Below are 57,671 nucleotides of genomic sequence, written 5' to 3' on the forward strand. Positions count from 1 at the left end.
AGTCGTGATTTTTAGATCAAAGTTAAAAGTGGTAAAGAGGCGATCGCTCACTCAAGACACTCAAAAATTACTACTTTCTAATAGTATTTATTATTACTTTTCCTCAGTTTCCATTTCTTTTACTATTTTAGACATCTCCTAAAATTTATATGACTGACACAGAGACACTACATATAGAGTTCAAAAACTATAACGTTATAGATACATAGTGTTTAAGACTCAAAAATCCGTAAGTCGTGATTTTTAGATCAAAGTTAAAAGTGGTAAAGAGGCGATCGCTCACTCAAAACACTCAAAAATTACTACTCTTTAATAGTATTTATATTTACTTTTCCTCAGTTTCGATTGCTTCAATTAAATCTGGTTCTTTAATAATATAAGATCTAAGTTTTGGTCTCTGAGAAGCAGGTTTTTCATGTGGATAAATATCAATTGTTAAAAATAAAATTGTTTTGTTATTGTGAACTACACAAGTTACTGATTGATTATATTGAGGAACCTCAAACTTTAAATCTTCTTCACAGATTTTGAATATTATCAAATAGCCAAAAGGTTGATTGTAATCGAGAGTATATTGTGTTTTCTTCTAAAGATTCGTTGATGTATTCGTATAGTGGTCTAACAACATTTGATATAAAAGCATTAATAGACTCTTCCTGTGAAAAATTGTTTATATAATTAGCTCCTACAAGATATTCAACTTTACTATTATCATCACGGTTAATACATTCTTTGATAATAAAATAGGCAATAGCACTCTGCTTTTCAAATGTATCATCCAATGGTGGGTTGCTTTTAGGATTCTGTTCTAATTCAACAAAAAAGTCTCTAGCTTTTGTTTATTGTTCAGGATGTAAATAAGCTAAATGTTCAAGAATACTTTTAAATGGAGGGGATTGGATAAAATCCCAAAACATGATTAGATAGTTATGAAAATTACGGTATTCAGATTCACTCAGTTGCTCGAATCTACTTTTAAGTTTATCCCGTAAAAATTGAAGATATACTTGATTCATTTTGCCTCTCTTCCAAATTTTTATCTCGAATAACTCTAATTATTACTATTACTTCCCTCCAATAATTTTCAGTTCTTCAACACTTAACTATTATGTATTTTTAACTGTTTTATACCAATGACCAAAACTAATACTTGTTTAGGTGAGACTTCAATTATTAAATAATTAACAGAGGCATAATAACCTTTTTGATAATTATTAGCCAGTTAGTATTAACTATTGATATTTTTACTACTCCCCTACTCCCCTACTCCCCCACTCCCTCACTCCCCTACTCAAAAAAATGTAGAAAATTTTTTGATAAATGCTATTCTTCCGGCAATAAATCAACCTCATAAACCACTTTTCCCTCAATATTTATCAACTTCACAGTCATTACCTCCGTACTTCCATCAATTTTCACCGTGCCAAAAAATTGTAAACCCTGACTCGGAGGAAAATTTATCACCTTATCCTCAACCTTAACACTTTGATACTTCACCACCGGACCAAAAGTATTATCCAATTTATTCGGACCAAAAGTTCCCGAATTTAACGGTCCACTCACAAATTCCCAGAATGGTTTAAAATCTTGAAACTGAGCCAAATTCGGATCGTAGTAATGAGCTGCTGCATAATGAACATCCGCCGTCAACCACGCCACATTCTTAATATCCTTTTGTTTGATAAACCCCAATAACTCCGCCATCTCCAACTCTCTCCCCAAAGGCACCCCATCCCCATTAGCCAAATTTTCCGCAGCACTATCCCCATCCGGTACAACCAAACCCACAGGCATATCACTACCAATCATCTTCCAAGTTGCCTGAGAATTAACCAACCTTCCCTTCAACCATTCTATTTGCTGACTACCCAGAAATTCTGTTTCCTCACTACGACTCCTCTGAAGATTTTTCGTATTTGGTCCCCGATAACTCCGCATATCCAACATCATAATATCCAACAATGACCCGTAGCTGAACGAGCGATAAATTCTTTCCGGGTAATTGCCATTAATACGGATAGGAGTATATTCCAAAAATGCCCGTTTTGCCCTAGCTGCCAAAAGCGCAACACTCTTAACCTTGTAGCGGTCATCATTCAATAACCTCTCAGTGGGATACCAATTATTTGTAGTTTCATGGTCATCCCATTGCACTATCTGAGGCACCTCAGCATTAAACCGACGAACATTTTCATCCAACAAATTATAGATATAATTACCCCGAAACTCCCGCAAACTTTCCGCCACCTTAGACTTTTCCGGCGTAGTTAAATTTTGCCAAATATTACCATCATCCAACTTAACCTCCGATTCTATCGGATTATCAGCATAGATATAATCCCCACAATGAATAAAAAAGTCTGGATTAACCTGTCTAATAGTCTCATAAATTTTCATCCCTCCCCACTCAACATTAATACCCCAACCTTGACCTGCCGTATCTCCAGACCAAGCAAACAAAATATCCTCACCAGGTTTTGCCACAGTACGAAATTTACCAATAACCGGAACACTATAAATATTAATATCTGACAAATCTTGGAAACTGACACGATAGAATATTTCCTCTGAAGCAGGTAAACTAGAAAGATTAACCTTAGTCGTAAAATCTGTAGTCTCCAAAGCAGTAGATCCGACAATTTTCTGGGCATTTTGGAAAGACTCGTTAGTAGCATATTCCACTATCATTCGAGCTGGGCGATCGCTCCGACTCCAAATTACCGCCCTTCCTTCAGCAGAAATATCTCCACTAGCAACCCCATAAGGAATTTGAGGGCGCATCTTGTCTGAAGTAATAATCCCTGGTGCAGATGATTGGTTTGTTTTTGATTTTAGTATTGAATTAGTAGCGATTAACCCACTACCAATCAAAGCAGAGGTAAGTAAAAATTGCCGACGGTTGACCATCTATATATTAGTAGTTGCAGTGAAGTATAGTTGACGATAGTTAGATTACAAATATTATTAACAGAAGAAAGCTAATAGCTAAGTTTTAATATCTATGGTACAGATGTACTGTAGTGCTAATTTCTGTGATATACTCCCAGAGCTTATGGCGCTCACAATCAGCCAGTGGGCTTTTCAACTCACTATCTAACTATTAAGTATAACTATATACAGGGGAATAATTTGATATGGAATGGCACATCACAGACGCCCAAAGCTTAGGAATTATTGACAGAGAAATAGGCCCTCATGCTTTATCTCCCGCAGAGTATGAGATAGTTAGACGGGTAATATATGCTACGGCAGACTTTGAATATAAATCTCTGATTAGTTTCTCTGAACACGCTTTACAGTCTGGAGCTGCTGCTTTGGCAGCTCGTACAACTATTGTGGTAGATGTGCCAATGGTGCAAGTAGGTATTACCTCAGTTATTCAAAGTACCTTCGCTAACCCTGTTTACTGTTCAATGGATGCTATAACCAGACCCCAGAAGGAAAAAACTAGCGCTGCTTGGGGAATTGAAACTTTAGCTAAACGTTATCCAGAGGGTATTTTTGTTATTGGTCAGGCTCAAACTGCTCTCTGTGCAATTGTTGATTTAATTGAAGCAGAAGAAATTAGACCTGCTTTAGTTATTGGCACTCCTTCTGGTTTTGTGGGGGTGGATGTAGCTAAGTCACGTTTGTATGATTCGATGATTCCTCATATTAGAATTGATGGCCGTAAGGGTAGTGCTGTAGTAGCAGTTGCTATTATTAATGGTTTAGTAGACTTGGCCTGGCAGGCTTATGGTAAACAAGGCCAAGGTAATTAATAGGTGTTCATTAATGGATAATGGATAATGGATAATTGATAATTGATAATTACCTCTGGTTTAAACCGAGAGGATTGAAGATAAGGAAATATTATTTCTTTTTTTCCTCTTGAAAGAGGAGGCTTTGAACCTGAATTATTTAATTAATAATTAATAATTATTCGGTAAGTTTTAGATATTATACAATTCTCAGAAATAATCCTAGAAAAATAAAATTATCAATTTATAGTTGTACTTAATTTTTGTTTTTTTTCTTTCTTGAAAACTTATTCCTTCTGTCTTCTTTTGTTCTTTTTTGCAAATATAGCAATCAGGAATCAGTTGTGAAAATGTAAATGTTCCTTAAAAGTATAAATATAGTAGTTATCATATTCATATATGTTAGTTTTTTTCTTCTCTGTTCCCTGTTCCCTATTCGCTGTTCCCTAAAATTATCAAGTATCTCACAACTTAAATCATATTGCTATAGATATATTACTCAAATTTTAGATTATGTGATTGGGGTTGTTTATTTTTCCTGCGAGATGAACGTACCTGATTAATTACCTCGATAAACTCATCTCTTCTGAGGTATGGATAATCACTAACCCATAAATTTACAGTAGGAAGATAAACATCTGAATGTTTAGCAATTTTTTCTAAATCTTGTTGATAAGACATTACCAACATTACAGCTACCTGACCTCTAGAAATACCTTGATGATAACGACGCAGAGGAGCTTGAATTTCAACTGTAAACCCTGTTTTATCCCCCAATTCTAAATTTATTCGTTGCTCTAAATTTTCTACTATTATTAATTCCCCTTTTTTATTAACTTTTTCTTCTTGACCAACTACTTCTTCAGTAAGATATACATCAATAACTTTTCCTTGCCATAGACCACTATATGGATAGCGTCTAAATTCTGCATTACGAAAACTAGCTAATAAAATAGGTCCCCACAACCAATAAATACCTGCAGTAATACCAACCAATAAAAATAAAGGGTCACCATCATCATGAACAAATACATTAATTAAAACAATTGTCAAAACTGAGATAGCAGAAATTAAAGCTCGTTTTAAAATATCAGATAATCTGCCCCAATAATATTGATATTGATCGCTTGTAGCTACAATAGGAATTAATTGTTCAAATATTTTACGAGTTAAAGGAATTAGCATTTATGAGTTTAAAATTTGAGATTAATTGATTTATATTTAATTTATAATATTTTTTATACGGATGAGTTACAATAACAATCCTAGAAAGCAACACAAAATTAGAGAAATCAAAAAGCACTCTAACTGATAGCTGAGTAATAATTCTTATATATTCTTGAGGTGAGACAGGTTTTATTTTTTTGATTATTCATGGTAAGATTATAATTATTTATATTATACGATCCTATGCAAAAATTTATCCCACCAATTATCAGTAGTATAATCCTAGCATTGTGGGTAAGTGGGATTGCAATACTTTCAGTTCAGAATGCTACCCCAATATCTTTAAAGTTTATTGGTTTCCAGTCCATCGAGCTACCTGTAGGAGTTATCTTGTCTTTTAGTGTTGGTATCGGAGTTATAATTAGTTCGATTCTACTGCCCCCACTTTTTAATCTTGGAAAGATTAAAGATCGTCAAGAAGATTTTTGATTTTATCTGAGAAAACAAAGTTTCCCTGGTTTTAAGTTTTAGTATTCTCCTGTGGTTGCTCTTGAGAGACAAAGCAGAATTTGTTCACCTCAAGATTTATCCAGTCTTATACTCGCGCATTCGCATCTAAGAGCAAGTATTTTTTTTAGTTTTATGACTGTCCACATATTAAAAGTGAAGTAGGGAAGTTGGTTGACAATACCAAATTACTCTTCAGGAGCACAATACTGACAAGACTGAATTTAGGCTATCCAGACTCTCCCTTGACCAAAATAGATTGCGTGTATGGGACAAAAGTAATCATAAATTGTCATGATAACTTGTACACTTGACCATCAATCAGTAGTCGAGTAATTCCTTTAGCTTGCAAATATACTGTAGTTTTTTGTAACATTCTGCCATCAGGAACTTTCAAAACCCTTTGATTATGGGCAGAAAATCTATGAGCTACTCGGTGATTATCAAAAACTGGTAAAGTTTTCTCCTGACACTCTTCAACAGGTATTTGTCCTAATTCTCCAAAAGCTATCAAAGGTTTAGTAACTAACTCTGTAAATTTATCAACTACCAAGTAACAAGTTTTTGGCAAGACGGACTCAGTGAGAGTATAAATTTTAACTTCAGAATTGCTAGAATTGTGGATAGATAGATTATAAGAACTATCTACATCTTCTTCTACATCAAACTTATCATCATCATCAAACTCCCCTTCAAAATCTTCTAAATCATCGTTCTCAAAATCATCTAAATTTTGGGGTTGCTCTCGTAAATCTTCTGCTAAAATCTCTTCTATTTCTTCGGCAGGCTCATAACTAGCCTCAAATGTATCGTTTGATTTCTGATTATCTTGAGGAGGTAAAGATAATTTAGGGAATTCTATCAGTTGCTCATTCTCATCATCATTAGATGAGGAAGAACGTCGGCGTCGTCTTTTTACTCCATCTGCTTCAACTTCCCTATAGTCAGCTCCTTCTCGATCTAAACTTTCCCTATCTGCTGATTCATCCAAGTCGTGAGTATCATAATCTATATTTTTGGGGGAACGAGATGGACGCTTTTGCTTCTGTTGAACTAGGTTTTTATATTCATCTTCTGGTATGCTACTTTGTAATAACCGTCTAATTGTAGAACTACTCACTCCATAGCGGTCTGCTAGAGTAATAGTATTCTCTTCTGTAGTTTGATACAGTTCAACAATTTCTATTTTTTCTGAATCTGACAGCTTTGTAGGTGTCATACCACCTTCCCTAAAAATATATTTAATTAATTTATCTGCTAGACTCTAGCTTAGAATAATATATTATAGACATTAAAGTTTAACACTACTTAAGTTTGTTTAATTAAACTTAAATAGTATAGGAAGTATTTCAGCTTTTATAATTTATTGTTAAAGATAACAATAAGATTGTATACCAAAAATAATCCTATATATTACCTTTAATCATTATATATGTAGATCTTAAAATGATATAAGATAGTTAATAATAATTTTATCTCTTTAATTAATTATGAAAGCCCGTGACGAGGATTGAACTCGTGACCTCACCCTTACCAAGGGTGTGCTCTACCACTGAGCCACACGGGCGTTTTTCTTTCAATCCTTTTAAGTAGTTATCTATCAGTTTTTTTCTAACGGAATATTACCCAAAAATAATTTAGGTATCAGCTAAAAATTCAAGGGTTTAATTCCTAGCACTATGATTTCCAAAATATTAGTACTGCATATTAATGGAGGTTATAACCAGCTATTTTACACATGAAAAAGCTGATTGATGATAGCTTAGTCCTACTTGAATTTCAGTGAGTGGGCCGAGCTGGATTTGAACCAGCGTAGGCGTAGCCAGCGGATTTACAGTCCGCCCCCATTAACCACTCGGGCATCGACCCTTGCTACTCACATTTATATATACTAACACAAAAAAATTTTCTTGCAATAGTTTGGTGAAAAAAAATTATTTGCTAGTTCTCAAGTTCAACCCACAATTATGCTTAACAGTCTCTTGCAATGAGTGTAGTCGATGATAAATACCTTCTTGGCGCAATAACTCCTCATGACTACCCACTTCAACAATTTTACCTTGGTCAAGTACCACAATTTTATCGGCCTCCCGTACTGTACTAAGTCTGTGGGCAATAATAATTGTAGTGCGAGTCCCGAAAATATTGTGCATTGCTAACTGAATAGATCGCTCACTTTCATAGTCTAAACTAGAAGTTGCCTCATCAAAAATTAGTACATCTGGGTCTACTAACAAAGCTCTAGCTATTCCTATACGTTGTCTTTGACCGCCGGATAATCGCATCCCTCTTTCACCCACAACTGTATAGTAACCTTGAGGCATTTGTTGAATAAATTCATCAGCTTTAGCAATTTTACAAGCTTCTTTAACTTGATCAAAACTGGCTTTAGGATTACCGTAAGTTAGGTTGCTTAATAATGTGCCATTGAATATATCTACCTCTTGATGAACAATTGCTAATCGACGTCGATAACCTGTAATATCAAGACTATTAATATCTTCTCCATCAATTAAAATTTTGCCTTTATTTGGTGAAAAATATCTGAATAGTAATTTGACTAAAGTGGATTTTCCCGAACCAGATTTTCCAACTAAAGCGATAGTTTGACAAGGTGTAATCAAGAGATTAATATCTTTTAAAACAGGCTTGTTGGGATTGTAACCAAAGCTCAATTTTTCAAACTCAACTTTTCCTGTGAATTTGTAGGGATTAATATCTGTCGGTTTGGCAATAACTTCCGTTAAATTCGCAGCATCAGAACCTATGGGTAACTGCATAAATTCATGGAAACGAATCATGGAAGCATAGCGACGGACGAATTCTTCAGTTAATTGACTGATGGGAGTTATCTCTGCATAAGCCATGCTGGCTAAAGTGTATATAGTCACAAAATATCCTAGAGAAATTTCACCAGACAATGTTGTAAATAATGTCAAACCTAGAATGAAGAATAGGCAAAATTCAACAATGCTTGTCTGATACATGGATAGCCAGACATAGCTTTTATGAATTTTACCTATAATAATTTTGAGGGCGCGGTTAATTCGAGTAGTTTGCCTTTGCAATTCTTGAGTTTCTGTCGCAAATGCTTTGACTGTTTTTATATTGGTAATAATTTCCGAGTTGTGACTTTCTGTATTTTCTTCATATTTATCAAAAGCGATTTCCATTTTGGCAATATATTGAAGGCTTTTGAGAGTAAAAATCAGGATAAAAATAAATGAACCAAGGAATAAAAGAGCAATTGGTGATTCTATTAAAAAGATGACAATAAAAATACCGAATACCCGTACTAATTTGGGGATTAAAATACCTGCAATTTCTGGGTAAGTCCAGGTGTGGTTTAAGACTCCTTTGGAAATACGGTTGGCGATACGTCCTGAATTATTTTCGTCGTAAAATTCTAGAGGTAGGGTGAGAATTTTTTGGACAGCTTTTTGGAAATGGTCTCGACGTGCTTTAAGCGGAACAACCCAATGATACCAATGGCCTAACCAAGCAATACTTGGACCTTTGGTGATGGTGACTAAAAATATTAGTCCTAATGGCACAGATAGAGATAATAGTTGATTAGTGGGTAGTCCAGTTAAGTTGGCAATTGACCCAATCAATTGTTCCATTGGCCAGTCTGTAGAACGGCCTGAGAGTACGTTCAAAATCTGGCCGATGGCATAAGGAACTATGAGATCGGTTAGTTCTAGGGCGCTTGATGCTCCAATGCTAAAGATGGACAGTGGCAAGTATGCCTGGTAGTATTTAATGATGTCCCTGAAAGTTGCCATAATTCTATTTCAATTTTAGAACCACAGCTATTTATATTAATACAAAAATACTACTCTTGTAATATAAAAGTATAAATTTCCTGATTTAGATTTTGGATGATAAAACTAGATCGTTATAGTAAAGCAGTTGCGATCATGAAAGTATAGCGCTACGCGTAAGTCAAAAGTTAAAAGCGAGCGCTAATTGACGAGGTTTCCATTTCCTGCGGAAAGGCTACGCCAACAGAATGTAAGAGGGACATCTGACAGTCAAAAGTAATATCTGACTTTAGTTATGTTAAGTAGCTTTGTTTATTGGATAAATCTCAGTTACAACTATAGCATTTGTCAAGTTACTCAGGTAGAGTTGTTTTTCTTCTGTTCTATTCCCTACTCCCTAAAACAATTGAAATAATTATGATTGATATTTATTGTGAACGTATACAACCTGGTTTATGGGATGAACCAATAAATGCTATTAGCAACTTAGCTTTTTTTATTGCAGCATGGTTAAGTTGGCGTTTAGCAAAGAGTTTAAATGTGCAACAAAGCCATGTAAAACTGTTAATTTATTTAATGATAGCTATTGGTATTGGTAGTATTTTATTTCACACTTATGCTACAGGTTGGGCATTGTTAATGGATGTCATACCTATAACTATGTTTCAAATATTTTATTTGTGGGTTTATACCCGTAGAGTGATGAAATTAAAATCTATAATATCTATGATTTTAATTGTAGTTTTGGTAATTTCTAGTTTAGCAACTCTGCAACTAAAGGTTCTGAATGGTTCTTTGAGTTATGCACCTGCTTTGATTTATTTATTAGGATTAGGAATTTATCATTTTCAAGCACAAAAGGAAAGTAAATTTTTACTTTTAGCAGGAGTAGGTATATTTTTAATAGCTCTATTTTTCAGAACAATAGACCAATATATTTGTCCGATATTTCCCATTGGAACTCATTTCTTGTGGCATATATTTAATGGATTTATGCTTTACTTCGTTACAAGTAGTTTACTATTTAATTTAAAAGCTAATCAATCTCATTATACAATTAATAATTAACAATTAATAATTAACAATTAATAATTATATCAAATCCGGTATAATTGATGTAATTAGATAAAGAGTGTGGAGAAGGTGGGGAGTGTGGGGGGTATGGGGAGATGGGGATATCTAGAAAAATTTAGCAATAGCGCTCGTGAAGTGAACATTTTTTTATACCGAATTAAGCGGATTTGATATTACCTCTTTGTATCAGGAACAAGCAAAAAATATTTCCCCCGTCAGTTGTACTAAATTAATCACCGAATCGGCTGTCAATTTATCTGCGAAATAAATTTGAAAATTGGAATTACATTAATAAAACCTGATTCAATATCTTTTTGTGTTCTTCCACAATATTTTCAGGAACATAATCAAATACTTGAATTCTTTCTCCTTCTTCATTTTCTGAAGGAAGCGGAGAATTTGCAGTACATAAAAATACTAACCCCACCGACCAACCAAAACCCCTCTGTTTTACTTCACTAGGATATTCTAAATATCCTAATAACTGTTGTTTTGTAACTGTAATATTTAACTCTTCTTCAGCAATTCTCTGAATAGCATCCTCAATATATTCTTGATAAAAAACTGTACCTCCTGGAATATGCCAAAGATTATTCCAAGCAGCATCTTTTCTAAGGGTTAATACCACACCTGTTTCAGTTTTCACAACTACTTCTACAACAAGTCTGGGAACTTGAGAATATAACAGTTTAAACTCTTCTGGGGAAAAAGGTTTTTTGCGAGTCATTTAATTTTATCTACCTGTGTATCTAGCAACTAGCATTCAGCTTTGTACTTCATATTATTTAAACAGACAAAAACTGGCATGAAACCCTAAAATTTGGAATCTGCCAGCCTTAAAATAAGAGTCAACGATTAATATTAATTTTATCAGGAAATTACAAAGTTAATTAGCAGGTGTCAAAATAATCACTGTGCGTTGGTTTACATCAGCATAGGGATCTGTACCAGGGAGTGGTTGAGAATAACCAACTCCTTCACCAACAACCTCATGGGGTAAATTTTGCCCTTTTAAATATTCGACTACAGCATTTGCTCGGTCTTGGGAAATTAGTTGATTTACCTGACTATCACCAACTCTCGATGTATGACCTTCGACTTTAATGGCAACTTTATTAGGATCGTATTCCTTAATTTCTGAGATGAGACTATTTATAGTTTGCTCTGCTGGGGAAGATAATTCAAATTCATTGAGACCAAATTTGACTTGACCGAGAGTTTTTGGTTTAGTCAGAGATTTTCCTTGTGACTGAGATGCTGTCGCTATCTCTGTTGTAGCAGTGGGAGTCTCAGGCTCGGGTTCTGATGTAGTAGTTGGTTGTATAATTTCAGTGTTAGTAGCAGTTTCTGTCGTATCAGTAGTGGGTTGTTCGGTAGAAGTTGTTGTTTCTGTCGTATCAGTAGTAGGTTGTTCGGTAGAGGTTGTTTCTATGTTTACCTCTGACTGTGTATCTGTCGCTGTAGCAGTTGTGGTTGTCTCGGTGTCTTCTGTTTCTATAGTTGTAGTTGAAGAGTCTGCCTGAGTTGACTGTGTATCTGTCGTTGTAGCAGTTGTGGTTGTCTCGGTGTCTTCTGTTTCTATAGTTGTAGTTGAAGAATCTGTCTCAGTAGTAGTTGTAGTTGTCTCAGTTTCTAGCGTTTCTGTTACTTGAATTTCTTCTACTTGAGAATCTACATTTTCCGAATCTACATTTTCAGTTAATTGAACATCAATAGTGGGGCGTTTAAAAGCGTTAGGACTAGCGAAAGCCCAAGCACAAATAATCATAAAGCCCATACACCCTCCTAAAATTGTAGGACCTAAGAGTTGTTGATTATCTATTTTTTTTTCTGCACTCATATCTAAAATATAGCTCCAAACTAGATTGGTATTATTACTTTTATTGAACTAATCTGACGATCTGATGATCGAGGTTGATAGAATCTCCCAATTAAACCAAATTTTAGTAATGGTTATGATATTCAGATTCTTGCCCTTATTTATAACAGGATTTTATGAGAAAGGGTATATAGCGCTACACGCAAGTCAGAAGTCAGAAATAATCTCTGACTAAGTTTGAGTATTTATAAATGTCCGCGACCTATTTGCGTAGTGCTATAAATAGTAACGTATTTTTCCGAATATCTTTATATTACATTGAACTTTGCTCTCCTGAAATAGGGCAACGCTATACCCCTTCACAGAAGTCACCCATTCACAAGTCAACAGTCATGCTTTAAGATTTTATAGACTAAAAACTTGGACGCTACAAATTATTTCACATCTAAAAGATAGTACAAAAATCTAGGATCAAGCCAATAAATAAGGCTGGCTTTCCCATACGGCATTGCGCATGGCGCGACAACGCAGAACTTTCCTAGCAGGAAGTTAAATTTTCTAATAAACCGATAAGTGTTGTATCTTGATAATAGTTAGAGACGTTCCACAGGAACGTCTCTAGAAAGTTTTGATTAGTATTAATTAACCAACTGTATAAGCGGTACTAAGTCCCCACAAAAGGAGAAAGACTATACCACCTAAGATAATAATCGCAGAAATAGCGATCGCGCTGGGAGTATCTGCTCCCTTGAATTTCATTATGCCACGGTTAAGGTCTGACATGGTATTTTTCTCCTAAATTCTGCTTTTATTTTAGCTAAGAATTTCTATAAATATGTCTATGCTGTTACTGTATTTTCTAATACTTCTGTGGCAGATTTGTCTCGAATTTTAAAATAATAATAAAGATTAGCAATGGTCATATTTGAAGCGGTTTGTAAATTAGATAATCCCAGGGTTTTGTAACCTGCCTTAACAGATTCTTGACTGATATAAGACTCAGATTGTTTCCTCAATTCTGGTTTTATTAAAAATGATATTTGGTCGCGCAAAGATTGGAAATGAGATTTTTGTTTTAACTCTTGATAAATTTGTTGTTCTGGTGCTTCTGTAATGGAGGATTTTGTATCGGTAGTTTCGATAATTTCTGACTCTGGAAAATCTGCACTTTCTAATAGTTCGAGTTCGGATGGAAGGAGAGAAATTAACCAATCAATTTGATTTTTCTAGAGGTTTAATGCTGCTAAGTCGTGATGATAAATTCTAGTAATTTCTGGAAAGATAAAATCTAGTTCACCTTCTGTTTTTATCCTGTTAATAACTGTTAGAGAATCTTGGCGAATGTTGCTTTGTTATAATTTATACTATAATCATAGTATACAACCAATCTACTAAAGTAGAATATTAACATATAACCAAATATCAAATTTTACGCGGTGTGTTATGTCTGAAAATAATGAGCATAATCCATTAGATGATATAGAATTTACTCCCGATCTAATCAGGGGTGTGAAAAAAGATGTTTCGGAATATGATAATTATCCTGATAACTCTGAGCAGGTAGAAACTGAGGAGGAATATGAGCAAATTAATCAAGTTTTGCAGGTTGAAACTGAAACAAAAAATTATCAGGAATTATCTCAAGAGATTAGTTCGCTTAGAGAAAAGTTAGAGCAGTTTTCCCAAGATGTGGAAAGTAATTACTCTCACCTTCAGGAAGAAGTTTCTCGGTTGTCTAATTTTATGTTGGAGTTACAGGATGAAAAGTTGAATGGAGATGTTGATTTAGAGTCGTTTTTCGGTCGAGTTAATTCCTTAGAGAATCATCTACAGATTTTATCTAAGCAAATAGAGAAAAGAATCAATAATAATGTTAATTCACAACAGCAAGTAAATAAAAAGCTTGAACAACTTGCAGCAGACACGAAACAGGAAATTGAAGAAATTGTTGGGATGGTAGTGGATGTTGAATCTAAACAAGTAGATGCTCGGAAATTATCTCAAGATATTAGTTTACTTAAGGGAAAGTTGAAGGAATTTTCTAATGTAGAAAGTAATTCTTCACAACTTCAGGAAAAAGTGGCTCAATTATCATCTCAAATATTGGAGTTACAGAAGGAAAAGTCGAATATAGGTGTTGGTTTAGAGCCGTTGTTTCGTCGAGTTAAGTCACTAGAAAATTCTCTACAAAATTTGTCTGAGCACATAGAGGAAAGGATTAATAATAATGTTAATTCACAACAGCAAGTTAACGAACAATTTTCCCAGTTTGCAGATAGTCAGGAAATATCTCAAGAGATTAGTTTGCTCAGGGAAAAGTTTGAGAGATTTTCTCAAGATGTGGTAGGTAAATATTTTCAACTTCACAAAAAACTTTCTAAGTTATCTTCAGCATTTCACTTAGAGCGAGAAAAGATAAGTCAAGATGTTTATTTAGATTCGTTCTTTCGTAGAGTTGAGTCATTAGAAAATCATCTACAAAATATGGAGGTTAAATACTCTAAACTTCAGGAAAAAGTTAAAAATAACTTGAATCCTTTCCAAGAATGGAAGGAATTGTTTTATATATCAATTTGGAGTCTTGGTTTAGCCATCATACCTTCTATAGTTAATTTATCTATGGATAATCCCAATATTTTTTTGAGTCTTCTATGCTTAATTTTAGCATTACCATTTTTATTAACAAGCTTGGTAATTTTTTTCTGGAGCTATTTTTCTATGGTTTTGATGTTTGGTCAGCTATTCTATAGTAGTTCTAATTTAGTTTTGAGCAAGGTTGATTATTGGTTATCTAGATATCGTTTGATAACATTGATTCAGGTGTTTGAACAGAAGGATAAAGAAGTAGATAAGACTTCTGGGTTGAAGGCATTTTGTTTATTATTTTATTTATTATTTTCTTTATTACTTATGTTTGGTTCTACAATTGTCTTGCCTGGTTTAGTTTTGAGCTGCTCAGAAAATCAAGCAGGATGGATTTTATGTTTTCTGAACGCAGCACATAAAGATCCAAAAATTGTGATTATGTCATTTCCAAATATCACAGTTTTATGGTTGGTGATTTGTTGGTTAATACTTCAGTTTATTAAAGCTCTAGCTTTGCTCAAGCAAAAGTTTCTTTAAAGGCAGAAGTAGGAAGTAAAAAAAAATACAAACCTCCCTATAAAAACCTCATATTTTCTAACCGATTAATATCCATAATTTGCTCGACTAAACTTTGCCAATTTCTTTGAATCTTAATCCGATTTGCCATAGTCTTAAATTCCGGCCAAACCTTCTGTCGCACTTGTTCATCATCTAAAAAAATCTCCCAATCATCTTTAATATCCTCAGCACGCAATATCCGATCTACAAACTCAGCTACCATCGCATAAGCTAACTGTTTCGGTTCAGATAATAACTTATCTAAATCTGACTTACATAAATCAATTACCCGTTGATGAATTTTCTGAATTTCTATCAACACTTTTTCCGAAGATTCAGCATTGTGAGTAGAAACTTCCTGCTCCATTTTCTCAAGTAAAAGTTGTGACTTAATTTTTTTATCATCAGGTACATCATCAGAATTTAATAGGTCTGGTAGCTGTTTTTTCCACCAATTTTTTATTTGCTCTATAGTGGGAGGTTTAGCTCGCATTTTATTAATATCAAATTTCTCAGGATTTAAAATTTCTTCCAATTCCGACCACAACATTTCCCAATCAGGAGTTAAACTCAGAGGTTTTTTATCAGGGTTAAGTTGATTAATATGCTGTCTGACTTGACGCTGAATAATACCTGCATAAGATACGTTAAAAGCGGAGATAGTTTCAAACCCTAACTTCAGATTTTCTAAATCCCCTGGAATATTTTCTGCCATCCATTTTAGGAAGTCAATTTCTCGCACATCAGTTAATCCTCCTAGTTGCACTTCATCAGTTAATAACCAACCTATTTGTGATTTAACCGTATCTAAAGAATCTTGAATTTTTCCATCTAGAAATAAGAATTGTTTGGATAAATCTGTTCTGATAATATGTAGATAACGACTGTAAGCTTCTGTATATGAACCAGATATGTTGCTATCTTTTTTGATTTGCTCTACAGACTTAGGAATAGATGTCAGTTTGTGGCAATTTTCTATAACTTCATTTACTTCTTTTTGGAAAGTTTCATCTGTTTTATCGCTTGCCAACTCAATAGTTTCTAAATATGGCTGTAAAGTATTAGTTAATTTATCCCAAAATTGCTTAAACGACTTCTGAAAAAGTCTTTTATCTCCAGCATATTGTTGTAAAGCAGAACTAGCTTTTTCTAACTCAGCTTGCAAATCTTTACTTAACTTAGTCAACTTATTTTCAAAAGTTAAAGCATATTTATGGTCTAACTCAGTAATATTTTCCGTCAAATACTGCAAGATTTTTTCTAACACATTCGCCGTTTCTTTTGTATTAGCACAATCAGCAATAATACACTCAGCAAACTCCATCCTTGTCCTGGAAAGTTCATCGAAAAAACCCTGACAATTTTGGGAATTATCTCCTTGCTCCGAGTTAGGATCAGTCTTATTAAGAATTAAAAATGACCATCTTGATAAAGGAATTGTCGGTATTCCTTTTTGCGCTTTATCGTACAAACCTACATCAGAATCTTTATCCCAATAATCTCCTCCAGGATTAGGTTTTCGCATAAACAAAACAAAGTCTACATCTTCACTCAAAACTTTAATCATTCGCTCTACATCTCCTACCCCTGTGTCACCTAAACCAGGCAAATCTACTACTGCTATTTGACCAATATCTGAGTGGGGAAACTGAGATTCAATTTCTACTTTTTTGACAGCTAAATAATTGTAATAAACTTGTTTGCCATTAACATCATCTTGGGCAACATATTCTCTAATTTTTTCTTGGGTAATAGGAAAAATTGGTTTCAAATTGAACAAACCTTTGTATTGAGGATAATGTTCTTTATACCGCTTCAAATATTCATATTTTGCTTGGTCTACTTTATCGGCAATATTGTTTGGTAATGCAGGTAAACCCTTATTAATAAAATCGTCAAATTTTTGTGGCGTTGTTCCTAATGATAAGTCTTCATAGTAAAGCTTAATCACTTCTTCTAGTAAACTTTGTGGAGAGTGAGGATATACTTTTCCTGTAGTATATTTTGCTTGTAATTGATGATAAATAATACTCATAACTCCCGTACAATGTTGTCCGCTACCATCAGGAATTTCATTACGAGTTAATCCTGTTAAAGTCTGCAAAAATTTGCTTTTACCTTGTCTTGGTCTACCAACTACACCAATATTTAGAGTTTGACGATAAAACCGTGCTTTTAGTTTACTAATTGTCGCTAAATTCGTTGTTATCTCTTGCTCTATTTGTTCCAAATTAATCCCTTGCAAAATTTCCGATGTTTGAGAATCATTAAGCTGAGGGAGAAAATTATTCCGTTCTTTAATTAGTCGTTGAATATATTGCTGTAGAGAAGTCAAATGAGCCTCTACTTTTTCAACTCTCTTAGCTAGAGGTTGACGTTTTTCTATGATGCTTTCAATTTTCGAGGATATATCTTTCATTAATTGATAATTGATAATGGATAATTACTTCTGGTTACAACCCTAACGGAATATGTATTAGGAAAGATCCTCGCACTTTTTTTTCCTTGAAAGGGGAGGCTAATCAAGCTGAATTATTTAACTAATAATTATTAATTATTAATTTTCAGTAACCATAAGCGGTGTTTAAAAATTAGTCAGCCTTGAGTATTGTTATTTAACATCCAACTATAACATAGGAGAAGGAATATATCAGCTCAACAAATTCTCTAAAATCAGATTTTAAAAGCAAGCGATCGCTCCAACTTTTAGCACCTCAAAATTAGCATAATTAGCAATTAATAAAATGACATAATTATTTATTTCCTATATCTCTATAGGAATCCGCACATCGCCCCTACAAAAAAATATTATAACTTAAATATGATTTCTATATAAGTCATTTAGTATAGTTTTTTATCAATAAATTAAGATTTTTATCATCCTAATTATTGATTGTACATTTTTTTACTTTCCCATAACTGATACTTAGGTATAATAAAAAAACACTACTCAAATATCGCATCTACAGACCCATGGATATTGCCAAAGTTAACACCGAATCAGTAGAATTACTCTCCCTAATTACTGGAAAAAAACTAAGCAAAAAAGATATTACACCACCAGTATTGTTTTTAGCCAATTTAGTAATTATACTGATAGGTGTTATCTATGCAGATGGAAAAGTAGTAGAAGAAGAAAAAGCTAGACTGAAAATAACTATCCATAAATTTATCCCTCCTAAAGGTAATGTCTTGGAATTAACTAAACTAATGATTCATGGAGTATCTAAGCAACAGCTTTACAAAAAATTTGAGACAATATTGAAATTAATTCCTCCTCTTTCTACTCCAGAAAAATTGTTATTAATTAGCTTTGGTTATGAAATGTCTGCTGCGGATGGAGATATGGATGTACGGGAGAAAAAATATCTAGAAATTGTCGGAAAAAAATTAGGCGTTAGACCCCAAAGTTTACAACTTTTAGAAGCAGGATTTATTGATCAAGACAATCTCGATCAAAAATCTATGGATGAAGTGAAATATTTACTTAACCCGGCACGTTTCCATCAGCTAGATAATATTTTTGTTAAAGCTGCTAGTGAAATGTTAAATTCACTTTTACCTAGTCATAAGCAAAAACAAAACAGAAAAAATAAGCTTAAACCAACTGTTGTTTATAAAGAGTTAAAAGAGTTTCAACAGTATAGACAGAAACTAGGAAATATTTGCAACCAAACATATAAAATATTTGCCGAATCAAGTGAGCGAGATTTACTTCCTAATACATTAATATGTGAAGTAGATAAAATCTTAGAAAAAATACAATCCCAAAAATTTAGAATTGCAGTGATTGGAGAATTTAGTCAAGGTAAATCAACTTTATTAAATGCTTTACTTGGAGAGGAAATTCAACCAGTCAGAGAAATTCCTTGTAGTGGCACAGTTACAGTTTTAAAATATGGGGAACAAAAACGGGTCGTTTGTCATTATAAAGATGGGAAAGAAGCAGAAATTCCTTTGATAGAATATCAGTCAAAAGCGACTATTTCAGAAACAGCATCTTTAGGAAATATGACTGAGGAATTAGCCCACTCGGAGCTAGAGGAAATATTTTTTGAACATCCAGATTTAGACTTATGTCAAAGTGGGGTAGAAATTATTGATTCTCCTGGTTTAAATGAACATCCGAACCGGGCAGCTATTACTCAAAAATTGTTAGAAGATACAGATGCAGTAATTTTCTTAACTAATGCTTCTCGTCCATTAACTCAGGGGGAAAAAGAGTTAATTCAAACTGTGAAGTTGCAGCTAAATGGTAATAATATTGATTTGCCTGCAGATAATTTATTTGTGTTGGTAAATTTTATTGATTTAGTCAGAAGTAAAAATATTCGTCAGCAAATTAGAAAGAGATTAGAAAATTTTCTGTTGGGTGAAAAACCGATTATTGCTGATACAAGTCGTTTACATTTTATTTCTGCTAAAGCTGCTTTAGATGGGATTTTAGAATGTGAAGAAAATGAATATTTGACATACTTTAATAATTTCACGCAGTCGATAGAAAAGTTTTTGACTGTTGAGCGTGGTGCTGTAGAAATCCAGCAAATTTTTACTAAGATAAATACTTTGATTTCTGAGGGAATCAAAGCATTAGAGCAAGCCGAAAAAGTTTTAGATGGTAAGGTATATTTGTCTGTCGAGGCAAAAGTAGAAATATTGAAAAAAATAGAGGATGCTAGTGGACGAGATGTGAAAATTTTATCAACTACTGAAAAATTAAAAAATCAGAGTATTAAACAAGTTGCTGAGGCTTGGGATAAATGGGTAGAAGGATTGGGCGATCGCCTGGAGGAAAAAACTGATGAATGGTGTTCTGAACATTCTCTGCTCTGGGATAAGGAAAAAGTTATCAAAGATTATGCGGAAGGATTTGCAAGTTCTCTGGCAACTGAATTAGAAAACTGGAGTAATCGGGAAGTCAAAGAAATTGTGATGAATAATTTACAAATTTTATGCAAGGAAGTATGCCAAAATCTAGAAGTTATTAGAATGGATTTACAGGCAGTAGATTATCAAATAAATTCTAACTTGAATGAGCAATTGGATTTTGCAATTGAAAATATTAAAGGAGATGGATTAGATCTTTCTTCAGTAACTAAGTTAGGAGAAAATTATGATGATAGTAAAAGAGGAGGTTTATGGGAAAATTTAACATTAGGTGGTTTAACTGCAGGTGCTTTATTTATGTTTACAGGAGTAGGATTTTTACCTATACTTGTAACTGGGGGTGCTGTGGTTTTGATTAGCTCATTTTTTGGCATGAGTTCCGATGATGAGAATCCAGAAATAAAAATTAAACAGCAAGTTTATGATGCCTGTGTTCAGAAATTTGATAAATCTACTGGGGAAATATTTAATCGTATTTGTGAAAATATTGCTGAGGTTTTCTATAGTCAGTTTAAATCAGCAAGTAAAGTAATTGAGCAGGCAATATTTATTTACGAAAATCTCCTAGAACAAGAAGATAAAGCTCAGAAAGAAACTCAGGAACAATTAACGTTAGAGAAAAAGATCATAGCCGAAAAGAAACAGCAACTTACACAAATAAAAAATCAAATTGAGGAAGGAAGAAGGAAGAAGGAAGAAGGAAGAAGGAAGAAGTGAAGAGGGAAGAAGGAAGAAGGAAGAAGGAAGAAGGAAGAAGGAAGAAGGAGGAAGGAGGAAGAAAAAAGGTTGAAATGTATAGATATATGCGTCTAAAATTAATTTTATAATTTATTTTTAAGCATCTATTATCGAATAGCACTATAAAATATTATGGATGGTTCAGATAATACCACTTAAACAAAAGAATGCTACAAAAAGAGATATCTAGATCGCATATTCTAAAAAATAGCTGTTCCAATTTATTTTAGATAACTATCTCTATCATTTCCCCATTTTTTTCAATGTTTACCCTTTCTTCCTTCTTCCTTATTTCTTCTTCCTTACTTCTACTAACTGTATTGTGCTATATTCAAAAACTGTTGCTTATAAAAATCCATAACTAAAATGTCTACAAAACCTACCATTGCATTTAGTCACCTGGGATGCGAAAAAAACCGCATCGATACTGAACATATCATCGGTTTACTCGCACAAGCAGGCTATGAAGTAGATGCTAACGAAGAACTAGCAGACTATGTTGTTGTTAACACCTGTAGTTTTATTCAAGCTGCTAGAGAAGAGTCTGTCCGTACTTTGGTAGAATTAGCCGAAGCTAATAAAAAAATAGTCATCGCAGGTTGTATGGCGCAACACTTTCAAGAAGAATTACTTGCTGAGTTGCCAGAAGCAGTAGCACTCGTAGGTACTGGTGATTATCATAAAATAGTAGATGTAATCCAACGAGTAGAAAAAGGCGATCGCGTCACAGAAGTCACTGCTGAACCCACTTACATCGCTGACGAAACTACACCCCGTTATCGCACAACATCCGAAGGCGTTGCTTATGTACGAATAGCCGAAGGATGTGACTATCGTTGCGCTTTCTGTATCATTCCTCATCTGCGGGGAAATCAGCGATCGCGCACCATAGAATCTATTGTTGCCGAAGTTCAACAACTGGCAGATCAGGGTGTCAAAGAAATCATTCTCATCTCCCAAATAACCACTAACTATGGAGTGGATATTTACGGCCAACCAAAACTGGCCGAACTTCTTCGCGCCTTGGGACAAATTGATATACCCTGGATTAGAATGCACTACGCTTATCCTACTGGTTTAACACCCAAAGTCATAACTGCCATCCAAGAAACTCCCAACGTTCTACCTTATCTCGACTTACCTCTACAACATTCTCATCCCGAAATTCTTAGGGCCATGAATAGACCTTGGCAAGGTCAGGTTAATGATGATATAATCCGAAGAATTAAAGCAACTATGCCCAACGCCGTGTTGCGGACAACTTTTATAGTAGGCTTCCCTGGTGAAACGGAAGAACATCATGCACATTTAGTGAAATTTGTCAAGCGTCACGAATTCGATCATGTTGGGGTGTTTACTTTCTCTCCAGAAGATGGAACCCCTGCTTATAATCTGCCTAATCAGTTGCCCCAAGCAGTTATGGATGCCCGCCAGAAAGAAATTATGGAAGTCCAGCAGTCCATATCTTGGCAACAGAATCAAAAATCAGTGGGGCAAGTAGTTGATGTGCTGATTGAACAAGAAAATCCCCAAACAGGAGAGTTAATTGGTAGATCGGCCAGGTTTTCTCCAGAAGTAGATGGACTGGTTTATGCTCAAGGAGAGGCCAGATTAGGGTCTATTGTTCCAGTAAAAATTACAGATGCAGATATTTACGATTTATATGGTTATGTAGATTAGATATTTTGGGTTATTGGCAATAATTCTGGAGTGGGGTAAAACTTTCAGGACTTACACATCCAAACAAGAAACCGGGTTTATTGCCCTAATTATTGTTGCTCTGATCCCCGTTACAAAAACAACTTCTGTACGTTGGTAATCCGACAACTATCCTAATCTGAGTTTGTTAAAGACTCTTGATAAACTAAAAAATTATCATAAAATCTAGTATCTAAAAAAAGATCTGAGTTGAGGAAAATGTGTAAAAAATACACTAAATGTTAAGTCATTTGTTATTATGTAAATGATTATGAAGTTTAACGAGGGCCACTGGGAGTAAGAAACTGTAAATTATCTAAACTGCCTGTTGAGAGTAATGCTGAAGCGTGAAGACGCGGTTAAGCAAAGAAATAAAGGTAATTATCCTTTAGTTTATTCAATGGGCAACTTGAAGATACACAACAGGTTATTACTTTTAATACAGAGGCTCCAACCTGCCTTAACGTACCCAACTAGGGAGAAAAGGAACAGGGCATTTGGCCTTTATCAAAATCTCGGCACAAGACCAGTCTTCTCCTGTAAGAGAACTTTCTCTGGGAATGCCGAGGAATTTTGTCTACTTACAAAATAGATATAAAAATTGTAAAAACAATTTGGCCGCTGGGCTAGCGGTGACTAGGGAAACCTTCGGATTGGCGATGTACTGTGGAGTGACCGTAAAACCATAAGAGAATAGTGGTAATTTAGAAATTGCCCCTACCTGGAAAGGCAGGTCTTAAGAAACAGAAACCTAAATCGTGTTTTTCGGCTGTCGCCGACATGAAAAGCGTAGCGGTGTATAGCATGGTTTAGGAATCCCCCACTGTGGCCTAAGCACAGCGTTAGGAGGATGTAAATCTGTCGTTATCTCTTCAGGTTAAAACTTAACCGTAGAGAAAATACAGACATCGCTTAACTCTTAGCAGTCAACTCTAGTGCTATCAGTTGAGTGTAAATTGTGAGTGGCAAAGGCATACTGCCCTACCAATAAGCTAGCTATAACTACAGCAAATAAGCTGGAAATTTGTAGCTAGTAAGGGCTTATGAGCAGCTATGGTTGACCATAAATCCGCCTCCAAGTTGGGTGAGAAAGGAACCAGATGTAAATAGTTTACATAGGAGAATTAATGGATTTATCGTTTGCAAATTTAGGAATTTCAGAGGAGCGTGCAAATCATCTGGAAACAATTGGTTTTACCGAACCTACTCCGATTCAAGCTCAAGCAATACCACATTTGCTGGGAGGAACGGATATTGTAGGTCAAGCTCAAACAGGAACAGGTAAAACAGCAGCGTTTTCTTTACCCATATTGGAGCGGATAGATCTAAATACAAACGCAGTTCAAGCGTTAATTTTAACTCCCACTCGTGAGTTAGCACTGCAAGTTACAGAAGCGATTCGTCAATTTACTGGCTTAGATAGCAAAACTCCAAGTAAACGGCGATTATTTGTTCTAACTGTTTATGGGGGCCAGTCTATTGAGCGTCAGATTCAGCGTTTGCAAAAAGGTGTTCATATTGTAGTGGGAACACCAGGGCGAATTATAGATATGCTAAATCGGAATAGTTTGAAACTAGATCATTTGAAAATGATGGTTTTAGACGAAGCTGATGAAATGTTGAGCATGGGTTTTATTCAAGATGTGGAAAAAATTCTGGACGCTGCACCTCTTGAACGTCAAACAGCTTTCTTTTCCGCCACTATGGATTATTCAATGCGGAAACTGGTTAATAAGTATTTGCGATCGCCAGTAACAGTTAAAGTAGCCCAACAAAAAACTACTCCAAAGCGCATTACTCAAACCGCCTACATAGTACCTCGTGGTTGGTCTAAAGGAAAAGCTCTACAGCCAATTCTAGAGCTAGAAGACCCAGAAGCAGCTTTGATATTTGTGCGCACAAGGCAAGCTGCTGCGGAACTAACGAATCAATTACAATCAGCAGGTCACAGTGTTGATGAGTATCACGGTAACTTGAACCAATCTCAACGGGAAAGGTTATTAACTCGCTTCCGGAATCAACAAGTACGTTGGGTTGTGGCAACTGATATTGCAGCTCGTGGTTTAGACGTGGATCATTTAACTCATGTGATTAACTACGATTTGCCTGATAGTGTAGATAGTTACGTTCACCGCATTGGTCGTACAGGTCGTGCAGGTCGGGAAGGAACAGCAATTTCCTTGATTCACCCTGTAGATAAGCGGAAGTTGCGGTTGATAGAACGTCATTTACGTCAACGTTTGGACACTCGTTCAATTCCGAAGCGCTCTCAAATTGAAGCTCGGCAGTTACAGAAATTACAGGATAAGGTGCGAGATGCTCTGAGTGGTGAGCGGATGGCTTCTTTCTTGCCATTAATTGCTCAGTTGGGTGAAGAGTATGAACCTCATGCAGTTGCTGCTGCAGCTTTACAGATAGCTTATGATGAAACTCGCCCTGCTTGGATGGGGCTTGATTATGCTCAGGAGGAAGACAACTTTGATTCTTACACACCAAAGCCAAAGTTGAAGAAGCGCGGAGCTAAGAATTCTCATAATTATGCTGATCGGAATCAGAATGCTAATAATGATAATTATGTAGAAGAGGCTTCTGTATCACAGAATAATTAACTTATTTGTGGCTGAAATAGTCTAATAGGAATTTTAGAGACGTTGGCGATCGCGTCTCTAATTTTTTTTAAATTAGGGAGTAGGGAGTAGGGGAGTAGGGGAGTAGGGGAGTATTTTTCAACCTTTTTCCTAATGTTTATTTATTGCTCTGCTGATTAAATCTAAAAGCATTGACTGATATTGGTTTTAGCCAGTAATGATCTTTCATGCATTACAAGGTTTTTGCTCCTTAGAGCTGCATAAAGTTAGGATTTTGGGTTGACTATTCGCTGAAAAATCAAGGGATAATTCTTCCTCCTGTCTCCTCTCAATTCCTTACTCCTCCTGTCTCCTGTCTCCTGTCTCCTGACTCCTACCCTCACCCATAAGACTTTTTGAGCAAACCCTATTTATTTTTCTGTCTCAACATATCTCGCACTTCCATTAAAATTTTGCCTAAATTATTTTCTCCAGTGCCGTCTTTTCTCTGACCCCAATACAAATCTACGGGAGATTTATAAACTATTTTCTCATTCCCAGTAGACAGTAATATTTCCTGAATTTCAGAATTAGCAGCAAATTTGTTGAATACTGCGGTTCGCATAATTTGATATTTGACCTCTTCCCAATCTGAACGTAATGGGCGATCGCGATCGTTGCCCATATTTGCTGCTTCCCCCGGCGTTGCTGCTAGACGAATTTCCTCAGCATCAGGAGCATCAGGAAATTTTTGAGCTTGAAAATAATGTTCGCTAGTTGCCCACCAATAACCGTCTAATTCAAAACCATGGGCGGAACAATTGGAAAAACAGCCGTATCTACTAAGAGTGCTATAAAATGAAATTGCCATAATTTCTCTCACTAATACAAAAGAATAATAATAGATTGGGATTTGTAACAAATTATTTAATCTTGCGATATTTTCTGATAATTTACTGTATAAATTGTTTGATAAATATTGTGTATCTATTTATAAAAGACTCAATAGTTAAATAAAATTACAATTCTCAGATGATTAAATCCACAAAAACTTTAACTTTAGGAGACCATGCTATTCCTTTTGCTTTGCCAGACCAATCGGAGAAATTATTATATTTCAGAGATGAAGCTGGTAAGCCAGCAATTCTAATTTTTTATGCTTCTGATGAAATTCCTGGTTGTCAAGATATAGCTTGTGCATTTCGAGACTTAATACATACTTTTAATAAATTTGATTTACAAGTTTATATAGTTAGCTCTGATTCACCAAAAGTTCATAAAAAATTTGCTGAAGAATATAATATTCCTTTTCCATTACTGTCAGATTCTGAGAATAAGATCGGTCGTAAATATGGTGTTTGTTTTCCTGGAGATAATGACCAGGAAAATATATCATATAGGCGGACAGCTTTTTTGATCGATCCTAACCAAAGAATAGTTAACATTTATCATCTCAAGTATTTATCAAGTAGTATTGAAGCAATTTTAAAAGATATTAAAAACATATTGCCTAAAGAGGAACCGCGTCATATTCAGGTGCAGGCTCCGGTACTGTTAATTCCTAATGTTTTTTCTCTAGAATATTGTAATTATTTGATTGATATTTGGCATAAAAAAGGTAATGATGAATCAGGTTTTGTGCGTAAAAAAGGTGAGAAAACCGTGGGATATATCGACCACACTCATAAGATTAGAAGAGACCATTTTGTCAAAGATGAGGAAATTATTGCCAGTTTAAATAAAATGATGAAGTCAAGGGTATTTCCGGAGATTAAAAAAGCTTTTAATTTTAATGTTACTAGACAAGAAAGGTATCGAATAGCTTGTTATGATGGCAGTCTTGGTGGTTTTTTTAATGCACACCGAGATAATACTACACCGGGTACGATACATCGAATATTTGCAATGACATTAAATTTGAATGTAGGCGAATATGAGGGAGGATTTTTAAGATTTCCAGAATACGGACCTCATTTCTATAAACCTGATACTGGTAGTGCGGTGATTTTTTCTTCTTCTTTGATGCACGAAGCTACTCCGGTGACATCTGGTTTAAGGTTTGCACTTTTGAATTTTTTCTATGGAGATAAAGAGGCAGAAGCGAGGAATAATTATGAAAATAAAGCGCATAATGATTATAATGCGGTGGTTAGGGTGAATAGTTAGAATTGAGAATTGAGAATTGAGAATTCAGAAGTAATTCCTGACTGAGTTTGAGAGTTTATAAATGTCCTCACTAATTAATGTAGTGCTAAAATAATTTGTAATATTTTATTGTAGGGGTTTGGTCTCCAAATCCTATTTTTACTTGGGTTTGCATACCAAATCTCTACAGTTTTTTTCACAAATTATTGGTGAAATTATGGATTTCTTTTCAATTGCAAAAATAGCAGCACCAATTGCAGGACCTTTGGCTAATATTGCTGTTAAAAAAGGATTTGAATTTATTAATAAAACAGACATACAAAAAGCAATTGAAGCTGGAATCAAAGCTGCGGAAAAACAGCAAGAAAAATTACCTCAAAATTAGCGTTTATTTTATTCAGCTAAATAAAGATGGTTTGTCTGGAACCGATCGCTTTTTAAATCATTATTTTCAAAATACTAGACTTGTCGCTTTATAACTTAAAAAATCCTCAAAACCCTTGATCTGTAAAGATTATAGCTATCAATACTCTAAAATACCTGGAATTATTACTCTGCCTGAGTTTGAGCGATTTTTTCCTCTATTTAGCGACAAGTCTACTATAACAAAAGCGAAGCATAACGCACCATCCATAAAACTAAAATGGTGCGTTACAACGGATGATTAAATCAATGAGCGAGGGCTAGTAATTTTAGCCATCTAAAGCACCCTACAAGATTGCAATCGCATTAGACTCTATAGGATTTCAATAGACTCAATGATGTTTGCACCTGATTTGAGTGTTTTCCCTTTAACCCGAATCTGCTGTTCAAGTTTTAATTTATTAACATCAAGGGTTTTACCTTGCTTGATGGTATTAGCATTCGGGTCAAGGGTAACAGTATGTTTTTTTTTGTCTTCCGTTTCAATTGACAATTGTAATGGAAAAGTTTCCATGATTTCTATCAACTTACCTTCTATAATCATTGGCTTAAATTATTCCATTCATTTTGACAGAGATGTTTAGTCCTCAGTTGCCCACTTTTTCATATCATTGATTACATTCTCGGTTAATCTGACAGCTTTATTTGGACATCCCCCATAACCATGAATGCCAACAACTTTTGACACCTGGTCATCTAAATAGGCTGGACTTCCACTTTGGCCTCCATAGGTATCATTCATATACTTTATTTTATACTTTTCTACCTCCGTAATAGGTCCGTTAGCTGTCCACATTGTTCCAATATCCTTATCGGCAGGATAGCCAGTGTTGATTACCTCACTTTTCTCTAGGTCTGAGTCAGGTAGGTTTATAAAAGGCATTGCCCCCCAGTTGGGTTTGTAAATTTTGGGTATTAAAATCGCTCCATAATCATAATTAGATTTATATAAAGAGTCTTCCTCCCATTCTTTCGAGGCTCGTAATGCTTTCTTAGTAGCGACGAATTCCCCGTAAGGTTTATTATCTCCATACCTTCCTGGTATTACAGTTATTGTTTTTGCCCATGACTTACCAGCGAAAACACAATGACCAGAAGTCATAATCACATGGTTGATCCAATCTTTATCTTCAACAATACCTTTGAAACTTGCTAACCAACCAGACCCTACATATATAGTTCCATCTGGCATAGTAATCAAGAGTGAGCAAATACAAGAATATGGATATTCTTTTGTGTTTTCTATTTACAGTCGAATCAGAATAATCTAGCTAAAATTAACTCAATGTCTCCTGGAAAAACCGACTTTCTCCTTCAACTCACCCATAATTCTCATTTCGATAAGTTGTGTAATGGCAATAATACCCCCCAAACAAAAAAAATGATTCAACCACAAGATAATCTACAACCTTGTCTACTAAGAGCGCCAGGAGGACAGATGCCCCTAGATTCCGTCTTTTACATTGACCGTCCCATCATCGAATCCCTTTGTTACGAAAGCATCCAGAAACCAGGCACGCTGTTGAACATCTGGGCTTACAAGCAAATGGGCAAAACCTCCTTAATAAGTCGCATCCTGGCTTTCGCTAAATCCCAGGGGTATCAAATCGTTTCTCTGAACTTACAACTGGCCGATGCTGAGATTTTACAGAACCTAAAAAGCTTCCTACAATGGTTCTGTGCTAGAACTAGCAAGAAATTAGAATTTCCCAATGCGCCATCGCCTACGGCGATGGCGCACGAGCAGATAGCCGAATTTTGGGATAACTCCTTGGGTAGCAAATCAACCGCCACCGACTACTTCAATGATGTTATCTTAGCTAACTTAGATAGTCCTCTGGTAATAGCTGTTGATGAACTCAATCAGCTTTTTGCCTACCCCGACATTGCTCATGAATTTCTCCAACTTCTGCGAACTTGGTCTGAGCAAGCTAAGGCAAGGGTAGCAGAAAGGAATCCTTGGCACAAACTCCGACTGGTGACAGTTTATTCTACGGAAATTATGATGCCTCCCTTAGTTAATCCCTCCCTGTTGAATACTGGGTTAGTCATCAATTTACCTGAATTTACGCCAGATCAAGTGCAGGATCTAGCACAGCGCTACGAACAAGAAATAACTGAACAACAAATCCAGGAACTAATTACTCTTCTAGGCGCACATCCCTATCGTTTGCAGTTAGCATTTTATTACCTACAGCAACAGACAATAACTCTGGAAGAACTTTTAGAAAATTCTGGTAGTGCGACTGCTCTTTATGCAGAACATTTACAACAACAATGGTGGAACCTGCAACGCTACGATGAATTATTGCCTATTTTTACTGAAATTGTGAACAACCCCAAACCCATAGAAATAAAACTATCCTCTGGTTATCAGTTGCAAAAGATGGGGTTGGTTCACTTAGAAGGCGATCCGTCTCGGAAGCGGGCAAGTCTGTGTTGTGAGTTATTTCGTCCGTTTTTTATGGGAGTTTTGAATTGATTGTTATTTGGACTGGGGTGCGTTACATTTCATTTTGATGTCGCGCAGCGTTTCATGTCGGCGACAGCAAAACTTGTAGTAGACTGGTTTCATCTTAAATGTTGCAATAGAAAACTCTCTAGAGATTGCTTCACTGTCGTTCGCAATGACAATTCTAACGCACAGTTTTAGATCAAACGGTCTACTACAAATTTTGTTTAAAAAACGGCTGTTTTATCCATTGTATTTTAAAATAAAATTGGATTATTAGAAGTAATACAAAAATGAAAAAAATCAACCTGAATTTTAGTGGATTTCAGCGTTTTTGGGCAGTGGCAAAATCTTACTGGTGGGAGTCAGAAGAAAAATGGAAAGCCATTGGTTTACTCTTATTACTCATCTTTTTATTAATTTTCCATGCCCAAATGAATGTTCTGCAAAATTCACAAAGAGGAGAATTTGTCTCGGCATTGGCAAATCAAGATGCGGGTAGATTTTGGCAGGCTATCCTGATGTATCTTGGAGCTGTTTTGATATTTATGCTAATTCAAGCTTATAGTCACTATTTAGAAGATAAAGTTCGTTGGTTTTGGAGAGGTTGGTTAACGAATTTTTATCTACAAAAATACATGAAAAATCAAAAGTTTTATCAGCTAGGCTCTTGGACAGGAAAAATAGATAATCCGGATCAGCGTATTTCTGAAGATATTGAAAATTTTTGCCACATGGCCTTGATTTTGTTTATGCACTTTAGCAAAGCTTTTTTTAATATCTTTGCTTTTGGAATTGTTCTGTGGTCAATTTCTCACAACCTTGTGATTTTATTAATTGTATATGCTTCTGTAGGAACGTTAATAACAACAGTTGGATTTGGTAGTATTTTAATTCCTCTGAAAGCAGAGCAACTAAAACGAGAAGCTAACTTCAGATTTGGTTTAGTGCGAATTCGGGAAAATGCTGAATCTATAGCTTTTTACAGAGGTGCAATTCGTGAGTTAAATAATCTCAAGCAAATATTCAATAGAGTTTTAAGTAATTACAATAAAATTATTGCTTGGGAGAGAAACTTAGAGATTTTTAGCAATGGATATCAGGCAATTACTTGGGTATTACCTGCTTTAATTCTCGGGCCAAGAATTTTAGCTGGTGATACTGAGGTAGGTGTCTTGACAGAAGCGGGAGGTGCTTTCATTAATGTGTTTAACTCTCTAATTGTTCTGATCAGACAGTTTGAGCGAATGACTAATTTTGTCGCAGCGATCGAACGTTTGGAGAGTTTTGAAAAAGTTTTAGACGAACCACAAACATTACCAACAGAGGAAAATCAGACAATTGATGTTGTTGAAGATGTACGTTTACATTTGGAAAATCTGACTTTGCAAACTCCTAACTACCAACGAACTTTAGTTAAAGATGTATCTGTAGAGGTGAAACCAGGAGAAGGAATGCTCATTGCTGGAGCAAGTGGTGGCGGTAAAAGTTCTATTTTACGAGCGATCGCCAGTTTATGGAATTCAGGAAGTGGGAAAATTTACCGACCAAAATTAGACGAAATTCTGTTTTTACCCCAACGCCCTTATCTGATTTTGGGTTCCCTGCGCGATCAATTGCTCTATCCACGAACTGACCTAAATATTTCTGATACCGAAATTTATCAAGTGTTAGAAGAAGTTAATTTACCAGACTTAGCTGAAAGATTTGGAGGTTTAGATGCAGTTGAAGATTGGGAGCGTGTTTTTTCTATGGGAGAACAACAGCGGGTTGCTTTTGCCCGTTTGTTACTGACTCAACCTCGTTATGCAATTTTAGATGAAGCGACTAGCGCTCTGGATGTGAAAAATGAACAAAATCTCTACAAACATTTGCAAAGTTTGTCAACTACTTATATTAGTGTGGGGCACCGCCCGACTTTGTTGCAATATCACCAACAAGTTTTAGAAGTGGTTGGCGATGAAACTTGGCGAGTAAGTGCTGCCCAAGATTACAAATTTTTAGCAAGTGGTTAATTTCTTGGTAGATGACTCAGAGCGATCGCTCTTTGAGAAAATTCCAGAACGTATAACTTAGTAGTGCCGTGTCAAGCTTGAAAATGTGGATTAAAAACCTAACCCCCCAACCCCCTTCCCTGCAAGGGAAGGGGGAGATTTATCCCCTCTCAAAAGCAGCAGAGGGGTTAGGGGAGAGGTCTTCGCTTGTTGCTCGCTCCTAACACACCATTTCAAGCTTGACGCGCTAGTGGACTGTTTCACCTAAAACTGTGCATTAGATTTGTCGTTGCGAACGACAGTGAAGCAATCTCCAGGCACTTTTCTATTGCACCATTTAAGATGAAACAATCCACTACTGGACTATTTGGTGATAATATGCAATATATTGACATACTCCCGACGTTGCGCGCTCTGCGACAAAGCGGGATTATTCGGTCTGGGAAACCCGGACCGCTGTTTTGACAGAGGTGATGTCCTCCCCCTGTGTTTATAACAACAAATATTTATAGTAGTGACAATATTTGTAATTGTCAATAGCTATAGATAAAATCAGGACTAACCACACAGACAACGCCCGGCTTTCATCCCGATGCTCCCTTTCAGGAGATCGCGGGACTTCCCGCCGGGGATTTAACTGCTGTATATAATATCCAACTATGCAAACTACTGACTTTCTCTCTCAGCTAAATTTATCTCAACGTCAAGCAGTACAACATTTTTGCGGACCAATGTTGGTTGTGGCGGGTGCTGGATCTGGCAAAACTAGGGCGTTGACTTATCGTGTGGCCAATCTAATACGTCATCATCGGGTACATCCGGAAAATATTCTGGCAGTGACGTTTACAAATAAAGCTGCACGGGAAATGAAAGACCGCATTGAGAAACTGTTTGCCCAACAACAGGCGGAAGCAAAATATGCTAAACCCTTTTCAGCTTTGACACCGGAAGAACAAACAAGGTTGCGATCGCAAGTCTACAAAAATATTACGAAGCATTTATGGATGGGGACTTTTCATAGTCTTTGCGCTCGTATTCTGCGGTTTGATATTAACAAATACCAAGACGAAAAAAAGCGTCGTTGGGATAAAAATTTTTCTATTTTTGATGAAAGTGATGCTCAAAGTTTGATTAAGCAAATTGTTACTAAACAGCTAAATTTAGATGATAAAAAATTTGAGCCACGTTCTATGAGATATGCTATTAGTAATGCTAAAAACCAAGGAATGTCACCTCAAGAATTTCAAAAAGCACAGCCAGATTATCGGGGGAGGGTAATTGCTGAAGTCTATGGAATTTATCAAGATAATTTGGCTGCAAATAATGCTCTTGATTTTGACGATCTAATCAGAATACCTGTAGAATTATTTCGGCAAAATGAGCAAGTATTGGCTTATTGGCATCAAAGTTTTAATCATATTTTAGTGGATGAATATCAAGATACTAATCGGACTCAATACAATTTTATTAGATATTTAGCTACTAATGGTGAAGAGCCTAGATACTTTAATAACTGGCAAAATCGTTCTGTTTTTGTGGTGGGAGATGTAGACCAATCTATTTATTCTTTCCGCATGGCAGATTATACAATTTTGCTGGATTTTCAGAATGATTTTGGTGATGGTTTGCCTGATGAAGATACCCGGACAATGATTAAGTTGGAGGAAAATTATCGGTCGCGGGAAAATATTCTGGAAGTGGCGAATAAATTGATTGAAAATAATACTCAACGTATTGATAAAATTCTCAAACCAACTAGAGGTTTAGGAGAAGAAATTTATTGTTATGAAGCTGAAAGTGAGCGAGAAGAAGCCGAGTTTATTTGTAGTAAAATTGAGGAAATTACAGACCAAAACCCAGAATTAGATTTAGGTAGTTTTGCTGTGCTTTATCGGACTAATTCTCAGTCACGCCCTATTGAAGAAAAGTTGATTCATTATGATATTAAATATGTGATAATTGGGGGATTGAGATTTTATGATCGGAAAGAAATTAAGGATGCTTTGGCTTATTTGCGGGTAATTGCTAATCCTGCTGATACTGTTAGTTTAATCAGAATTATTAATACTCCGAGAAGAGGTATTGGTAAGACAACTATTGATAGTTTATTAAATGCTAGTTCTCAGATGGCAATACCTTTGTGGGAAATTATTAACGACCCAACTTCAGTTAATGCTTTGGCAGGTCGTTCATCAAAAGCTGTGAATAAATTTGCTGAGATAATTCAACATTGGCAAGATGAGGTAGAAAATTTGACTGCTATGGAAATGGTTGAAGGAATTTTAGAGGATTCTGGTTATATTCAAGACTTGAAAAAACAGGGTACGGAAGATGCAGATAATAGACTAGAAAATTTAGGAGAATTATGTAGTGCTGTTGCTCAGTTTCAAGAGGATAATGAAGATACAAGTTTAGGGGGTTTTTTGGCAAATGCTTCTTTGGCTTCCGATCTAGATAACCTCCAAGATGGACAGGAAGCTGTATCATTAATGACGTTACATTCGGCTAAAGGTTTAGAATTTCCGGTGGTATTTATGGTGGGTTTAGAACAGGGTTTGTTACCTCATTTTCGGAGTATAGATGACCCTTTATCTTTAGAAGAAGAAAGGCGACTTTGTTATGTAGGAATTACCAGGGCGCAAGAACAATTATTTCTTTCTTATGCCACTGAAAGACGACAACTTTGGGGAGCGCGAGATGCCACAGTTCCATCTCAATTTTTGGGTGAGTTACCGGAAGATCTGGTAAATACTAACGCTATGAAAAAAGTAATCTATCGCTCAAAACGTCAGAGTCAAAAGACTAAAAATAATCCTGTGAAAAAAGCGCTAAATAATCAAACAGAAGGTTGGCAAGTAGGAGATAAAATTATGCACGAAAATTTTGGTGTGGGGTTAGTAACAAATATTTTTGGTGAAGGAAGGAAGATAAGTTTAGGTATCAAATTTGGTAAGAGTAAAAAAATTATCGATCCTAAAACTGCACCGATGGAAAAGTTGAATTGAAATAGTTTAAGCATTTAGCCATCAGCCATTAGATATCAGCCATTAACTTATTCTTTTTAAAGGAAAAATTAAAGTTGAAAGATTCAGGAAAAATTTAAACTTACTTTCAGCATTTTTGCTAATCTTTCTTATTAGTTACTTGGTGTAGTATTATGACTAAGGAAAAGTTGTTTTTGGCTATCGCTGACATGAAAAGCTGCGCGACATGAATGAGTAGCATTCCGCAGGAAAGGATAATATCTGAATGTTTACGAAATAATGAACTAATAATGAGCTGGCTAGTGCCGCTACGCGGAAGTTAAAAGTCCAAAGTATTGTTTAGTAAGGCTTTTAGGATTTTGTAACTGGTCAGTTATTTCCGCCATCCTCCACTAGGGTGAGTAAATAATATTCAATAAAAATTTCTCTATAAATAGGAGCAAAAAAACTCCCATGAAAGAAAGCATTAAACTTTTCTGGATATGACCAAACAAATAAATCAAAAACTAATAATTTTTATCGCATTTCTACTATTATCATTTTTCCTCAGATTCTGGACTTTATTTGTATCTGTATTAGACAAAGACGAAAGTATCTATATTTTAGCAGCAGATAGTCTATTAAATAGCAACCTCCCTTATATAGAAATTTGGGACAACAAACCTCCAGGCATTTTTATCTTATTTTCCCTGACAATGCTAATTTTAGGAAATTCTATAGTATCTATCAGAATCCTATCTATTATTACTACAACTTTTAGCAGTTATTTTTTATATAGAATTGGTGCAACTCTCGACGCAAAGCATGGATATAAAATTGGATTATTGGCAGGAAGTTTATATGCTATTTTTTCTCTACATAATGACGGTGCGGCTGCCAATGCAGAAATTTTATTCGCTCCTTTCGTTACAGGGGCATTTTTATTGTTGTTTCAGGATAGGAAATTATCAAATATTAAAGTATTTCTGATAGGTCTAATTTTAGGGATTGGGATGCAAATAAAATATTTGGTAATTATGGATGTTTTGGGATTAGTTTTATTGGGGAGTTGGTTTAAGAAGGAAGAAGGAAGAAGGAAGAAGGAAGGAGGAAGGAGGAAGAAGGAAGGAGGAAGAAGGAAGGAGGAAGAAGGAAAATCTGTAAATAATTTTCAGGGATTAATAAAAGAAAGATTTTCATTTTCCTTGTTTAGGTTTTATCTGATTTTAGGTGCAGGCTTAATTTTACCCGCAGTTATTATCGGAGTAATTTATCAATTTTCTGGATATTTTGACGAATATATTTATGCGACTCTCATAGCTAATAGTAAGTATGTGGGGATGTTGAATTTTTCCTGGTCTGACCTTTTGAGTAGACTTAGAAAACAGGTATTGGGAAATATTTTATTGTGGTTATGTTTGTTCTGGAGTCCGATTTATTTATTTGTATTTGCTAGGGGTAAGTTTAAACACGAACGCAATCTTATTTATTTATTTTTGTGGTTTTCCTGTGCTTTTTTGGCAGTTTTGTTATCTAAGCGATTTTATAATCATTACTTTTTACAGTTATTACCACCTTTATGTTTGATTAGTGGATATGTGATTATTAAGTCTGCTTATTTGCCTGAAAAAAAATCAGTAGAGCAACATAGCGATGGGAAAGCAAGGGAACTGAAAAAAACAAGTGGTAAAAGTAAAATCCCTACTTTGATAATTTCCCAAAAATTCCATGAAATTATGCGCACATCCCGGTCAAAAATCTCTGTATTGCCTTCCCTTCCCAATATAATTCTGTTCTTAATTTTAATATATCCTTTTGCTCAAGCTGGCTATAATAAGTTAAGTAAAAATTGGGAATTTATCTATTATCGATATATCCAAAAAATAGATACATGGGATGACCGTGAAGCTTTGATTGCTAAATATTTGAGACAGAGAATTAAATCAACAGATTATATATATGTAGTCAACTATGAACCGATAATTTATTACTTAGTCCCCACAAAAATTCCGACAAAATATGCTTTCCCTAGTCATTTAACAGCCATGTCTCAGATTTTGCCTACTAATCCTCTGCAAGAATTAGATAAAATTATGGCAAAAAATCCCAGTTATATTTTATTGGCGGAAAAAGATAATATTAGTCCTGAATATAGAAATGCTCTGAACCAATATTTAGAAGCAAATTACTTTCTAGAAACCACAATTCAAAATGTGAGATTATATCGACATTATGGCAATAGGAGTAGGGAGATGGGGAGATGGGGAGATGGGGAGATAGTGAAATTGAAGTAATTATAGAATTATAAACACATATCATAGAATCCGATTTTATGTGTAATTAGGTGGATTTGATATAACTTGATAATATAGATAATTAAATTATTATTTATAGCAATTCCCATAGTTATGAGGTACATTTACGATCCCCCTAAATCCCCCTTAAAAAGGGGGAGCCTTCAAAGTCCCCCTTTTTAAGGGGGGGAGCTAAAACTATACTTCATAGATTAAAGAATCGCTATAACCAACAACTTCTTAAATAGAAATAGGCGATCGCTAATTTTGTCAAGTAATAAGAAAAGTTAAAAATTCTAGTCAAAATACCAGCGATCGTGATAAATAAAAACGTAAGCATTCTGCACGAAATGCTTACAAAACTATTAACAAAGTATTGTGGTGAAAAAATATTATGTTAAACTAAACTACTGATAGCCTGAAATGTATGATCGACTAAAGTTTTCAGTTAATACAATAAACTTGTGACTGTCTTGAGTGCGTCTTACATTCTGGAGGGGCTGTGTGCAGAATTACTTCCGCACTTTATACGCCCCGTAGGAGACCTCAGAATTACGCACTCGCTTTTAACTTTTGTGAAACGGTATTATGACTACAGATCCAGAAAAATATATTCTTGCTCTTGACTTAGGTACAACAGGCAACCGAGCAATATTATTCAACTCTCAAGGCGCTAGTGTCGGTCAAGCTTACAAAGAACTTACCCAATATTATCCATATCCGGGTTGGTTAGAACATGATGCTGAAGAAATTTGGGAAGACACTTATACAATTATAGAGCAAGTTTTCCGAGATACTGGTATTTCCGCCTCAAAGGTAGAAGCGATCGGTTTAACAGTACAACGAGAAACCTGTCTCCTCTGGGATAAAACCACAGGTAAACCTCTTCACAAAGCCATAGTTTGGCAAGATCGTCGTACTGCATCCTTATGTCTAGAATTAGCAGCAAAAGGTCAAGCAGAAAAAATTCATCAGCGCACCGGATTAATTTTAGATGCTTATTTCTCAGCTACTAAACTATCTTGGTTGCTAGACTGGATGCAGCGAGAAAAACTCAATATTGACCTCAAAAATATCTTAGCAGGTACTATCGATACTTGGATTTTGTGGAAACTAACTGGTGGAAAAGTTCACGCCACCGATCATAGTAACGCCAGTCGTACAATGTTAATGAATATCGAATCTCTAGACTGGGATCGGGAATTATTAGACCTATTTCAAATACCTAGAGAAATTATGCCAGAAATTAAACCCAGTTTTGGCATATTTGGCAATACTAAAGCAGATTTATTTGGAGTTTCAATTCCTATCGCTACAGTTTTAGGAGACCAACAGGCAGCATTATTTGCTCATGGTTGCAACTTACCAGGAATGTCAAAATGCACCTACGGTACAGGTAGCTTTTTGATTGCAAATACTGGAGATAGTCTGACTAAATCTCAAAATCAACTTTTATCAACTATAGCTTGGAGTCAGGAAGCAAACGGTAAACTTAAAGCAAATTACGCTCTCGAAGGAGCAATGTTTACCACAGGAGCTTGTCTTCAGTGGTTGCGCGACGGGATGAAACTTATTGACTCCGCAGCAGAGACCGAACTTTTGGCGCTACAAGTAAAAGATACTAACGGTGTTTATTTTGTACCTGCTTTAAGTGGTCTTGGTGCACCCCACTGGGATATGAATGCTCGCGGTGCTTTTCTGGGAATTACTGGGGGTGTGAAGCGAGAAAATATGGTTAGGGCAGTTTTGGAAGCGATCGCTTTTCAGGTAAAAGAGGTTGTAGATGCTATGAATAAGGATAGCGAGTTTTCCATAGCAAAGCTTAAGGTTGATGGTGGAGTTTCTCAAAATAATTTTTTGATGCAATTTCAGGCAGATTTATTGGGTATTCCAGTTGAGTGCCCTGCTTTTATTGATGCTACAGCTCAAGGTGCTGCTTTTGCTGCTGGTTTGACAGTAGGTTTGTGGGATGATTATCAGAAATTGGTGAGTAATAGTCAAGTCGAGCAGGTATTTAATCCTAGTGAAAATGTTGAATCAGCTCAGGAGAGTTTCGTCGTTTGGCAAAAAGCTGTTAGTAGAGCAAAGAATTGGATTGAATAATTTAGTAATTTTTTGCTCTCTGATTTTTGGTGTCATTTTTTTTGTGTCATTGCGCCGTGGCAATTCCAAAGTTAAAAGTAATCTCTGACTGAATTTTCGCTGCCCCAATGCTCTGCCAATAGGATTTACCAATGTCCGCGCTCTAAATATGTTGCTATATCAGCGAGGTCATGTTAGGTTGAATACTTAGAAATAGTTATATAGCACTAAGTTAATTAGTTAGGATTTTTATAAATGCTTAAACCTAGTCAGAGATTACTTCTAACTTCTGACTTGCGCGTAGCGCTATAATGCTTCCTTAAGCGGCTAAAATATGTATAAATCATCCAAATGTAATTTTGTAATTTTATTGATTTATAAAGGAGTTTCGACTTAGTTAAGAATTTGCGCAATTTAGCGATATAATACCCTAGTGCCGCTACGCGGAAGTCAGAAGTCAGAAGTCAGAAGTTAGAAGTATTGATTAGTAACACTTTTAGGATTTTGTAACTGGTCAGTTATTTCCGCCATTCTCCACTAGTTTTCTTTACATATTTGTAACGAGTTTCTGATGTTTATTGACAAAAACTTAAATATAAGTATAGACTGATAAGATGCGGTTGGCTTAACCGTCAATGCCTGTGGATGAGTAACCGCCGACGGCCTTAGGGACGTTAGCATTTTTGTTATACAACGTCCGTACAGCAGGAAGTAAACATCAAGAAGTGACGTTATGTGACGCTTTGTATCAGTTTTATGAAGCAGAATAGTAGTATGAGTCCTGAAAATTCCATCAGAAGAATTGTAGCAGTTGGAGGAGGGGGTAGTTCATCTGCAACTCTTGCTCCTAAACAGTCTGGTCAAGTTGTTAATAAGCCATATCCCAACTACAAAGTCATTGTTCTGAATGACGATGTAAATACATTTAAGCACGTCGCTGAATGCCTACAAAAATATATTCCTGGCATGACAAGCGATCTTGCTTGGGAACTAACTCACCAGGTTCATAACGAAGGTCAAGCGATCGTCTGGGTTGGACCTCTAGAACAAGCAGAATTGTACCATCAGCAGTTGAGTCGGGCTGGCTTAACAATGGCCCCTTTGGAAAAAGCTTGAAGAAGTTTGTAGCTTTTAGATTAAATCTTATTGGGGATTAAACCTTAAGCAATTGTAGACACTTTCATTTGGTAAAGACCTTGGGGTGTTAAAATCAATTACTCCGAATAGTGTTGTTGAAAAATCTGTTAGGAATTATGTGGTTATAACTTAGCCACGCAAAACCTGGTTGCTAGGAGAAATCGTTGGTTTTAACAATAGATATCTAGGAAAAAACCAGGTTTTTAGGTTGCCGTGCGTAAGTCATGTAAATAAGTAGGCGTTGGAAATTAACGGGGTGATTTAGTTTGTATCCCATTTGCCATTACTGGCGAGGATACTGTCGCTCTTCTCAAATATAATCACAACAAAAATTTAACTTTTAACTTTTGACTTCTAACTTCAGCTATAGTAGCTGTATCTCAGTGCCCGCGCAGTATAGATTTTGGGGCAAACACAGGATAATTGCCAGGATAATTGCCCCCTATATCATCTCAATTGTACAACGCCTAAATACCTATTGATGAATTGCAACTTTTCTATTATTAATTGCCTGTACTGGACGGGCATTAAATTGAGAAATTTCTATAAATTGGTCTACTAATAATTGCAGAAAATTTGCTCAATAAAAATCTTAATAATCACAGAGGAACGACGAGTCCATAAATAAATCTAACCAATAAATCCTGAAAAGATTCATGGTCTGATTGATGCCAATATGTCTCAACTAAATCTTCTTCAGCTTTTCCTTTAGGTTCGATTTTTGCTCTTTTTTTTAAATTCTTCTTCTTTGGTTTTATCTGCTTAGACTTTTTTGGCTCAGTCTGGATGAGAGTATACTTTGTATCAGTATATCTTGGGTAAGTATGAATGAGAGTATACTTTTTATCAGTATAGGTAATAGTAGACATGGAAGCACCTCCTTTTCAGGAATAAAATTCTTTCTCTGTTGTCATGGTGAGAAGAGAAATTTATTTGTATATACCTCGCGCTATCTTCTTATTTACTTATTTTTGATTAAGGGTTTTCTGCTAGGTATCAAAACTCTTTTCTCATTATTATTTAGAATAGCATATAAGTTAAGATATACTTATAAATTTGTAACATTATGATAACTTTCCAAAACCTGATAGCTAATATCATGTCTGCTGAATTAGTGATAAAACTCCGTTCCACTTACGCGAATAAAAAACTTTCTTCTCCTACCTGCTTATACCTTCTTTATTTCCTCTCCTGACTATAGTAAGGGCAATTCATAAGTTCCCCCTACTGACTTCTCCCTAATTATTTCTAGCTGTTCAACCGGACATAATATAACTGAATAATTAAAATCTAAAATTCCTTGGCAACTGTTATCAAAACAGATAAAATTCAGTATGATTGTCTCTCAAAAATTAACATGACGTATCGTAATCCCACTCCTACTGTTGATACTATTATTGAATTAATCAACAAACCAGGACGACCTATTGTACTAATCGAACGGCAAAACGAACCTTTTGGTTGGGCAATTCCTGGTGGGTTTGTTGACTATGGAGAATCTGTAGAAACTGCAGCACGACGAGAGGCAAAAGAGGAGACGAGTTTAGAGGTTGAATTAATCGAACTATTTTATGTTTATTCTGACCCCAAGCGCGATCCCCGTCAGCATACTATGAGTGTCGTATTTATTGCCACTGCGACTGGGGAACCGAAAGCAGCAGATGATGCAAAAAATTTAGCTGTGTTTGAACCTTGGCAAATTCCTAAAAACCTCTGTTTTGACCACGACCGCATTATTCAAGATTATTTGCGGTATCGTCATTATGGCATTAGACCACACGTTAGTTAATAATTGGAATGTTGAGGGAGAATTCCAGCACAAATATATAGTTCCTTAATGGATAATGGATAATTGATAATTACCTCTGGCTAAAACCGTAATGGAATTGAATATAAGGAAATATCCTAGCACTTTTCTCTTGGTCGATTGGATATGGCGAGGAAACCTCGCCATCCCTCGACCGCTTTTTCCCGTTGAAAGGGTAGGCTAATAAAGCTGAATTATTTAATTAATAATATTAATTATTAATTATTAATTTTTCGGCAAAGTATTCTGATATTTTTCTATCTCCCCAACAGTTTAAATCCTATTAAACAATTCCCCCACTTGTTTTAAATCTACGTTTCCACCACTAATAATTACTCCTACTCTGACACCTGAAACTTTAACAATACCTTCTAATAAAGCTGTTGCTGCTAAAGCTCCAGTCGGTTCTATTACTAACTTCATTCTCTCCCACATAAAATACATTGTTCTTAAAATTGCTGACTCTGAAACTGTCACCATATCATCAACATAATTCAAAATTAATGGCAAATTTAACTTGCCTAAATAGGGCGTTCTCGCACCATCGGCAATAGTATTAGGATTATGTACGCTTTGTAGAGTTTTAGAATAAAAAGACCGAGTGGCATCATCCGCATTTTTCGGTTCAACTCCCACAACTCGACAGTTTTTTAATAGATTCTTAGTGGCGATCGCACAGCCAGAAAGTAAACCTCCGCCACCACAACATACTAATAGTAAATCCAAATTTCCTACTTCTTCAATCAATTCTAAAGCTGCCGTACCTTGTCCGGCAATAATATCAGGATGGTCATAAGGCGGAATAATTGTAGAACCTCTTTTTTCGGCAATTTCTTCAGCTAATTTTTCTCTAGTTGTTTGATTTATATCATAGAAAATTATCTCAGCTCCATAACCACGAGTAGCAGATTTTTTAACTTCTGGAGCATTGTTTGGCATCACAATAGTTGTGGGAATATTTAACAATTTGCCTGCTAGGGCGATCGCCTGAGCATGGTTTCCAGAGGAATAGGTTAATACACCCGATTGTTTTTGAGTTTCTGATAGTTGAGATAGAGCATTGTAAGCTCCTCTAAACTTAAATGAACCTGTACGTTGAAAATTTTCACACTTGAAAAATACTTCACATTTAGTTAGTTGATTTACAGTTGCTGAAGTTATTACAGGTGTGCGGTGAGCTATGGAATATAAATGATTAGCTGCTGCTGCAATTTGATTGTAATTAACTGCAAAATTATTGGTGGATTTTGAATTATAAATAGACATATTTAAAATAACAAATAATAAGGAATTTTGAGATTGGGTTTTAGCTTCCAGGAAGTAGTTACATAGGAAAACTCAACAAAGTTTCTGATACTAAGTTAATTAACTAATTGAAGGAATATGAAAAAATACAGCAGTAATTTGTTACTGGAATAGAGAAGATAGGGAAACAAAAAAATCTCCGATCTATAGTCAATTAACTTGCCATTATCTAGAAAAAACTCAATTTATCCACATTTTATACCAAACAAGTTAATCATAATTTGAAATAACTTGCTCTTAGTAATGTGAGATTTTCGAGTATTTGGATAAATATTGAATACAAGAAGTAGGGTGGGAAATTTTTACTTGACTTAGGCTCAGTTTCAATCAATGAGTATTTGCCTATCTTACAAAGACTACCAAGAAAAAACTCAGTTAATCCACACCCCATAGCCATCCAGTTAATCATAATTTGAAATAACTTTTTATTAGTAACTTAGAGTTTTATTCTTCAACCAAATCTACACTATTCATACTATTTTTGATCTCCCAAACATTGAACTCTTTGTTGAGAGAAAATTGGTCTTGGCTGAAATGATTCTAAACCACGACCATCATAAATAGTTGCTCCATCTGGCATTTTTGCTCCTTCTAATATTACTCCTTCTGTTAAAGCACCCTCGAAAATAGCTCCACTTAAATCAGTCTTGCTCAGGTCAGCACCTCTGAGGTCAACTCCACGGAGATTAGCATCTACTAAATTAGACCATTGGAGGTTAGTATTTTGTAGATTAGCATCAGCTAAATCAGCACAGGTAAAGTAAGAAGCACTAAAATTACTGTTACTTAAGTCGGCATTTTTTAAGTTAGTTTGCCTGAGTTTTGCACCTCGTCGTCTGATATTACTAAGGTCAGCTCCACTAAGGTCGCATCCTTGACAAACTGCTGATGGGTTATCTAAAAATTGTCGGAGTTCATCAATGTTTTCTGCGAGGATAGGTGTTGCTAATCCGCCAATTATTAATAGGGTAATGGTGGTAATTTTTTTCAGTTTCATGGTGGTTAATTTTTATTCAGGTTGACATCTATATATTATATAGCAGTGTTATTAATTATCGGCATAATATTTTTGGGAAAGTTAATCATTTTCTAGAAAGATAATTAGGTAGAAATATAACAATTCTCAACAGGTTATAAAATTTGACCGTAGGAGTATGACACACCTAAAATGTTGGAATAGTAGGGGCGGGTTCTAGTTTAAATTCACGAGCTTAACTATCAGATGAAATAAACCCGTCCCAAAATCTAACCGATCAAATAACTTGTATCATTCCCGTAGTGGTTTGGTCTCCAAACCCCCTACAATTTTTGTTTCACGAGTTATTTCTTATGGCTATATATTTGCTTGATAAATTGTTGAATACCTATAGTGGTAAAATTAGAAAAAGTTAATCAAGAAGTAAATTATGGATCCTAAAGAACTCCTAGAAAAATATGAAGCTGGTGAAAGAAATTTCAGTAAAAAACAATTGATGGGTATAGACCTTGAGGGAGAAAATTTAACAGGTATAGGTTTCGTTGCAGCAGATTTATCAAAGGCAGATTTAAGTCAAACAAATCTTACAGAGGCTAACTTAGAAGGTTCAAATCTATTGGGAGCAGACTTAAGTCAAGCAAATTTTTCTAAGGCAAATATTGTGCGAGCAAATCTATTATAAGCAGAGTTGAATCAGATAAATTTAAGCTATGCTGAGGTTCGACAAACAAACTTAAGCCATTCATATTTAAAAAATGCCAACCTAGTCGGTGTAAAATGTACAGGATCAAATTTTAGTAGAGCAGAACTTCAAGAAGCAGACTTGAGTAAAGGAAATTTTAAAGATGCTAATTTTATTCTCGCTAAATTAGATAATGCTAATTTGAGAAAGTCAGACCTAAGTAATGCTAATTTTAATCTAGCTTCTCTCAAAGGAGCTAATTTAGAAAGAGGAAACTTACAAGGAGCTAATTTAATAGGGGCAGATTTAGAAGGAGCTAATCTTAGTAAAGCCAATTTATCTGGTGCTAAAACTTATCGATGGAAGATAAAAGATGCAGACTTTACTGATACTATAATGCCTGACAGTAGAAAATTTACTAAAGCTGAAATACCCAGCGATAATCAACCAACAAAAGAAACAACAAATCAAAATATGACAACCCGTAAAATAATCAAAACTGACAAAGCACCAGATCCAGTTGGCCCATACAATCAAGCGATCGCCACAACTGGCCAAATGCTCTTTGTCTCTGGTCAAATAGCGATCGACACTAGAATTAATCAAATAGTCTATACCGAGGACGTAAGTAAACAGACAGAACAAGTCATGGCAAACCTCGAAGCCATCCTCACTGAAGCAGGAGCCACTTGGTCAAATGTCGTCAAAACCACAGTCTTCCTGAAAAACATGGACGACTTCGCTACAGTCAATAATGTCTATGGCAAATACTTCGACCCGGAAAATGCACCCGCTCGTGCTTGTGTAGAAGTAGCACGTTTACCCAAAGACGTACTTGTAGAAATTGACTGTATTGCTGTAATATAAAAAGTTTTAGCTTAGGCAGGAAGGGTGAATAAAGCATCCTCCTGACCAAAAAATAAAGTCTCAAGCCTCCTCTGTTAAAGGAATGAAAAAGCGGTCGTTTGCGGAGCATGACCTTAGGATGAGATGGCGAGGTCTTCCGCTCTTTCAGAGCCACTGCCTCCTGCCTCCTCCGGAGGAGCTGCGCTAACAGAGGAGCTGCCTTTTCATGTCGCGTAGCGAAACGTTAACGCCATATCTAATCGACCAAGAAAAAATCAACTTCAGTATTTCAAGACTCTAGTGCAGGATGACGGAAATAAGTGACCAGTAACAAAATACTCAAAGCCTTACCAATCAAAACTTCTGAATTCTGAATTCTGAATTCTGACTTCCGCGTAGCGGTACTAGCTTAAGTTGGAGGTACTGATAACTGAAAAGTCATACTTGTAGAAATTGACTGCATTGCTATACAATAGAAAGTTTTAGCTTAAGTGGAAAAAGTAAATAATATCATATCCGTATACTCCGTAAACCTGAATCGCCCCTACTAGGTTTTGGTTGTGACGTGAGGTGATATATCAGCAAAAGTGCTGTGAAGTTTTCCTTCTTGATTAAAACTTCTAAGTTCTGATTTCTGACTTCAGCTATATTTTCCGGATATTATCTATACAAGTGTGACTGAGAATCTTAAAATCTCAAATTTAGCTACTTAAGTTATGCCCAAAGTAACAAATTATTTTTTTTCGGCTAATTTTTGACATTAAGATATGTATATGTTAAAATTAAGGATGCTGCGTTTAATCTTATTGTAGTAATCTCCTTAAAATTAGAAATACAGAGATATTGAACTGGAGAAAAATCTACATAATAGTTGGGCAGAATTTTTATCGAAAGCATCTACTAGATCATCCAACAAATATTTCATACCTTCTTGACATATTAAACTTGTCGAATATATATAAGTAAATTTAAAATTATAGGTTTTCTCAATCCAGTTAATTTGTCCCTTATGTGGTTTTGAGTTTCCACAATAATCAGATTTAGTTATTCAAAAATTCGATAAAAATCAAGATAATTATTTATGAATGAATACATAGTTAACCTTAAATCAATTTCTTTGCATAGTATCATAAGATATTGAAATTATGAAGGATAAAGATAAGACTAAAGATGAACTAATTCAAGAGTTAAGAGCACTTCGTAAAACTGTTAGTGAACTTGAAGAAGCTAATTCAAATTGCAACTTAACGGGACAAGAGTTAAATAATATAATTGAAGAGCGCACTGCAGCACTAAAAGAATCAAACGATCAGTTAATAGAAGAAATTGTTGAACACCAACAAGCGTTAAAAGATTTGAACATAGCTAAAGAACAGTTACAAGCAGTTTTGGCAGCAGTTCCCGGTACAGTATCTTGGATTAGTTCAGATTTACGCTATATAGAAGTTAATCAGCAGTTAGCTGATATTTTTGGTATACCTACACAAGAATTTGTAGACCAAAATATTGGTTTTTTAGGGGCAAGTTCTGAGTTTAATGACTTTGTAAAAGAGTTTTTTGAGAGTTCCTACTTAGAAATAACTCGTGAAATTATATCAATAGTTCATGGTGAAACTCGAAATTATTTGGTAGTTGCAGAAAAGTATAATAAAAACCAAGCTGCTTTTGTCGTTGGTATAGATATTACTGAACGCAAACAAGCAGAAAAAAAATTAATAAAAGCCAAAGAACAATTAGAAACTGTATTAGAAGCAGTACCAGGTACAGTATCTTGGATTAGTTCAGACTTGAATTATATAGAAGTTAATCAGGAGTTAGCTGATATTTTTGGTATACCTAGACAAGAATTCCCTGGTAAAAATATTGGTTTTTTAGGAACAAGTTCTCAATTTTATGATTTTATTGAGAATTTTTTTGCTAGTAATGAACCAGAAATAATAGGTGAATTTGTATCACAAATTAATGGGGAAGATCGAAACTATTTGATTGTTGCAGAAAAGTATAATGAAAACAAAGCTGCTTTTGTTGTTGGTATAGATATTACGGAGCGCAAACAAGCAGAAAAAAATCTGTTAGTTAGTAAAGAAAAACTAGAAACAGTATTAGAAGGTGTTCCAGGAATGGTTTCATGGATTAATTCAGATTTAACATATATAGAAGTTAATCAAAAATTAGCTGATACGTTCAACCTTCCACGAGCCGAATTTGTCGGTAAAAATATTGGTTTTATAGACAATAATTCTAAATTTAACTCTTTGATCGAAGATTTTTTTGCTAGTCCTGACCACGAAATAACCTCTGAAATTACTTCAAAATACGACAATTTATATCGAAATTATTTAATAGTTGCCCGCAAATATAATCACAATCGAGCAGCATTTGTAGTTGGTATTGATATTACCGAACATAGACAAGCAGAGTTGGAACTTGGAGCAACTCAAGAACAGTTCAAAACTATTTTAGAAGCAGTACCAGGAATTGTATCTTGGGTGAGCTCAGATTTATGCTACTTAGGAGTTAATAAACGTTTAGCACAAACATACAATTTACCTCAAGAAGCCTTTGTTGGTCAAAATATTGGCTTTCTCAAAGCTAGTCAACAATTTAGTGAATTTATGCGACAATTCTTTGCCAGTCCTGCTCAGGATGACTATCGAGAAGTATCTGCTTACGTTAATGGTACTGCCCGAAATTATTTAATTGTCTCCAAAAAATATGCTCAAGGGTCTGCTGCTTTTGCGATAGGTATTGATATTAGTGACCGCAAGTATGCAGAAGCAGCAGTACGAGAAGCTGAAGAAAGATATCGTACTATCTTTGAAAATGCTGTTGAAGGAATTTTCCAGGCAACTCCAGATGGCTACTTTATAAGTGCTAATCCAGCATTAGCTCGAATTTATGGTTATGATTCTCCTGAAGAGGTGATTGCTAATGTCATCTGTTTACAACATCAACTTTACGGTAATTCTGAATACCGAGAGCAATTTATGCAAAAATTAAAGGAGCAGAGTGCTGTAGTTAACTATGAATCACAAATTTATCGTCGAGACGGCAGTCTAATTTGGATCTCTGAAAATGCTAAAGCTGTTTGGGATCAAGATGGTCAATTAATTCGTTATGAGGGAACTGTTGAAGATATTACACAACGAAAAGAAGCACAGGAAGCTTTACAAAGAGCTAATCAGCAGTTAGAAAGTAAGGTTGAGGAACGCACTAAAGCTTTAAGGGAATCAAATCGTTTGCTAATGACGGAAATTTCAGAACGTCATCGTATAGAAACTGCCTTACGAAAATCAGAAGCGGAACTGCGGGTGTTGTTTGAAGCAATGACGGATGTAATTACTGTCTTCGATGCCAAAGGTAGATATGTCAAAATCTTATCTACTAATTCGGAGGTATTATATACTCCTATCAATGAATTGATTGGCAAAAGTGTTTATGAGGTTTTGCCCCCTAAGCAAGCTAACCTATTTATGATTAATATTCAACGAGTGCTGAATACAAAAGAAACTGTAAATTTAGAATATAGTCTGCTCGTATCTAATAATCAAGAGAATGATCCTAAGAGTCAAGAGTATAATTCTGTATGGGGAATCTCATGTAAACTTCCTAACTACCAATCTAGCAGCTCACTTCCTCATCCCCATTCTCCTATTCCTAAACCTGATGAAATTTGGTTTGCTGCTAGCATTTCACCATTACCAGATAACTGTGTAATTTGGGTAGCGCGTAATATTACAGAACGCAAACGGGTGCTAGATGCGTTACAAAAAGCAGAGGAAAAATACCGTAGCATCTTTGAAAATACAGCAGAAGGTATATTTCAAACTACTCCTGATGGACGCTTCATCAGTGCAAATCCAGCATTATTAAAAATGTATGGTTTTTTCTCAGAAACAGAGTTAAAGAATAAGATAACTGATATTGGTAAACAATTATATGTTAATTCAGAGCGACGCTCTGAGTTTATTACCGAACTTGAAAAACATGGTTCTATATCAAATTTTGAATCAGAGGTTTATCGTGGTGATGGTAGTGTCATCTGGATTTCTGAAAATGTCCGTGTAGTTCGCAATATTGATAGAGAAATACTTTACTATGAAGGTACTATTCAAGACATCACAAAACGTAAATATGTAGAAACTGCACTACGATTAGAACAACAAAAATCTGACCACTTATTATTGAATATTTTGCCTGCTCAGATTGCTTCAAAATTAAAACAAAATCAACATCCGATTGCAAAACGATTTGAAAATGTGACTATTTTATTTGCTGATATTGTCGATTTTACTGGTTTTTCGGCTCGGATATCTCCCAGTGAATTGGTAGATATGCTGAATCAAATTTTCTCAGTTTTCGATCAATTAACTGAAGAACATGATTTAGAAAAAATTAAAACAATTGGAGATTCTTATATGGTTGTTGGTGGTTTACCCACAGCTCGAGAAGATCATGCAGAGGCGATCGCTAACATGGCATTAGATATGCAAAAGGCAATTAGAAAGTTTTTCAATGATCGGGGAGAAGCTTTCCAAATTCGCATTGGTATTAATACCGGACCTGTCGTAGCAGGAGTCATTGGCATTAAAAAGTTTATTTATGATTTGTGGGGTGATACAGTAAATGTCGCATCTCGGATGGAATCAAGCGGAATGTCTGGTAAAATTCAACTTGCGGAAGGTACTTATCAACTTTTAAAAGATAAGTTTTTATTAGAATCACGGGGGTCTATTCCAGTTAAAGGTAGAGGTGAAATGATTACTTATTGGCTAATAGATAGGTTCAATAATTAATAATTAATAATTACCTCTTCTTATAAAGAATAGGATTAGCTAATACAAAAAATATAGCATTGGTAATTTAGGTAAATTCCAATTGATTCATCTGTAAGTAAGTAGGTAGGTGAAAAAATTTACAAGTATGTCATTGCGACTGGAGCGGAGCGGAAGGAAGCAATCTCAAAGGTTTCAACTGCTTTAATATTTCGTTACATAGTGACGTTTATTCGCGCATACCTACTTAATATTATGTTCGGTTAAATAGTTATATATAATTAAAGTTTGTAGTAGGGCTTCAGCCCGAACTGTAGATAGGGCTGAAGCCCTACTACAAACCATATACTTTATTATAAGTGATTATCCGCAATTCGTAGCTCCCCCGGAGGGGGGACATGATATAATATCAAATCCAGATGATTAGTTCTTGTAAGTCACTGCGGCTGGAGCGGGGGGGAAGGAAGCCATCTCAGGGGTGGCGCGAGATAGCTTCCTATAGTCACTGCGGAGGACTTTTCATCTGGACTATATTATGATATTTTCTCTTCTGTAGGGGCAAACTGCCGTTTGCCCTTTATACCAATGTGATAACAAACTAGAAATTATATAAAAGTGAACTCACTACCATTCAAATCCATACCTACAACCCCCTCAACAACAGCAATTAGATCGCTACCACTATATATAGCAGTGCTTGGATCTATAGTAGTGCCATCAGGTAATTCAGAAACATTTGGTTGTAATGTATAGTCACTAGTACTTCCAAATAGTTGAATTTGATCTCCTTCTAAACTATCAAAAGTGCTTATGAGAGCATAATCAGCATCACCATTATCATCATAGTAAGCTTGGATACTATCTCCCAAAATAAATAAATCTGCCTCATTACCACCACTGAGAGTATCAATTTCATTACTACCAGGTTGAGCAGCAGTAGCATCAACACCGATTAGAGTATCATTTCCATCCCAACCAGTCACTGAGTCATTATCACTACCACCTTCAAGATAATCGTTCCCTTTACCACCACCAAGAGTATCATCATTCTTTCCTCCAAATAGGGTATCATCGTCCTGATTACCCTGGAGTAAGTCGTTATTATCTCCTCCTTGAAGAAAATCCGTACCACTTCCACCACTAATCGTATCATTTCCGGTAAAACCTGTTAGGGAATCTGCACCATCACCTCCATCAATTTTATCATTTCCGGCTCCACCACCAATAGTATCAAGACCATCTCCCCCCAGGAGGGTATCATCGCCACCGCCTCCACTGATGGAATCATCTCCTGTCCAACCAGTGATAAAGTCTGCAGCACCATCATCCGGCTCACTATCACCACCATCCAGAATATCATTTCCAATTCCACCACCGATAGTATCAGCACCTGCTCCACCTCTGATGGTATCATCGCCAGCACGCCCCATGATGGAATCATTTCCTGTATAACCAGTCAGTAAATCTCCTAGATCGCTAGAAGCCTCGAAACCACCACCATCCATAGTATCGTTACCAGCTCCACCACGAAGAGTATCGGCACCATTTCCACCTTTGAGCAGATCGTTATCCGCTTCGCCACTGAGAGAGTCATTATCGTCTCCCCCTAGGATCGTATCATTGCCGTCACCACCACTAATTGTGTCATTTCCATCCCAACCAGTGAGGAAATCTGCAAGATCCTTAGTAAGGTTAAAACCAGAACCATTTATAAAATCGTTACCAAATCCGCCACCAATAGTATCGGCACCATTTCCACCTATGATTGAATCGTTATCTGCTCCGCCCAGGAGAGAGTCATCATCATCTCCTCCTAAAATGGTATCATCTTCGCTACCACCAATAATCGTATCGTTTCCTATATAACCTGTTAGGAAGTCTGCCCCTTCACCACCATCAACTGAATCATTTCCACCTCCAGCACGAATGGTATCATTACCTCCCAAGCCATTGACGGTATCATCCCCAGCCAAAGCTAGAATTGAATCATTGCCTATTGTTCCCTGTAAAAGATCATTGCCTGTTGTCGGTGTAGCCATTTTTTGTTTCCTAATAAATTAACTGCTGTTAAAAACTATCGAGACATTAAGCAAAAGTCCGGAATTTTTGAGGAGTTAAAAAAAATTTATATTTTAATTGTTATAATAGAAGTTTTAAGTAAATAGGTATAATTAAACGTTAAAAAAATTGTAGGGGTAGGTTTAACTGAAAGCCTTGACGTAAGCAGGATATAGTTCTGAAAACCAGCTTTATAATATTGCGTTTATCCATGCTTACCTACTTATTAAATATATTTGAAAAAAAATGTAGGGACGTTCTATGGAACGTCCCTACAAATATCATTTGAAAAGGCTCATGCAATTTTTTAAGATGTCGATTGATTTGTTTATTTATCTTATTGAACAGACAAATTTACTTATAAAATCTTAACTATGATATCCGGATAATAAGTGATAAAAAAGTTTTTGTTTGTAGTATAACTTTAGTCCTGTCTATACTTAGGGCTAGAGCAATACTACAAGCTTTAATTATTTTGTGAACTCTGAAAAAATTACTAGAAGCGGTATATATATGAAGAATCAAATACATACCGCCAAAATTTTCAACTGCTCCGATCAAGGAGAGATATTAAAGACTATACAAAAGAGAACTGACTTGTATCACTCAAATCCATACCTGTAACTCCATCAACAACCCCAATTAGTTCAGTACCACTGTTGCTATAGATAGCTGTTCCAGCAGGTAAACCAGAAACATTTGGCTGCAGATCGTAGTCAGAAATATTACCAGAAAGTTGAATCTGGTCGCCTTCAGCACTATTGAAAGTAAGAATAAGAGCATAATCTGCTGTACCATTATCATCATAGTAAACCTGAGCATCACCTAAGATAAATGAATCAGCACCAGCACCCCCTTCCAAAGTATCTATCTCATTATTACCAGGTTGAGCAGCAGTTGGATCAACTCCTGTCAGAGTATCTAAACCATCACCACCTTTAATCATATCATTACCAGTACCGCCAGTAATGTTATCGTTATCATTCCAACCAGTTAGATAATCATTACCTATACCACCATCAATAATATCATCACCAGCACCACCTCCGGCAGTGTCATCGCCATCACCACCATTGAGAATGTCGTTACCAGCTTCCCCTTGTAAGAAATCATTGCCTCCATCACCGTTCAGTTCGTCAGCATCATTTCCTCCTTTAAGGGTATCAGCATGATCTCCACCATTGAGAGTATCAAGACCATCTCCACCCAGAAGAGTATCACTACCGCTACCGCCAGTAATGTTATCGTTACCTTTCCATCCAGTTAGGGAATCATTACCTATACCACCATCAATAATATCATCACCAGCACCACCTCCAGCAGTGTCATCGCCATCACCACCATTGAGAATGTCGTTACCAGCTTCCCCTTGCAAGAAGTCATTCCCTCCATCACCATTGAGTTCGTCCGCATCATTTCCTCCTTTAAGGGTGTCAGCATGATCTCCACCATTGAGAGTATCAAGACCATCTCCACCTTGGAGTTTATCATTACCGCTACCGCCGTTAATTTGATCGTTACCGATCCATCCAGTCAAAGAATCATTGCCGCCTTCACCATTTAGAGTATCGTTACCTTGTCCACCACCAATACTGTCGTTACCACTGCTTCCAGTTAAAATGTCATGGCCTCCTAAACCGTAAACTACTTCAGTAGTACCATCTACATTGAAGTTATCGTCACCAGGAGTTGGAACACTTGGAGTAGGAGGAGAAGCAGGTAAGTTGTCACTAACGACATCTTGTTTGACGTTTTCGGAACCAACTGTAACTTCATAAGTTACTGTATCGCCTGCCTGGCCATCCTGATCGAGATCCCCAGAGAAGGTTACATTGTAAGTTTTATTTTCTTCTACATCTAAACTATAACCACCTGCATCCCAAGTGGTAGTTGTGAAGGTATTGGCACTATTTGCTTGATCGACTGCTGTAACTGTTATGCCGCCTATTCCTTCACCGACTGTATAGAAGTCGTCATTATTGACTGCATCAGTGTAGGCAACACCTGTGATAAATGGACCACTTGATCCTGAATAGGCAAAGTTTTGAGCAGTCATCACTGCGTTGAAAGTTTTACCACTAGCGGTAAACGGGCCTTGTAGTGAAGCGATTCCGATTTCCTGGAAGTTACCATTCATCAGGCTGACACGATGACCCCTACCAGATACACCTGCATCAATGAACAAGTTTTCGTAGTTTATCCTAACAAAAGTAGTTAAGTTAGGTGTACCTGTTGTTCCTCTCCAAGCAAGATTTTCCCCATTACCAGAGGGATTTGTGAATGTATACCCAGCAGCTTCCATACGTTGCCTGGAGTTTGTACCACCTTCTCCAGTGTGGCTAAATCTGTTATTATCTAGTAGCCACTGACTGTGGTCTGTAGCAGCAGTATTGAGGTTAAAATTAAATGCTAGAGGTTGTTTGGCATCAGTGGAGATTGTACCGGAAGAAAGTCCTTCATTTAGGTTTCCACTTAGATAAGTATCTGCTGCTGCTTGAGGATCTAGGCGATCTCTGTTTACCAATTCGAGCATGTATTGGTCTTGTGCGGTGGGTTGTGTCATGGTTCGTGTGTGTAAATATAAACGACAGTAATTGACAAAGCAGGAATTATTTTCTTATTGAAGTTAGGTCTTAATTGCTTAAAACCTGTTCAATATTTCCTTTGATTTATGTAGTCAAAATTCAGAATTAAATGTCAATTTATTGACTACTTGATTTGTTGTTTTAGGACAAATCGTTCTTTAATTTTCTGTCAAGTTTTACTTGGTTATTTGTAGAGTTCCGGAAGTATTTTTTAATCTAAAAAAGTTAGTATTTTTGTATTAAGTGAAAACACTAATTATTAGTTTTATTGAGGATATAAATAGTATTTATGATTGATTTTAAAGTGGTATTGCCTAGCGGAAATAATCTGTCTTATAGCGGTTTTCCAGTAGATGGAAGAGAAATAAAATGGTGTGTTATACAGCAAATTTCGGAGAAATGATGTACAGAGTCAATGATGAAAATATTGTAGTGCCGGCATCTTGCCCGGGATGGGTGTAGCTCATAACAACGGAAAACACTGTATCATTGGGGGCCGGTTTATCTAATTTCAGGTGAAAACTCATTAATTTAATGGGGAACCCGCCCCTACTATTGAACATTTTAGGCGTGTCACTCTACTACAAGTTTTGCACTATAACTGAGTATAAAAAAAGCAATTACTCTTAATTAACTGGCGCTAAACAAAAGAGTAATTGCCTAAATCAGATATTTAATTGAGAATAACTTAGCTGAGGATTAAAATTAAATCAGTAAAAATTTAAGGATAGTTAGGTTTTGAGAGAGGGAAATAGTAACCTTTTAACTGAGATAAAAGCTCAAATTACCATTTCCCATCCTACATAATGACCCCCTCTTAATTAATATCCAAAAAAATACTTATATCTTCGCTTCCAAAGCTGTAAGTTTCAGGAACTCAGTATTAACCCCAGACTCACGAGTTAAAGCTATTTTTCCTGTTCTAGCAATTTCACGGATACCGTATTTAGAAAGCATTTGGACAATAGCTACCATTTTTCCTGGGTCTCCTACTACTTCAATAGTTAGTGAGTCTTCCCCTACATCTACTACTCGCGCCCGAAAAATATTTGCAATTTCGATCACTTCTGAACGCATAGCTGTAGTAGCATTAATCTTGAGTAACATTAATTCTCGTTCTACACAGGGAGTCGCAGTAATATCCTGTACTTTCAAAACATTGACCAACTTATATAGTTGCTTGGTCAACTGTTCAATAATCTGATCGTCCCCTGGTACTACCATTGTAATTCGAGAAATACCAGTTTGTTCTGCTGGGCCAACTGCCAGACTTTCAATATTAAAACCACGACGGGCAAATAAACCAGCAATGCGGGTCAAAACTCCCGCTTCGTCTTCAACTAAAACAGAAAGAGTATGTTTCATTCTCTAAATCAGTAGCTCTCTTGGCCAACCTATTTGATATTTAGTAGAATTCTTGCAGAATTAATTCAAAAATTAAAAGTCAAAAGTCAGAAAAACTAATGATTTCTGTACTGTAATTTACTTGAGTGTCAATTTTGCAAGAAGTCTAGTTATAGCGCTACGCGCAAGTCATAAGTCGTAGGGGCGAATGGCCATTCGCCCCTACAGAAGTCAGAAATTACTTCTGACTGAGTTTGAGCATTTATAAATGTCCGCGCTCTTTGCTTTGACTGCTATATCTTATACTAGAGTGTAGATTGGATATAGTGGTAATTCCACAAACAATTTTTATAAATTATGACTGATGAAAGTTCAATTATTTTAGAGGTGAATAGTGGGGATGAAATAACTAAACGTTTGGATATTTGGCTGTCTCAACAAATGCTAGACTTATCGCGATCGCATATCCAAAAGTTAATTTCCCAAGGTAATGTGAAAGTAAATGACGATATCTGCACTTCTAAAAAAGCAACAGTACAAAAGGGCGATAAAATTATTTTAACTATTCCGCCACCAATACCTTTGGAAATAGAAGCTAATGATATTCCTTTAGATATTCTCTATGAAGATGATGCTTTATTAATTATCAATAAACCAGCAGGTTTAGTCGTACATCCAGCACCCGGACATTCTGAGGG

General features: G+C 35.8%; 40 protein-coding genes and 2 tRNA genes (1 of these 42 running past the window's edge). 20 read left to right on the forward strand and 22 right to left on the reverse strand.

Annotated features, from left to right (window positions below; all coding sequences use genetic code 11):
• Positions 1-325: 325 nt before the first annotated feature.
• The 3 genes from ACP6PL_RS06045 to ACP6PL_RS06055 all read right to left on the reverse strand — a co-directional run bounded on the left by ACP6PL_RS06045 (position 326) and on the right by ACP6PL_RS06055 (position 2,907).
• Positions 326-541: a hypothetical protein gene (locus ACP6PL_RS06045; RefSeq protein ID WP_426543573.1), complete on the reverse strand. Its 216-nt coding sequence runs from the start codon at positions 539-541 to the stop codon at positions 326-328.
• Between the two features lie 298 nt (positions 542-839).
• Positions 840-1,016 (reverse strand): hypothetical protein, encoded by a 177-nt coding sequence (locus ACP6PL_RS06050; protein WP_426543575.1) that lies wholly within the window; start codon positions 1,014-1,016, stop codon positions 840-842.
• A 307-nt stretch (positions 1,017-1,323) separates the two neighbouring features.
• Positions 1,324-2,907, reverse strand: a complete 1,584-nt coding sequence (locus ACP6PL_RS06055) for an alkaline phosphatase D family protein (RefSeq protein ID WP_426543577.1) — start codon at positions 2,905-2,907, stop codon at positions 1,324-1,326.
• A 227-nt stretch (positions 2,908-3,134) separates the two neighbouring features.
• Between ACP6PL_RS06055 and ACP6PL_RS06060 the strand changes: the two genes are divergently transcribed.
• Complete coding sequence (locus ACP6PL_RS06060; protein WP_426543579.1) at positions 3,135-3,761, forward strand: precorrin-8X methylmutase; 627 nt, start codon at positions 3,135-3,137, stop codon at positions 3,759-3,761.
• A gap of 474 nt (positions 3,762-4,235) precedes the next feature.
• On the opposite strand, the gene ACP6PL_RS06065 is transcribed toward ACP6PL_RS06060, so the two are convergent.
• Positions 4,236-4,925: a phosphate ABC transporter permease gene (locus ACP6PL_RS06065; protein ID WP_426543581.1), complete on the reverse strand. Its 690-nt coding sequence runs from the start codon at positions 4,923-4,925 to the stop codon at positions 4,236-4,238.
• A gap of 225 nt (positions 4,926-5,150) precedes the next feature.
• Here ACP6PL_RS06065 and ACP6PL_RS06070 point away from each other — a divergent pair, with 225 nt between their 5' ends.
• Positions 5,151-5,396 carry a lipopolysaccharide assembly protein LapA domain-containing protein gene (locus ACP6PL_RS06070; RefSeq protein ID WP_426543583.1) on the forward strand — a complete coding sequence of 82 codons (246 nt, stop codon included), beginning with the start codon at positions 5,151-5,153 and terminating at the stop codon, positions 5,394-5,396.
• A 310-nt stretch (positions 5,397-5,706) separates the two neighbouring features.
• On the opposite strand, the gene ACP6PL_RS06075 is transcribed toward ACP6PL_RS06070, so the two are convergent.
• The 4 genes from ACP6PL_RS06075 to ACP6PL_RS06090 all read right to left on the reverse strand — a co-directional run bounded on the left by ACP6PL_RS06075 (position 5,707) and on the right by ACP6PL_RS06090 (position 9,199).
• Entirely contained in the window at positions 5,707-6,633 is a 927-nt protein-coding gene (locus tag ACP6PL_RS06075) for a transcriptional regulator (protein WP_426543585.1), read from the reverse strand.
• Between the two features lie 276 nt (positions 6,634-6,909).
• A tRNA-Thr gene (locus ACP6PL_RS06080) sits at positions 6,910-6,981 on the reverse strand.
• Positions 6,982-7,201: 220 nt separating this feature from the next.
• Positions 7,202-7,283: transfer RNA gene (locus ACP6PL_RS06085), tRNA-Tyr, on the reverse strand.
• Between the two features lie 65 nt (positions 7,284-7,348).
• Entirely contained in the window at positions 7,349-9,199 is a 1,851-nt protein-coding gene (locus ACP6PL_RS06090) for an ABC transporter ATP-binding protein (protein WP_426543587.1), read from the reverse strand.
• 396 nt (positions 9,200-9,595) lie between these two features.
• Here ACP6PL_RS06090 and ACP6PL_RS06095 point away from each other — a divergent pair, with 396 nt between their 5' ends.
• Complete coding sequence (locus tag ACP6PL_RS06095) at positions 9,596-10,246, forward strand: ceramidase domain-containing protein (protein ID WP_426543589.1); 651 nt, start codon at positions 9,596-9,598, stop codon at positions 10,244-10,246.
• 289 nt (positions 10,247-10,535) lie between these two features.
• Here ACP6PL_RS06095 and ACP6PL_RS06100 read toward each other — a convergent pair whose 3' ends face one another.
• The 4 genes from ACP6PL_RS06100 to ACP6PL_RS06115 all read right to left on the reverse strand — a co-directional run bounded on the left by ACP6PL_RS06100 (position 10,536) and on the right by ACP6PL_RS06115 (position 13,087).
• Positions 10,536-10,979 carry an NUDIX hydrolase gene (locus tag ACP6PL_RS06100; protein WP_426543591.1) on the reverse strand — a complete coding sequence of 148 codons (444 nt, stop codon included), beginning with the start codon at positions 10,977-10,979 and terminating at the stop codon, positions 10,536-10,538.
• 159 nt (positions 10,980-11,138) lie between these two features.
• Positions 11,139-12,092, reverse strand: a complete 954-nt coding sequence (locus ACP6PL_RS06105) for an OmpA family protein (RefSeq protein WP_426543593.1) — start codon at positions 12,090-12,092, stop codon at positions 11,139-11,141.
• Positions 12,093-12,713: 621 nt separating this feature from the next.
• Positions 12,714-12,854: a hypothetical protein gene (locus ACP6PL_RS06110; protein WP_293133272.1), complete on the reverse strand. Its 141-nt coding sequence runs from the start codon at positions 12,852-12,854 to the stop codon at positions 12,714-12,716.
• A 56-nt stretch (positions 12,855-12,910) separates the two neighbouring features.
• Positions 12,911-13,087: a hypothetical protein gene (locus tag ACP6PL_RS06115; RefSeq protein ID WP_426543596.1), complete on the reverse strand. Its 177-nt coding sequence runs from the start codon at positions 13,085-13,087 to the stop codon at positions 12,911-12,913.
• A 427-nt stretch (positions 13,088-13,514) separates the two neighbouring features.
• Between ACP6PL_RS06115 and ACP6PL_RS06120 the strand changes: the two genes are divergently transcribed.
• On the forward strand, positions 13,515-15,194 hold the full coding sequence (locus ACP6PL_RS06120; RefSeq protein ID WP_426543598.1) for a coiled-coil domain-containing protein: 1,680 nt from the start codon (positions 13,515-13,517) through the stop codon (positions 15,192-15,194).
• A gap of 37 nt (positions 15,195-15,231) precedes the next feature.
• On the opposite strand, the gene ACP6PL_RS06125 is transcribed toward ACP6PL_RS06120, so the two are convergent.
• A complete protein-coding gene (locus tag ACP6PL_RS06125) occupies positions 15,232-17,634 on the reverse strand; it encodes a P-loop NTPase family protein (RefSeq protein ID WP_426543600.1) in 2,403 nt (800 codons plus the stop codon).
• A gap of 554 nt (positions 17,635-18,188) precedes the next feature.
• Between ACP6PL_RS06125 and ACP6PL_RS06130 the strand changes: the two genes are divergently transcribed.
• From ACP6PL_RS06130 to ACP6PL_RS06140, 3 genes are all read left to right on the forward strand, one after another.
• Positions 18,189-20,819, forward strand: a complete 2,631-nt coding sequence (locus ACP6PL_RS06130; RefSeq protein ID WP_426543602.1) for a dynamin family protein — start codon at positions 18,189-18,191, stop codon at positions 20,817-20,819.
• Positions 20,820-21,206: 387 nt separating this feature from the next.
• Complete coding sequence (rimO, locus tag ACP6PL_RS06135) at positions 21,207-22,520, forward strand: 30S ribosomal protein S12 methylthiotransferase RimO (protein WP_426543604.1); 1,314 nt, start codon at positions 21,207-21,209, stop codon at positions 22,518-22,520.
• A gap of 1,145 nt (positions 22,521-23,665) precedes the next feature.
• On the forward strand, positions 23,666-25,147 hold the full coding sequence (locus ACP6PL_RS06140) for a DEAD/DEAH box helicase (protein ID WP_426543606.1): 1,482 nt from the start codon (positions 23,666-23,668) through the stop codon (positions 25,145-25,147).
• A 385-nt stretch (positions 25,148-25,532) separates the two neighbouring features.
• Here the strand turns inward: ACP6PL_RS06140 and ACP6PL_RS06145 are convergent, their stop codons facing one another.
• Positions 25,533-25,976: an NADAR family protein gene (locus tag ACP6PL_RS06145; RefSeq protein WP_426543608.1), complete on the reverse strand. Its 444-nt coding sequence runs from the start codon at positions 25,974-25,976 to the stop codon at positions 25,533-25,535.
• A gap of 161 nt (positions 25,977-26,137) precedes the next feature.
• On the opposite strand from ACP6PL_RS06145, the gene ACP6PL_RS06150 reads away from it, so the two are divergent.
• Both ACP6PL_RS06150 and ACP6PL_RS06155 read left to right on the forward strand, forming a co-directional pair.
• A complete protein-coding gene (locus ACP6PL_RS06150; RefSeq protein WP_426543610.1) occupies positions 26,138-27,271 on the forward strand; it encodes a redoxin domain-containing protein in 1,134 nt (377 codons plus the stop codon).
• Positions 27,272-27,419: 148 nt separating this feature from the next.
• Positions 27,420-27,635: a hypothetical protein gene (locus ACP6PL_RS06155; RefSeq protein WP_426543612.1), complete on the forward strand. Its 216-nt coding sequence runs from the start codon at positions 27,420-27,422 to the stop codon at positions 27,633-27,635.
• Positions 27,636-27,986: 351 nt separating this feature from the next.
• On the opposite strand, the gene ACP6PL_RS06160 is transcribed toward ACP6PL_RS06155, so the two are convergent.
• Both ACP6PL_RS06160 and ACP6PL_RS06165 read right to left on the reverse strand, forming a co-directional pair.
• A complete protein-coding gene (locus tag ACP6PL_RS06160; RefSeq protein WP_426543614.1) occupies positions 27,987-28,217 on the reverse strand; it encodes a hypothetical protein in 231 nt (76 codons plus the stop codon).
• A gap of 36 nt (positions 28,218-28,253) precedes the next feature.
• Positions 28,254-28,865 carry a trypsin-like serine peptidase gene (locus tag ACP6PL_RS06165; RefSeq protein WP_426543616.1) on the reverse strand — a complete coding sequence of 204 codons (612 nt, stop codon included), beginning with the start codon at positions 28,863-28,865 and terminating at the stop codon, positions 28,254-28,256.
• A gap of 93 nt (positions 28,866-28,958) precedes the next feature.
• Here ACP6PL_RS06165 and ACP6PL_RS06170 point away from each other — a divergent pair, with 93 nt between their 5' ends.
• From ACP6PL_RS06170 to clpS, 6 genes are all read left to right on the forward strand, one after another.
• A complete protein-coding gene (locus tag ACP6PL_RS06170; protein WP_426543618.1) occupies positions 28,959-30,155 on the forward strand; it encodes an AAA-like domain-containing protein in 1,197 nt (398 codons plus the stop codon).
• A 263-nt stretch (positions 30,156-30,418) separates the two neighbouring features.
• A complete protein-coding gene (locus tag ACP6PL_RS06175) occupies positions 30,419-32,140 on the forward strand; it encodes an ABC transporter ATP-binding protein/permease (RefSeq protein ID WP_426543620.1) in 1,722 nt (573 codons plus the stop codon).
• A gap of 638 nt (positions 32,141-32,778) precedes the next feature.
• The gene (gene pcrA / locus ACP6PL_RS06180; protein WP_426543622.1) at positions 32,779-35,124 is read left to right on the forward strand and encodes a DNA helicase PcrA; all 2,346 of its coding nucleotides are present in this window, start codon (positions 32,779-32,781) and stop codon (positions 35,122-35,124) included.
• Between the two features lie 461 nt (positions 35,125-35,585).
• Positions 35,586-37,376 (forward strand): ArnT family glycosyltransferase, encoded by a 1,791-nt coding sequence (locus ACP6PL_RS06185; RefSeq protein ID WP_426543624.1) that lies wholly within the window; start codon positions 35,586-35,588, stop codon positions 37,374-37,376.
• A gap of 588 nt (positions 37,377-37,964) precedes the next feature.
• A complete protein-coding gene (gene glpK / locus ACP6PL_RS06190; RefSeq protein WP_426543626.1) occupies positions 37,965-39,479 on the forward strand; it encodes a glycerol kinase GlpK in 1,515 nt (504 codons plus the stop codon).
• 753 nt (positions 39,480-40,232) lie between these two features.
• Positions 40,233-40,574, forward strand: a complete 342-nt coding sequence (clpS, locus tag ACP6PL_RS06195) for an ATP-dependent Clp protease adapter ClpS (RefSeq protein WP_293106751.1) — start codon at positions 40,233-40,235, stop codon at positions 40,572-40,574.
• A gap of 620 nt (positions 40,575-41,194) precedes the next feature.
• Here the strand turns inward: clpS and ACP6PL_RS06200 are convergent.
• A complete protein-coding gene (locus ACP6PL_RS06200; RefSeq protein WP_426543628.1) occupies positions 41,195-41,464 on the reverse strand; it encodes a hypothetical protein in 270 nt (89 codons plus the stop codon).
• A 488-nt stretch (positions 41,465-41,952) separates the two neighbouring features.
• Between ACP6PL_RS06200 and ACP6PL_RS06205 the strand changes: the two genes are divergently transcribed.
• Entirely contained in the window at positions 41,953-42,384 is a 432-nt protein-coding gene (locus ACP6PL_RS06205) for an NUDIX domain-containing protein (RefSeq protein WP_426543683.1), read from the forward strand.
• 291 nt (positions 42,385-42,675) lie between these two features.
• Here the strand turns inward: ACP6PL_RS06205 and ACP6PL_RS06210 are convergent, their stop codons facing one another.
• Together ACP6PL_RS06210 and ACP6PL_RS06215 are read right to left on the reverse strand one after the other, a co-directional pair.
• Positions 42,676-43,668 carry a threo-3-hydroxy-L-aspartate ammonia-lyase gene (locus ACP6PL_RS06210; RefSeq protein ID WP_426543630.1) on the reverse strand — a complete coding sequence of 331 codons (993 nt, stop codon included), beginning with the start codon at positions 43,666-43,668 and terminating at the stop codon, positions 42,676-42,678.
• Positions 43,669-44,182: 514 nt separating this feature from the next.
• A complete protein-coding gene (locus ACP6PL_RS06215; protein ID WP_426543632.1) occupies positions 44,183-44,704 on the reverse strand; it encodes a pentapeptide repeat-containing protein in 522 nt (173 codons plus the stop codon).
• 409 nt (positions 44,705-45,113) lie between these two features.
• Between ACP6PL_RS06215 and ACP6PL_RS06220 the strand changes: the two genes are divergently transcribed.
• The 3 genes from ACP6PL_RS06220 (at position 45,114) to ACP6PL_RS06230 (ending at position 51,007) form a co-directional block, all read left to right on the forward strand.
• Positions 45,114-45,365 carry a pentapeptide repeat-containing protein gene (locus ACP6PL_RS06220; RefSeq protein ID WP_426543634.1) on the forward strand — a complete coding sequence of 84 codons (252 nt, stop codon included), beginning with the start codon at positions 45,114-45,116 and terminating at the stop codon, positions 45,363-45,365.
• A 6-nt stretch (positions 45,366-45,371) separates the two neighbouring features.
• Entirely contained in the window at positions 45,372-46,232 is an 861-nt protein-coding gene (locus ACP6PL_RS06225) for a Rid family detoxifying hydrolase (RefSeq protein ID WP_426543636.1), read from the forward strand.
• Positions 46,233-47,356: 1,124 nt separating this feature from the next.
• Positions 47,357-51,007: an adenylate/guanylate cyclase domain-containing protein gene (locus ACP6PL_RS06230; protein ID WP_426543638.1), complete on the forward strand. Its 3,651-nt coding sequence runs from the start codon at positions 47,357-47,359 to the stop codon at positions 51,005-51,007.
• Between the two features lie 584 nt (positions 51,008-51,591).
• Here ACP6PL_RS06230 and ACP6PL_RS06235 read toward each other — a convergent pair.
• From ACP6PL_RS06235 to ilvN, 3 genes are all read right to left on the reverse strand, one after another.
• Positions 51,592-53,025, reverse strand: a complete 1,434-nt coding sequence (locus ACP6PL_RS06235; protein WP_426543640.1) for a calcium-binding protein — start codon at positions 53,023-53,025, stop codon at positions 51,592-51,594.
• A gap of 596 nt (positions 53,026-53,621) precedes the next feature.
• Entirely contained in the window at positions 53,622-55,607 is a 1,986-nt protein-coding gene (locus ACP6PL_RS06240) for a CAP domain-containing protein (RefSeq protein WP_426543642.1), read from the reverse strand.
• Between the two features lie 862 nt (positions 55,608-56,469).
• On the reverse strand, positions 56,470-56,994 hold the full coding sequence (gene ilvN / locus ACP6PL_RS06245; RefSeq protein ID WP_426543644.1) for an acetolactate synthase small subunit: 525 nt from the start codon (positions 56,992-56,994) through the stop codon (positions 56,470-56,472).
• A 336-nt stretch (positions 56,995-57,330) separates the two neighbouring features.
• On the opposite strand from ilvN, the gene ACP6PL_RS06250 reads away from it, so the two are divergent.
• Positions 57,331-57,671, forward strand: partial view of an RluA family pseudouridine synthase gene (locus ACP6PL_RS06250; RefSeq protein WP_426543646.1) — the beginning only. The gene runs 649 nt beyond the window's last position; the window shows 341 of its 990 coding nt (coding positions 1-341); the start codon lies at positions 57,331-57,333; its stop codon lies off the right edge, out of view.

The sequence above is a fragment of the Dapis purpurea BLCC-M126 genome (assembly GCF_050015975.1).
In the GTDB taxonomy this organism is placed as follows: Bacteria; Cyanobacteriota; Cyanobacteriia; order Cyanobacteriales; family Microcoleaceae; genus Trichodesmium.

What these genes read in the sequence shown, in the direction of transcription:
- ACP6PL_RS06240 (WP_426543642.1), bottom strand. Translation starts at nt 55,607, where the DNA reads ATGACACAACCCACCGCACAAGACCAATACATGCTCGAATTGGTAAAC.
- ACP6PL_RS06235 (WP_426543640.1), bottom strand. Translation starts at nt 53,025, where the DNA reads ATGGCTACACCGACAACAGGCAATGATCTTTTACAGGGAACAATAGGC.
- ACP6PL_RS06120 (WP_426543598.1), top strand. Translation starts at nt 13,515, where the DNA reads ATGTCTGAAAATAATGAGCATAATCCATTAGATGATATAGAATTTACT.
- glpK (WP_426543626.1), top strand. Translation starts at nt 37,965, where the DNA reads ATGACTACAGATCCAGAAAAATATATTCTTGCTCTTGACTTAGGTACA.
- ACP6PL_RS06200 (WP_426543628.1), bottom strand. Translation starts at nt 41,464, where the DNA reads ATGTCTACTATTACCTATACTGATAAAAAGTATACTCTCATTCATACT.
- ACP6PL_RS06055 (WP_426543577.1), bottom strand. Translation starts at nt 2,907, where the DNA reads ATGGTCAACCGTCGGCAATTTTTACTTACCTCTGCTTTGATTGGTAGT.
- ACP6PL_RS06145 (WP_426543608.1), bottom strand. Translation starts at nt 25,976, where the DNA reads ATGGCAATTTCATTTTATAGCACTCTTAGTAGATACGGCTGTTTTTCC.
- ACP6PL_RS06125 (WP_426543600.1), bottom strand. Translation starts at nt 17,634, where the DNA reads ATGAAAGATATATCCTCGAAAATTGAAAGCATCATAGAAAAACGTCAA.
- rimO (WP_426543604.1), top strand. Translation starts at nt 21,207, where the DNA reads ATGTCTACAAAACCTACCATTGCATTTAGTCACCTGGGATGCGAAAAA.
- ACP6PL_RS06110 (WP_293133272.1), bottom strand. Translation starts at nt 12,854, where the DNA reads ATGTCAGACCTTAACCGTGGCATAATGAAATTCAAGGGAGCAGATACT.
- ACP6PL_RS06100 (WP_426543591.1), bottom strand. Translation starts at nt 10,979, where the DNA reads ATGACTCGCAAAAAACCTTTTTCCCCAGAAGAGTTTAAACTGTTATAT.
- ACP6PL_RS06215 (WP_426543632.1), bottom strand. Translation starts at nt 44,704, where the DNA reads ATGAAACTGAAAAAAATTACCACCATTACCCTATTAATAATTGGCGGA.
- ACP6PL_RS06075 (WP_426543585.1), bottom strand. Translation starts at nt 6,633, where the DNA reads ATGACACCTACAAAGCTGTCAGATTCAGAAAAAATAGAAATTGTTGAA.
- ACP6PL_RS06070 (WP_426543583.1), top strand. Translation starts at nt 5,151, where the DNA reads ATGCAAAAATTTATCCCACCAATTATCAGTAGTATAATCCTAGCATTG.
- ACP6PL_RS06140 (WP_426543606.1), top strand. Translation starts at nt 23,666, where the DNA reads ATGGATTTATCGTTTGCAAATTTAGGAATTTCAGAGGAGCGTGCAAAT.
- ACP6PL_RS06105 (WP_426543593.1), bottom strand. Translation starts at nt 12,092, where the DNA reads ATGAGTGCAGAAAAAAAAATAGATAATCAACAACTCTTAGGTCCTACA.
- ACP6PL_RS06160 (WP_426543614.1), bottom strand. Translation starts at nt 28,217, where the DNA reads ATGATTATAGAAGGTAAGTTGATAGAAATCATGGAAACTTTTCCATTA.
- ACP6PL_RS06220 (WP_426543634.1), top strand. Translation starts at nt 45,114, where the DNA reads ATGGATCCTAAAGAACTCCTAGAAAAATATGAAGCTGGTGAAAGAAAT.
- ACP6PL_RS06170 (WP_426543618.1), top strand. Translation starts at nt 28,959, where the DNA reads ATGTCTCCTGGAAAAACCGACTTTCTCCTTCAACTCACCCATAATTCT.
- ACP6PL_RS06130 (WP_426543602.1), top strand. Translation starts at nt 18,189, where the DNA reads ATGGATATTGCCAAAGTTAACACCGAATCAGTAGAATTACTCTCCCTA.
- ACP6PL_RS06150 (WP_426543610.1), top strand. Translation starts at nt 26,138, where the DNA reads ATGATTAAATCCACAAAAACTTTAACTTTAGGAGACCATGCTATTCCT.
- ACP6PL_RS06095 (WP_426543589.1), top strand. Translation starts at nt 9,596, where the DNA reads ATGATTGATATTTATTGTGAACGTATACAACCTGGTTTATGGGATGAA.
- ACP6PL_RS06165 (WP_426543616.1), bottom strand. Translation starts at nt 28,865, where the DNA reads ATGCCAGATGGAACTATATATGTAGGGTCTGGTTGGTTAGCAAGTTTC.
- pcrA (WP_426543622.1), top strand. Translation starts at nt 32,779, where the DNA reads ATGCAAACTACTGACTTTCTCTCTCAGCTAAATTTATCTCAACGTCAA.
- ACP6PL_RS06175 (WP_426543620.1), top strand. Translation starts at nt 30,419, where the DNA reads ATGAAAAAAATCAACCTGAATTTTAGTGGATTTCAGCGTTTTTGGGCA.
- clpS (WP_293106751.1), top strand. Translation starts at nt 40,233, where the DNA reads ATGAGTCCTGAAAATTCCATCAGAAGAATTGTAGCAGTTGGAGGAGGG.
- ACP6PL_RS06065 (WP_426543581.1), bottom strand. Translation starts at nt 4,925, where the DNA reads ATGCTAATTCCTTTAACTCGTAAAATATTTGAACAATTAATTCCTATT.
- ACP6PL_RS06060 (WP_426543579.1), top strand. Translation starts at nt 3,135, where the DNA reads ATGGAATGGCACATCACAGACGCCCAAAGCTTAGGAATTATTGACAGA.
- ACP6PL_RS06230 (WP_426543638.1), top strand. Translation starts at nt 47,357, where the DNA reads ATGAAGGATAAAGATAAGACTAAAGATGAACTAATTCAAGAGTTAAGA.
- ACP6PL_RS06210 (WP_426543630.1), bottom strand. Translation starts at nt 43,668, where the DNA reads ATGTCTATTTATAATTCAAAATCCACCAATAATTTTGCAGTTAATTAC.
- ACP6PL_RS06050 (WP_426543575.1), bottom strand. Translation starts at nt 1,016, where the DNA reads ATGAATCAAGTATATCTTCAATTTTTACGGGATAAACTTAAAAGTAGA.
- ACP6PL_RS06205 (WP_426543683.1), top strand. Translation starts at nt 41,953, where the DNA reads ATGACGTATCGTAATCCCACTCCTACTGTTGATACTATTATTGAATTA.
- ACP6PL_RS06185 (WP_426543624.1), top strand. Translation starts at nt 35,586, where the DNA reads ATGACCAAACAAATAAATCAAAAACTAATAATTTTTATCGCATTTCTA.
- ACP6PL_RS06090 (WP_426543587.1), bottom strand. Translation starts at nt 9,199, where the DNA reads ATGGCAACTTTCAGGGACATCATTAAATACTACCAGGCATACTTGCCA.
- ilvN (WP_426543644.1), bottom strand. Translation starts at nt 56,994, where the DNA reads ATGAAACATACTCTTTCTGTTTTAGTTGAAGACGAAGCGGGAGTTTTG.